The sequence below is a fragment of the Gluconacetobacter azotocaptans genome (assembly GCF_014174355.1).
Taxonomy (GTDB): domain Bacteria; phylum Pseudomonadota; class Alphaproteobacteria; order Acetobacterales; family Acetobacteraceae; genus Gluconacetobacter; species Gluconacetobacter azotocaptans.
The window spans coordinates 1-57671 of the sequence record NZ_JABEQF010000005.1; the positions used below are offsets into that span (position 1 = coordinate 1).

Consider the following 57671-nt stretch of genomic DNA (forward strand, 5'->3'; position numbering starts at 1 on the left):
CGGCCGGGGCCGCCGTACCGGCGGGCGAGGCCGGCACGGGCGGCACCGCGGCCGCAAGCGGATCGACCGCCGCCGCATCGGGCGGCGCTGCCGCTTGCGCGGCGCTCGGGGCGGCGGCAAGCCGGCTGTCATAATCCGACAGGGTCTTCAGCCCCTGCGTGATACTGGCCTGGCTGGCCGTGTGATAGATGACCTCGGGCGTCGGCAGTCCCTGGGCCGCGCAGACCTGCGTCAGGGCCGTGCCCATCGCCCGGCCCAGCGCATTGTCCGGCAGGAACGCCGCGAAATGCTGCCGTCCCTCGGCGCGGGCGGCGGCAACCAGGCGCGCCACCTGCTGTTCCGGCGCGATCCCCATCACCCACACACCCGGCCGCCCCAGCGAGACATCGCTGGTATAGGCCAGCAGCGGCACCGCGGCCGACGCCGCCACCGTGGCCGCCTGGGCGGTGTCGCCGGCGGTCAGCGGCCCCAATATCACACCGTCACCGGCCGCCACCGCCGCCTGCGCGGCGGCCCCTGCCCCGCCCGGCGCCGCCGTGTCGCGCACATCCAGCGGCGGCGCTGCGGGGTTGTCCAGCGCCAGGCGCGTGGCCGCCAGCATTTCCTGTCCCAGGCGGGCATTCGGGCCGCCCAGCGGCAGCAGTACGCCCACTGTACGCCCGGGCGGCACCGGCGCGCCGACGGGCGGGGCGGCCGGCGCACCGGTCACAGGTGCCGGCGGCGACGGACCGGCACAGGCCGCAAGCCCCGCCAGCGAAGCCGCCATCAGCAGGCCGGCCTTGCCGGACACGCCGCGAACGGTTGCATCTGCCCCGCGTTTCTGCGACCGGAGTCCACATGTCCGATTCATCTTCCTCGTCCCTGCCTTTCCGCTCCATGCCGGACGGAGACCCGTCCGCGATGCCCTCTTCCCATAGCGACGCGGGACACGACCGTCATGCCCCCGACGATGTCGAGGCCGACGAGTCCGCGGACGCGCCCCCCCTTGCCGGCGGCGGCCTGTCCCTGGTGTCCACGCCGATCGGCAACCTGGGGGACCTGAGCGACCGGGCCGTCGCCACCCTTTCGGCCGCGGATCTGGTCCTGTGCGAGGACACGCGCGTGACCGCCCGGCTGCTGGCGTCGCGCGCCATCTCGGCCCGGACCGAGCCCCTGCACGACCATAACGAACAGCAGCGGATTCCGGCGCTGATCGACATGCTGGAACACGGGCGGCGCATCGCCATCGTGTCCGACGCCGGCACGCCCCTGCTGTCCGATCCAGGTTTCCGGCTGGTGCGGGCGGCCATCGCGGCGAACATTCCCGTCACCGCCGTGCCGGGCCCCAATGCCGCCGTAACCGCGCTGACCCTGTCGGGCCTGCCGCCGCATCCGTTCCTGTTCTCGGGCTTTCTTCCCCCGCGCGAAGCCGCGCGGCGCGAGAGCCTGATTACTCTGCGCGCCGCCGAGCAGGCCGGCCTGTCCGCCACCCTGATCTGGCACGAGGCCCCGCATCGGCTGGCGGCGATGCTGGCCGACCTGGCCGACATCTTCGGCGCCGACCGTCCCGCCGCCGTAGCGCGGGAATTGACCAAACGGTTCGAGGAGGTGCGGCGCGGCCCGGTCGGCACGCTGGCGGCCTGGTACGACCAGACGCGCGCGCGGGGCGAAATCACGGTGCTGCTGGGGCCGCCCGGCGCCGACGATCGCGGGGCGGACGACCTCGATACCCGCCTGCGCGCGGCCCTGGCCACATTGTCGGTCAAGGATGCGGCGGCGCTGGTGGCCGGGGCGGTCAACCTGCCCAAGCGCACGGTCTATGCCCGCGCCCTGGAACTGGCCCGCGAGGAAGGGCAACCCGGGGATCCGCACCGTTACTGATCGCCGATATCCGTATCGAACAGGCTGTCGGGCTGCGGCCCCCCGCCCAGACGGACATTGAACAGATCGACACGGGTTTCCTGCCCCTGGGCATCGACGACGCTCCAGGAACGCAGGGCCAGCGGATTGTCATGAAACACCAGTGTCAGGCTCCCGTCCCCTGGCGACGCGGTCCGCGCCAGCGTGACCTGCACCAGCCCGTTGGCGTGCGTGAAACCGGTAACGGTCACATCACCCGAGAGTTGCAGATCGGGCCGCAGCAGCAACCCCAACGGCGTCTTGTCCAGCGGTATCGTCGTGGTCTGGCCAAGCTGGCTGTCGTTGAAGACGACCTGGCCGTGGTTGGCCACCAGCAGCAGCGGGCTAGGCTTGTCGTATTCGAAGCGCATCCGCCCCGGCCGGCTGAGCCACGCCGTACCCGTCGTCCGCTTCCCGTCGGGGGCCAGTTGCTGGAACTGGGCCTCCAGCGTCGTGATGCCGTTCAGATAGGCCTGAACCCTCTGCACCCAGCCCCGATCGGCCGGCGCCAGGGACAGCGCCGCCGCCGTCTGCGCCCGGGCCTCGGGCATGGATGCGGGACAGGCCATTACCACGCCCCCGGCCAGCAGGCAGGCCGCCAGCCGCGCGGGCAACAGAAATCGTTCTGAAAGACGAGAGGGTCGCGTCATGGGATCCGATCGGGCAGAGGCGAGCGCCGGCAAGGGGCCAGCCTGTCTTCGTTGCCCGATCATTCCGGCAAGATCAAGGCGTTCCGGACCCCGCATCCCCCGGAACGATTCCCGCCCCGTTTCAGCGCAGCCTGCCCGAAGCCACCAGCGCCGCCAGTCCCGGCGGCAGGTCGATCCCCGGCGGCAGTTCCGGCGCCCCCTGCGGCGCGTCCAGCACCGTGCGCATCGGCAGCACCCCCGCCCAGACCGGCACCTCGGCCTCGGCGGCGTCGCCCGGCGGGCCGCTGCGCGTCTTGGCGCTGGCCTCCTCGATGTCCATCCACAGCACGGCGGTCGCCTTCAGTTCCTGCGCCGTCATCGGACGCAGCGTGTCCCACCGGCCGGGGAAAAAATCCTCGACCATGTCGCGCAGGGCGCCGGCAACCGCCTCGCCGCCCTCCAGCAGCCGCGCGGTGCCGAAGGCCATGGCCGAGCGGTAATTGACCGAATGGCTGAAGGCCGACCGCGCCATGACATAGCCATCCATCAGCGTGCAGGTCAGGCAGACCCGCGTGCCCTCGGCCGCGCGCAGGAAGCGGCTGGCCGCCGACCCGTGCCAGTAGACGCGGTTTCCCACCCGCCAATGCAGGGTCGGCGTCACATAGGGCGCACCGTCGATGACATAGCCCACATGGCACACCGGGGTCGCGTCCAGGACGGCATGGACATCGGCATGGGCGTAGCTGCCCCGCTCGTGCGCCCGGCGGACCCGGTTGCGTTCGGTGACGGGATAAAGATCCGGCTGCGGGGAAGCGGGGTCGGACATCGTGGGGGTTCCTGCCTGTTGCGTCGTCACGCTGCCATGTAAAACGGTCTGCCGGTAACGACCGCCTGAACGATTTCGACCAGACCAGTTTCAGACGAAAGGACCCCGTTCTCGTGGCACGCGACACGATGCGCCCGCCCGCCGCCTGGCTGGTGCTGGACCGGCCGGCCGGCGCGCTGGAGGCGCAGATCCATCGCACGATCCGCGACCGCATTCTGGGCGGCCAGTTCGCGGCGGGCGACCGCCTGCCGTCCAGCCGGGCGCTGGCCGTGGCGCTGGGCGTCGCGCGGTCGACCGTCGTGCAGGCCTACGAACGATTGCGCGCCGAAGGTTTCCTCGAGGCCCGCGGCGGGTCGGCCACACGCATCGCCGCCCTGCCGTCCCCGCCGCCGCACGGGCGCGCGTCCGGGGCCGAAATTCCCCCGCAGGTGCGGCCTTCCATGCCGAGCAACGCGGCACCGGGTGCGTTCCAGCCCGGCCTGCCGGACCTGACATCCTTTCCCCATGCCGCATGGGCGCGTTGCCTGGGCGCGCGGGCACGGTCGGGCCGGATGGTCGATCTGGGCTACGGCCCCGCGGCCGGGGCGGCCGAACTGCGCGCCGCCATTCTCTCCCACGTCGCGGCCACGCGCGGCGTCGTCGCAACGGCGGACCGGGTCGTCATCGTGCCGTCGACCCGCACGGCCATCGACGTGATCGCCCGCGTCGTCCTGCACCCCGGCCAGCCGGGCGGCGACGTCGCCTGGGTCGAGGATCCGGGCTATCCCGCGTCCCATGCCCTGCTGCGCGCGGCGGGCGCGCGGCTGGTGGCGGTCGCGTGCGACGCGCACGGCATGGACGTCGCCCGGGCGGCCGGCCCCTCACCGCGCCTGATTTCCGTGACGCCGTCGCATCACTATCCGACCGGCGCCACCATGACATTGCAACGCCGGCTGGCGGTGCTGGGCGCGGCGCAGGCCAGCGGGGCAGTGATCCTGGAGGATGATTACGACAGCGAATTCCAGTACGGATCGCGCCCCATCGCCGCCTTGCAGGGCATCGACCGGACGGAATCCGTGGCCTATCTGGGCACATTTTCAAAAACCCTGGCGCCGGGGCTGCATGTCGCCTACGCCATCCTGCCGGCTTGGCTGGCGCCACGGGTCGCCGACGCACTGCGGATGCGCGGCGCATTGGTCCCGACCCATGTCCAGCTCGCGCTGGCGGATTTCCTGAATGACGGGCACCTGCGGGCGCATGTGCGCCGGATGGGCGCCCTGTATGCCGAACGGATGGCGGCCACCGTCGCGGCCCTGCGCGGGCATTGCGGCGACATCCTGAGCCCGGGCGCCGGCGAAGGCGGCCTTCAGCTTGCTGCATGGTTCAACGACCCGACGCTGGACGACCGCGCCGTTGCCCGCGTCCTGGCCACGCGCGGGCTGGCGATGCGCCCCCTGTCGGAATTCCATCTGGGCCCCGCGCGCCCGGGACTGCTGCTGGGCATCGCACGCGCGACGGCGGACGACGCCGACCACGCGGCACGGCAGATACGCGCGGCGGTAAGGCAAGGGCGTTGCCCTTGACCCACCAAAGGGCATAGCCCTTTGGAAACCCGAGACTTTTAAAATCGGATGGGATGCAGGAACCCGACAACGCAGGCCGGGCGCTCTACCCCGCCGATCCGATCAGGATGCCGGCGGCGAAGACCAGCGCGCCGCCGACGACGATCTGCACGATCGCCGACCCGAACGGCGTCTCCTGGTAGCGCCATCGCACCCACGAGATCACGAACAACTCCACCACCACCACCAGCATGGCGATCAGCATGGCGACCGAAAAATTGCCGATCAGGAACGGGATGGTATGGCCGATTCCGCCCGCCGTGGTCATCAGCCCGCAGACCAGCCCGCGCAGCAGCGGCGCACCCCGGCCGGACAGCTTGCCGTCATCCGACAGGGCCTCGGCGAAGCCCATGGAAATTCCCGCGCCGACCGATGCGGCGATCCCGACCAGGAAAGCCTGCCACGGCTGATGCGTCGCGAAGGCGGCGGCGAAGACCGGGGCCAGGGTCGAGACCGATCCGTCCATCAACCCGACCAGGCCGGGCTGGATCACCTGCAGGATGAAACGGCGGCGCGCGCCTTCATCCTCATCCTCGCGCTTGCTGGCCGGCAGGCGCTTGAGTTCGATGACGCCCGCGGCCTGTTCGTGCCGGTCCTCGGCCACCGCCAGATCGCCCAGCAATTTGCGCGTCGCCGCATCGGTGGTACGCAGCGCCGCCTGGCGATAGAACCGCGCCGCATCCATTTCCATCTGCCGGGCGTGACGGCGCACGGCGTCGATCCCCTGCCGTTGCACCTGCCAGGCAGGGCGGCGCACCATGAAGCCGGCGATGTCCTGCCGCCGGACCAGCGGAATATGGCTGCCGAACCGCCGGACATAGAGGTCGATCAGGGTGCGCCTGTGCTCGTCTTCCTCTTCCGCCATGTCGGTGAAGATGTGGGCGGTATCGGGATAATTTTCACGAAGGACATACGCGAAATCGGCATAGATGCGCCCGTCCTCCTCCTCGTTCGAAATCGCGAGCGCGAGGATGTCCTGATCGCTCAGGGTCGTGAATTTCCGCATGGCGTCTGTATGCCGAAATCACCCCAACGACTCAAGACATTTCGATATCGTGAGAATTGTTCGCGTTATCAACAGTAGAAAAACGAACCCCCCGACACACCGCACGATCGCGACAATCTTCAGATACAATCAGGGAATGATGAAAACGCCAGAAACCGTCATCCCGTCTTCCGGCGCGAAATGCGGCCCGGGACGCGAACGCACCGGGGGGCGTGGCACGGAAAATACGTGCCGGACGGCCCCTCCAGCGACCGGTTTAAAAACCAGCCCCTCAGATCGCCGCTTCGGCGAAGATCCGGTTCACGTCGCCGTTCCAACGTCCGTGATAGCGCTCCAGCCACCGCTCGGCCTGTGTCGGGCCGCCGGCCGCGATCTCGTGCAGCGGGTCCAGGAAATGGCGTTCGTCCCGTTCGGCCGCGTCGGTCAGGGCGCGCGCGCGCAGGCCCTGCGCTGCGATATCGACCATGCGGCGGGCCAGGTCACGCGCGCTGCCCCCTGCCCACGGGGCGTCCAGCCCCAGGCGGGGCACGGCGGCGCGCAGGTCGGCATACGCCTCCCACGGCTGTTCCCGCACCAACGCGTCGGCGGCGGTCAGGGCGGCCTCGTCATACAGCAGCCCGACCCACAGGGCCGACTGCGCCATCATCATCTCCGGCGATCCGGCGTCGGCGCCGCGCATCTCCAGGAAGCGCTTCAGGCGGACGTCGGTGAAGGCGGTGGTCAGATGGTCCTCGAAATCGCCCACCGTCGGCGTCAGACCCTCCAGCCCATCCTGCCGCTCGCCGTTCATCCAGGCCCGGAGCGACCGGCCCGCCACGTCCAGAATAACACCGTCGCGCACGATGAAATACATCGGCACGTCCAGCAGCCATTCGACATACGGCTCAAACCCGAAATCCGGGCGGAAGAAAGCGGCCGGCATGCCCGAGCGCGCATTGTCGGTATCGGTCCAGACCTGCGCGCGATTGGATTGGAAGCCGTTGGGCCGGCCTTCGTAGAACGGGGAATTGGCGAACAGCGCCGTCGCCACCGGCTGCAACGCCAGGGACACCCGCAGTTTGCGGAGCATGTCGGCCTCGGACGCGAAATCCAGATTGACCTGTACGGTGCAGGTCCGCTGCATCATATCCAGGCCGAGCAACCCGACCTTGGGCATGTAGGCCCGCATGATGGCGTACCGGCTCTTGGGCATCCAGGGCATGTCCGCCCGGCTCGCCGTCGGATGGAAGCCCAGCGGCGCGAAGCCGATGCCCAGCGACCGGGAAATCGGGCGGATCGCCTCGAAATGCCGGGCCATCTCGTGCGCCGTGTCGTGCAGGTTGGCCAGCGGCGCACCCGACAGTTCGAACTGGCCGGCCGGTTCCAGCGACACCGAACTGCCCCGCTCCGGCCCGATGCCCTTCAGCCCGATCAGGTTCCCCTTGTCATAGATCCCCTCCCATTCCCCGCCGTCGCCCTGGCGATGCAGGTCGGCCAGGATCTCGGCGATCCCGTCGGGGCTGTAGGCGGGTGGCATCCAGGCCGGGCGATCCGCGCCTGCGGCTTCGGGGCGGACAAAGCCGAATTTCTCATGCTCGGTCCCGATCCGCCAGCGATCGCTCGGCTTGCCCCCCTCCGCCAGCAGGGCGGCCAGTTGGCTCACCGATTCGATGGGGGTGATGTCTTGCTCGCCGGGATTCGACATGGGTTTCGGAATAGTCCTCAGAGACAGAAAAGTAACCGATCGGCCGACCGGACGAATACTGGCCGCGCCACGACCGGATAGCCGGTCAGCGCGACCCTGCACCAGACGCGCGACGGAAACCAGCCCCCATCAGGGACAGGCCACAGGCCACGGCCGTGTCCGCGCGCAGGATGCGCGGACCCAGCGATATCATCGTAACAAACGGCCGCGAACGCAACAGAGCCACCTCGGCGGCGGAAAATCCGCCCTCCGGCCCGACCAGCAGCCCATCGCCGTCACAGGCCCCATCGATGCCGCCCCCCTCGTTGCAGCCAGCCTCGATTTCCGCCGTCCCGTCCCGTTGCGCGGGCCGCTCAGCGGCGACGAACAGGCGTCGCCCCTTCGGCCACGCCGCCAGGCGATCGACCAGGGGCAGCGGGTCGTCGACCTCCGGCACATCCAGGCGTTCGCATTGCTCGGCGGCCTCGACGGCAATGCCGGCAAGGCGCGCGCCGTTCACCCTGTGGGTGTTGGTCCGCTCGGTCAGGACGGGCAGGAAGCGTCTGACCCCCAATTCGGTTCCCATGCGGATGACCAGGTCGGTCGCATCGCGCTTCAACGGCGCGAACAGCAGCACCGGGCCGACAACGGGTTCCGCCGGCCGGGTCTGGCGCCGCACGCGCACCTGCCCGCGATCGCGGCGGATCGCCTCGATCCCGGCGCGCCATTCGCCGTCACGCGCGTTGAACAGCGCGACCTCGTCCCCCGCCCCCATCCGCAGGACCGTGCCAAGGTAATGGGCGTGCCCGGGCGTCAGTTCCACAACCGCGTCGTCGTGCATCGGCGGCTGCGTCGCGGGGGCCGCGAACAGGCGGGGACAATCCTTCATGCCAATCGAAACTCCTGCACGCACCGCCGTCCGGCGGCAGCCGATCCCCCTTGACCGTGACGCGCCATCCGGCCCATCACACCCGGGCCTTAGCAGCCTTGCGATCCGGCGTCATCATGGCCGGACGTTCCCGGCCGGAGACATAGACGTTGAGTGGTTCCCTGCCTCACACCGACATCCGTGCCGAAGGGTGGATCGGCCGGCTGCCGCCGGCGCTCCGTCCCTACGCGCTGCTGGCACGGCTGGACCGGCCGATCGGCACCTGGCTTCTGTTCCTGCCCGGGGTGTGGGGCATCCTGCTGGCGAACGGCATCGACCCGCGCGGGCGCATCCGGCTGATCGTGCTGTTCGGCGTCGGCAGCCTGGTGATGCGGGCGGCGGGATGCGTGGTGAACGACATGTGGGACCGTGACATCGACCGGCGCGTAGCCCGGACGGCGGGGCGGCCGCTGGCCTCGGGCGCGCTGCGGATGCGCCAGGCCGCGGTCTTCCTGCTGATCCTGCTGACGATCGGGCTGGCGATCCTGCTGTGCCTTAATCCGCTGTCGCGCCTGCTGGGCGCGTCGTCGCTGCTGCTGGTCGCGCTGTATCCGCTGGCCAAGCGGGTGACGTGGTGGCCGCAACTGGTCATGGGGTTCACCTTCGGCTTCGGCGCGCCGCTGGGCTACGCCGCCGCCGCCGGCCGGATCGACGCCGCCTGGGTGGCGCTCTATGCCGCCACCATCCTGTGGCAGCTCGGCTTCGATACGATCTACGGCTTCCAGGACATGGAGGACGACGCACGGATCGGGGTCAAATCGACATCCCGCCTCTGGGCCGGGCAGGCGCACGGCTTCGTCGGCGCGTGCTACGCCCTGTCGCTGGCCGCGTTGCTGGCGGCGGGAGGTCTGGGGGGAATGGGGCCTGGATTCTGGCCGGCGATGCTGCTGCCGGCGGCGGCAATGGCCTGGCAGGTCGCACGGCTGGACATCGCCGATCCCCGGGGGTGCCTGGGCCTGTTCCGCTTCAACCGCGAGACCGGGCTGGCCGTCGCGCTGGCGCTGCTGGCCGGGCTGTTCGGCCGATGAGCCCACACACGCCGGCGGAGGCGCGGGCCTTCGTCACCGCGCATACGGCCCTGGCCCATGTCCCGCTGGTGCCGGAAATCGCGCTGCACCTGGCCACCGAGATCACACCGGTCTGGCAGGCAAGCGAGAACTGGCTGGCACAGAACGGCATCGAACCGCCCTTCTGGGCCTTCGCCTGGCCGGGCGGGCAGTTGCTGGCCCGCCACATCCTGGACAATCCGGAACGGGTCGCGGGGCGGCGGGTCCTCGATTTCGCGGCGGGGTGCGGCATCGCGGCCATCGCCTGCGCACAGGCCGGCGCGGCATCGGTCGAGGCGGCGGAAATCGATCCACTGGCCGTGACGGCCATCGCGCTGAACGCCGACGTCAATGGCGTGGACATCACCGCCACAGGGGCCGACCTGGTGGGTACGGCCCCCTGCTGGGATCTGATCCTGTGCGGGGATGTCTGTTACGAAAGCCCGATGACGCAGCACATCCTGCCCTGGCTGCGGTGCTGTGCCCGCACGGCGGAGGTCTGGATCGCCGACCCCGGCCGCGCCTACCTGCCGCGCGACGGGCTGGCCCCCCTCGTCATCCGGGACATCCCCACCACCATGGAACTGGAGGACCGGGTGGTGCGCCGGACGACGCTCTATCGCGTCCGGCCCGCGCCGTAACGGGTCAGATCCGCCCGTAAGCGTAGCTGTCGCGGGGCCGGACACTCAGCCGATAGGCCATCGCCGCACGTTCCGAAGCCTCCAGGCTCTCGCCGCCTATATCGGGCACCAGCGTGCGGTCGGGCAGCATGTCGTAGGTCGCGTACTGCGTGGCGGGCATGCCCAGAAGATGGATGCGGTTCAACGTCCGGCGGTTGACGGTCACGGTGCTGAGCACCCAGCGATTGTCGACATACCCGCCGGGCGCCCCCTGAAGCTGCGCCATCGGATTCATCTGCATCGCCCGCAGATGGTATATGCCCCCACGCGCGTCGGGCTTGCCGTCGAGGACGAGCTGCACATTGCGCTCGTACCCGGTGGCGCCGTCCGGCTGGTATCCCGACCATTGCCCATACACCGGGCCGGTCGGCCCGACGCAGCCCGAAAGCCCCGCCGCCAGAACGCAGGCCCCCAGCACCCCACCGGCCCGACCCATCGTAGCCCGCTTTGTCTTCCGTTCCTTGACGGACAGTACGGCATCGTTTCGCATGATCACGCCCTCGGCGATTGCATGGGACACCCGGCCATCCACAACGACATCCTGTCGCCTGACCAGTCAGGGCAGGATCGCCGGGCGGCGCATCGCCCCCGTGCTGGATCCGTCCCGCCGGATCGGCCCCTTCACCAGGACAAGATAGCCCACCATCAGGTTTTCGTTACTAAAACCTGCGTAACGCACCTGCCCGGCGGCCGGAGACGGCCGCTCGGCGGCCTGCCGGACCTGGCTCGGAAAACGGCCCAGCCGAGACCCGCAGCATATGATCTGCGTCAAATCGGATTATTATATTTCGCTCACGATACGGGGACGCGCGGCTTCAGCAACCGGCCGGCGCTGAGCAGCGCGGACAGATAGGCGAAGGCGGCCGCCAGTTCCAGGCAGCGCAGCGTGGGGTCATGGACCACGAAACCGAAGGTCAGCGCGACGAACATCGCCCCCATGGTCTGGCCGGACAGCCGCGCCACCGACACCATGCCGCTGGCGCTGCCCGATCGGCCGCGCGGGGCGGACACCATCATCGCGCGGTTGTTGGGCGGCTGGAAGATTCCGAACCCCATCCCGGCGATGCCGATCCGCCAGGCAATGTCCAGGTTGCTGGCGTCCGGCGTCAGAAAGCACAGCAGGACGAACCCCGTCCCGGTCACGCACAGCCCGATCGACGACAGCACCCCCGCCGGAATCCGGTCCGCCACCCTGCCCACGAAGGGCGCGATCAGTACGATCCCGACCGGCCAGGGCGTGATCAGCAGCCCGGTCGCGACCGCCGAGCGATGCAGCACCGCCTCAAGCGTGAAGGGCATCGAGATAATGAAGAAGTTGGAAGCGATGAACGCCCCGAACCCCACCCCGAACGCGACCAGGAAGTCCGGCACCGCCAGCAGGTCGATCGGCAGCATCGGGTCGGGCCGTCCGGCCTGGCGGCGGGCCAGTTGCACGAAGGCCCCGGCCCCGGCCAGCAGCAGCCAGACCGCCAGCGCCGGCCCGGTCCGGTGGACAAGGCTGTCCAGCCCGATGATCACCCCCCCGAAGGCCACGACATTCAGCACCGCGCTGGTCAGGTCGAACGCGCGTTCGCTGCGCGGCGTATGCGGAAGGTAGAACAGCGCGGCCAGCATCGCCGCCCCGCCCAGCGGCAGGTTGATCAGGAAGATCCACGGCCAGGTCGCGACCGACAGCACGGCCGAGGCGATGGTCGGCCCCAGCGCCACGCCGGTGGCGACGACGACCCCGTTCAGCGAGATCCCCTTGCCGATCTCGGCATGCGGATAGATGAAGCGGAGCAGCGCGATATTGACGCTCATGATGCAGGCGCCGCCCATGCCCTGCAATGCGCGCGCCAGCGCCAGTTCCAGCAGCGTGTGCGAGACCGCGCACAGCACTGACGCCACGACGAAGGTCGCCAGCCCGATGCGGCACATCCGCGCGAACCCCACCCGCGCCCCCAGCGACGCCAGCGGCAACAGGGTGGAGACACTGGCCAGCTGATAGGCGTTGATGACCCAGATGGACGCCGACGGGGTCGCATGGATGTCGCGCGCGATCGTCGGCAGTGCGACGTTGGCGATGGCGTAATCCAGCACCGACAGCAGGACGGACAGGGCCACGGCGAACATCGCCATCGCCCGCGCCCCGCCATGCAGCCCTTCGCCCTCGACCAGAACCCGCGCCGCCATGCCGCTCAGCCCGCCTGCAGGGTGCGGCCGAACAGGGAGGTCGTCCAGCCCATCGCCTGCAGGAACAGCGCCGGGTCGTAGCGCGGCCCCTCGTCGCGCAGGAAGGCGTGCTGGGCGTTGACCTCGTGCCATTCGTAGCGGACGCCGGCCTGTTCCAGCGCGGCGCGGATCGCCTGGCGGCCGGCGAAGGGAACATGCGGGTCCTGCCGGCCCCAGACCATCATCACCTCGCCGGGTATATCGCCCATGCGATCCAGGGAATCGTCGTGGCGTCCCTGCCCCAGCGTAGCCGAATGGATGTCGGTGGCATAGAAGCACGCCGCCGCCGACACCGCCGGGTTCATCGCGGCGCGGAAGGCCAGATGCCCGCCCAGGCACACCCCCATCGTCGCGATCCGCCCGGTGCAGGCCGGATGGGACGCCAGCCACGCCACCGCCGCGCGTGCGTCGTCGTCATAGGCGGCGACCGGCTTGGCATATTTCAGTTCATTCCCCCGGTCGGTTCCGGCCTGATCGTAGGCCAGGACGGTGCCCGCGGGTTCGTATTCATGGTATACCTCGGGCACCGCGACCACATGACCCATCCCGGCCACCATCGCGGCCAGGCGGCGGATCGGCGCGGTGACCTGATAGATCTCGGAAAACAGGACCACGCCGGCAAAGCGCCCCTCCGCCGCCGGGCGCAGCAGGTGCATCCGCATCGGTCCGCCCGGCGTGGGGATGTCGGCGGTCTCGTCGCTGCGGATGATCATGGATTCAGTCTCCTTTTCCCGCGCCGGGATCAGCGGCCCAGGTCGCGCAGCCGGCGCCCGGCCATCAGGCGGCTTTCGATCTCCTCCAGGGAGACACCGCGCGTCTCGGGAACGTAGGCAAGGGTAATCACGATGAACAGGCCGTTCATCGCGGCGAATACCCAGAACGTCCTGGCCTCGCCCAACGTTGCCAGGACCGACAGGAACACGTTGCTGATCAGCCAGTTGGCGGCCCAGTTGGTGAAGGTGGAACAGGCAATGCCGAAATCGCGGCCGCGCAGGGGCTGGATTTCCGAACACAGCGTCCACACCAGCGGCCCGGCGCCGATCGCGAAGCCCGCGACAAACAGCAGCAGCGCACCCACCATCCCCATCTCGTGGGACGTGGAGTCGCCCCCGACCGCGACCAGCCCGCCGGCCGCCAGCATGGCGAACGTCATGATCGCGCAACTGAGGATCAGCAGCGGACGGCGACCCCACCGGTCGATGAACACGATGGCGAAGCCCGTCGCCGCCATGTTGATCAGACCGATCAGCGCCGTCGCCCACGTCGCCGCCGACACCCCGAACTGCGCCGCCTGGAAAATCTTGGGCGCGTAATACATCAGCACGTTGATGCCCGTCAGCTGCTGCATGACCTGCAACACCACACCCAGCAGCACCGAGCGGCGGAAATTCGCATCCGTGCGGAACAGGGCGAAGCCATCGCCGCCCGGCTTGCGCAGTTCCTGGGCGATGTCGCGGATTTCAGCGTCCGCTTCGGCCGGGTCGGCGCGCAGGTAGCGCATCACCTGGCTGGCGCGACTTCGCTCGCCGCGCATCATCAGCCATCGCGGGCTGTCGGGCAGGAACAGGCAGCCGGCGCAGAACAACGCGGCCGGAACCGCCATCAGGCCCAGCATCCAGCGCCAGTGCCCCCCGTAGGACAGCAGGCTGTCGGTCATGTAGGCCAGGAAAATACCCAGCGTGACCATCAGCTGGTAGAACGAGACCATCGCCCCGCGCACTGCCTCCAACGTCACTTCGGAAATATAGAGCGGGGCCGCGAAGGCCGCGATGCCTACCGCAAGCCCCAGCATGATGCGGCCTGCGATCAGCATGGTGATGGAATGCGCCAGCGCGCAGACCAGCGCCCCGGCCAGGAACAGCAGCGACGCCCCCAGCAGCGCCCGGCGCCGGCCGAAGCGGAACGAGATCCGCCCCGCGCCCACCGACCCCAGCGCGGCGGCGGCCATCATGGACGAGACGATCCATTCCTGCATGCGGGCCGAGGCATGGAATTCGTCGCCGATAAAGCCCAGCGCGCCCGCGATGACGCCCGTATCCAGCCCGAACATCAGCCCCGCCATGGCCGCGAGCAGTCCGACGACGACGGCCCGTGCCGCCCCCGGCGATCCGCCGATACCTGGCGCCGCCTGTGCCGATAGCTGGTCTGGTGACATGTGACGGGTTCCTCCCCATGATTTCTTTTGTGGCACCGGAACCACGGACACCAGCGGTCCTTATGAAACGAAATTCCACCGCCTGACCAGACGCATCCTGCCCCGCCGGGCGGGCCGAACGGAAAAAACAGGGCGGGTCGGAAACCATTCCGCATGGCGCGGATGTGACAATCAAGACATTGACAACCGATTTTCCCGCCGCAGTGATACGCGTTCACATTTCTGCAGACTGTGGTTCCATGTCCTCACTCTTTGCCGTTTCTCTCGCGACGGCGTCCATCGTGGCCGTCGTGCTTCTGATCGGGCGCTACAAGCTCAATCCCTTCATCGTCCTGTTCACCGTGTCCCTGTTGCTGGCACTGGGCGCCGGCATGCCGCCCCAGAAGGCCGTCGCATCCTTCGAGGCCGGGGCCGGGCATGTGCTGGGCCACATCGCCACCGTGATCGCGCTGGGCACCATGCTGGGCAAGATGCTGGCCGAATCCGGCGGTGCGGACCAGATCGCGCTGACGATCACCCGCCTGGCGGGCAAGGGCCGGATCAGCTGGGCCATGATGGTCATCGGACTGCTGATCGGCCTGCCGGTGTTCTTCGAGGTCGGGTTCGTCCTGCTGATCCCGCTGGTCTTCACGCTGGCGCGCCGGACCTCAACGCCGATGCTGCTGCTGGCCCTGCCGATGGGCGCCGCCCTGTCGGTCACCCACGCGATGATCCCGCCGCATCCCGCCACGCTGCTGGCGCTGTCGGCCTATCATGCCGATACCGGCCGGACGATCTTCTGGGGGGTCATCATCGGCACGCCCATCGCGGCCCTGGCCGGCCCGATCTATGCGAAATTCATCACCCCGCACGTGCATCTGGAAGGCACCGCCGGCCTGGCCGAACAATTTTCGAACAAGGACGTCCCCACCAGCATGCCGCCCTTCAGCACCACCGTGCTGACGATCCTGTCGCCGGTGATCCTGATGCTGATCGGTTCGGTGGCCGACCTGGTATCGAGCCCCGGCGGCACATTGAACACGACCCTGCATTTCATCGGAAACACCGATATCGCGCTGCTGCTGGCGACGATCATGTCCTTCTACGTGCTGGGCCTGGCGCGCGGCTTCTCGCGCGAGACGATCCTGCGCTACACCACCGAATGCCTGGGGCCGACAGCGCTGATCATGCTGCTGGTCGGCGCGGGCGGCGGGTTCGGCCGCGAACTGGTCGACAGCGGCGTGTCCAAGGCGATCACCGACCTGGCGCTGGGGGCGCATGTGCCGCTGCTGGTACTGGCCTGGCTGCTGGCGGTGGTGGTGCGCGTCGCCGCCGGATCGGCCACAGTGGCGATGAGCACGGCCTCGGGCATCGTCGGCCCCATCCTGCTGCAAAGCCACGGCACATCGCCGGAACTGATGGTGCTGGTGACGGGCGCGGGTTCGGTCGCGCTGGGCCCGATGAACGATGCCGGCTTCTGGCAGATCAAGGAATATCTGGGCCTTACCGTGGGGCAGACCATCAAGACCTGGTCGGTGATCGAAACCCTGATCGCGGTGCTGGGTCTGGCATTCTGCCTGCTGCTCTCGATCTTCATCCATTGACGCGCGCCGTGTCCGGGCGTGGCGGCCCGGACACGGAGACATGGACAAAAACGACCGGGTTTCCAAAGGGCGCTGCCCTTTGGCAGGTTGCGGGGCAGCGCCCTGAAGCGGGCCGCCCCAGAGTCATTCTTTCTCGGCGAAGGGGTTGCGCGTGCCGCGCAGCAGCAGGCGAATGGGCGTCCCCGGCAGGTCGAACGTCTCGCGCAGGCCATTCACCAGGTAACGCTGGTAATCCTCGGGCAGCAGTTCGGCGCGGGTGCCGAACAGGATGAAGGTCGGCGGCCGGGCCTTGGCCTGCGTCATGTAGCGCAGCTTCAGCCGCCGTCCGCCCACCAGCGGCGGGCTGTGCCGTTCCAGCATCGTCTCGAACCAGCGGTTCAGCGCGCCGGTCGGCACGCGCCGGTTCCACACGTCATGGGCGCGGCGCACCACCGGCAGCAGCTTCTGCACTCCCGCCCCGGTCAGGGCCGAGAACGAAACGACGGGAATGCCGCGCATCTGCGCCAGCGACGTCTCGATCCGGTCGGAAATCGCCTGCCGCGTCGCAATCCGGTCCTCGACCGCGTCCCATTTGTTCAGGGCCAGCACGCAACACCGCCCCTCGCGCTCGATCAGGCGGGCAATCTGCAAATCCTGTTCGTGCACGCCCAGCGTCGCGTCCAGCGCCAGCACGACGACTTCCGCCATCTTCAGCGCCTCGATCGAGGCGGACACCGACATTTTCTCCAGCGAGGCATCGTCGATCCGCGCCTTGCGGCGCAGGCCTGCGGTATCGACCAGCTGGATCGGTCCCTGGTCGTCATGCAGCATGACGGTGACGGAATCGCGGGTCAGGCCGGGTTCCGGCCCGGTGATCATCCGCTCCTCGCCCAGCAGGCGGTTCAGCAAGGTCGATTTTCCGGCGTTCGGCCGGCCGACAATGGCCAGGCGCAGCGGGCCGGCCGGACGTTCGTCCTCTTCCCCTTCTGTGCCGATAATCTCATGTTCGGACGGAGCTTCCCGAACCTCGGGCGGCAGACGGTCCGCGATTTCGCCCATCAGGTCGGACAGGCCCTCGCCATGCTCGGCCGAGATCGCCAGCGGGGTGCCCAGGCCCAGCGCATAGGCCTCCATCGCCGCGGCGGCGCCCTGCCGCCCTTCCGATTTATTGGCGATCAACAGCACCGGCCGCCCCTGACGGCGCAGCCAGACCGCGAAATGCGAATCAGCCGGGGTGATGCCGGCGCGTGCGTCGATGCAGAACAGGACCAGATCGGCCTGCGCCACCGCCGATTCCGACGATGCGCGCATCCGGCCATACAACGTGTCCGGCGCCGCTTCCTCCAGCCCCGCCGTGTCGACCAGGCGTACGGTACGGCCGCGCAACTGGGCTTCGGCCTCCTTGCGGTCACGGGTGACGCCGGGCGTGTCGGCCACCAGCGCCTGCCGTCGCCCGACAAGGCGGTTGAACAGCGTCGATTTGCCGACATTGGGACGTCCGGCGATGACGACCACCGGCAGCGCGCCTCCGGTCAGAACGGGGGGAAGCTTGGCCAATTTGGGACTGAATCCTTGATAAACTGCGAAAGGGCGCACGACGGGATGAAGCTGATCGGGCGCCCCCTTTAAAGCAGTCGCTAGCTATATGCTATCATTTGACCGTCATCGGTCACGATCAACATGCGGCCATCGACCACGATCGGCGCCACCGTCGCAACACCCGGCAGCTTGCCGATCGACAGGATCTCGCCCTTGATCGGGTCGATCGTCGCGAACCCGTTCTCGGGCAGGGTGCTGACGCAGACCAGCTTGCCGTCCGCCAGGATCGGCCCGGTCCACGTCACCGCGTCCTTCTGGGCGTCCACCCGGCGGAAGCGGCGAAGCTGGGTGATCCAGCGCACATGCCCGCTCAACCGGTCAATGCAGGCCAGTTGCTGGTCCAGCGACAGGACAAACAGCCAGGTATCGACCACCAGCAGCGTATTCTGCCCGGCGACCGCCCGTTCCCACAGGCGCCGCCCGGACCGCAGATCCATCGCCACCAGGATCGCCCCGGCGCTGACCGCATAGACGGTGCCGTCGACGATCACCGGCATGCCCCGCACACAGGAAAAATCGACGGTGGATTCCTGGCCGTTCGTGCTGCCCAGCGTGTCGCTCCAGACCACCTCGCCGCTTTCGGCGCGCAGCGCAACAAGGTCGCCCGACCCGAAACCGGCCACCACCACGCCATCCACCACGGCCGGCGCGGGCTGGCCGAAGATGACGGTGTCGGCCGGCGTGGCGGTGTACGTCCACAATGTCTTGCCGGTCGCCGCCTCCACCGCGAACAGCCGTTCGTCGATGGTGCCGAAGAACAGCCGCCCCTCGACGATGGTGGGCGCCGAGCGGCCGGGGGTGCCAGTGTCGATGCGCCATTTCACACGGCCGGTCGCAACATCCACGGCCAGGGTCTGCGCCACGCCATCGACGATATAGAGCGTATCGCCCGCGACGCTGAAGCCGCCGCCCAGATTGCTGGACTTCATCTTCTTCGGCTTGGGTATGAATTGCCACAGCCGGCGCATCCCCGGCCACGAGAAGGCCCGGATTACCCCTTGGGCGTCACCGACGAAGATCCGCCCGTCGCTGACGATCGGCGTTGCCTGCAACACGCCCCGCCCGTTCGAACCCAGCGCCGCGAACGCAAGGAAATCGGGGTCGGAAATGCCCGCGCCGATGCTGTGCGACCACTCGCGCCGCATCGCCCCGCCCCACGCCATGTTGATGCCCTCGTGGCTGGGCACGCGTCCGGGCTGCGCCCATTCGGTGATGGCGGTCGCGGGCGGAATGGAAATGGGGGCATGATCCTCGGGATCGACCATCAGCCCCGCGCCGGTGCTCAGCACGTTGACGCGCTTGCCGGCCAGAAGCTTCTTCTCGTCATCCTCGAACAGGCTGCATCCGGCCAGCATCGGCAGCGTCGCGGCCCCGAGCAGCGCATGCCGGCGGGTCAGAACTTTGTTCATGTCTATCCTGCTCTTCACGGGTTGGGGCCTTACAGGCCGGCGCCATTCAATGTCTGCAGCAGGCCGCCGGCGCGACTGCGCAGCCCGTCGGGCGCATCGGGCGAGGCACTGAGCTGGGCAAGCCGGCGGCGCGCGTCGGCATCATGGCCCTGGCGCAAATCCAGCAGCGCCTCGCATTCGATCGCCAGGGCGCGCCACGGCTTGCCCGTGCCGTCCAGCGTGGCCAGGCGGGAACGCAGGGTGGCAGGGTCGCCGTCGTCGATCTGGTGCTGGACCCACAACAGGCCGGCCAGCCCGCGCAGCAGCGGATCGGCGCCGTCATCGGCCTGCACCTGGTCCCACAGGCCCAGCGCCGCCTTGGCGTCGCCGCTGGACGCCAGCAGCGACGCCCGTTCCAGCCGCGCCATCGTCCGCAGCCCCGCGGGGGCCGAACTCTGGTCCAGCGTCGCCAGGCGCGTCAGCGCGTCCTTCTGCTGCGGGGTCAGGGGCGCCGTCTCGCCCGGCGTGATATTGCTGCTGTCGGCGGCGTGCAGGGCCGCGAAATAGGTCGCCGCCCACGCCCGATCAGCCTGTCGCGCCCGCCACGCCTGGTATTGCCAGCCGCCGACACCCGCGCAGATCACCGCCACCACGGCCACGGCCGCCACCACGTATCGCCGCGCCAGCGCACGCAGCCGCTCCGCGCGCAAATCCTCGTCGACTTCCCTGAAGATGTCGTCAGCCACGTCCAAACCGTTCCCCGCATACGTCGCGCACGGGCCGCCGCCCGTCCGTCCAAGGCGGGACCATAGCCGCGTCGGCGCACGCGGGCAACAAACCCGCGTGATCCATCAATGGCTGTAGCGCGCGGCCCCGGCCTTCAACTGCGCCGTCAGGCGGGAGAAATTGTCGGCGATGCGCTGATGCACCGCCACGCTGGCCTCATGGACATGCGCGATGCGGGTGCGGGCCTCGGCGCTGATCGCGCTTTCCTCGCGGCTGGCGGCGGCCGCGACGCAGCCGTTATAGGTGCGGGCCGCCTTTTCGTACGCCGTCACGCTGTCGATGCTGGCGTTGTAGCGCGCGACGGTCGACGAATCGACCGGCGGCGCCACGGGCTCCCGCCCGCAGGCGGGGGCGGACCACGCCGCCCCGGCCGCCCGGGCCGCCCCCGTCACGCACAAGGACAACGCACAGGCGACAAACAGGCCCGATACACATGCACGCAAGGGACGTCTTCCTTCCTGATCCCGCGTCATGGGCGGGACGATATGACCAACCTTGCACACCTACAGGCCGAACATGACGAAATCAGGGCGCAAAGCGGGCCAGTCGGCTCATCAAGGTGCAAAGCGGGCCAGTCGGCCCGACGGCATGCCCAGGATCGTATCCTCGCGCATCACCGCATGGCCCCGCACGATCGTCGCCATCGGCCAGCCCGTGACCGCCATGCCGTCGAACGGCGTCCAGCCCGCCGGCGTCGCGATCCAGTCGTTGGTGATCCGCCGCCGCGCCTTCATGTCCACCAGGGTGAAATCGGCGTCGTACCCCATCGCGATCCGCCCCTTGGCCTGCAGGCCATAGACCCGCGCCGGCCCCGCGGCCATCAGGTCCACCATCCGGCCCAGCGACAGCCGGCCGGCATTGACATGGTCCAGCATGACCGGGACCAACGTCTGCACGCCGGTCAGGCCCGCCGGGGTGGCGGGCCACGGCCGGGCCTTGGCCTCCAGCGAATGCGGCGCGTGATCGGAGCCGATGGTGTCCACCGTGCCGTTGCGCACAGCCTCCCAGCTCGCCTCGTAATGGCGGCGGTCGCGGATCGGCGGGTTCATGATCGCAAGCGCGCCCAGCGCCTCGTAACACTCCGGCGCCACCTGCGTCAGGTGGTTGACCAGCACCTCGACCGTCGCGACGTCGCGGCAATCGGGCAAATACGCTAATTCCTCGGCCGTCGAGGTATGCAGGATATGGATCGGCCGGCCGGTCCGCCGGGCCAGCGCCACGATCCGCCGGGTGCCCAGGAAAGCGCATTCCTCGTCCCGCCAGACACGGTGCATGTCATACGGCATGCCCGGGGTGAACATCGCCTTGCGCGCCTGCAGGCGGTATTCGTCCTCGGAATGGAAGGCGACGCGGCGGTGGCCGTGCTCCAGGACGCGGCGAATGCCCTCGTCATCCTCGATCATCAGGTCGCCGGTCGACGAACCGGCGAAGACCTTGATCGCGCAGACGCCGTCAAAGCGTTCGTACTCGCCCAGGTGCGGTGTGTTCGCCCGCGTGGCGCCCACATACATCGCAAAATCGACCCAGCTTTCGCGCGACGCGTATTCCTGCTTCCAGCGCAGCATCTCGGCGTCGGTGATGGCGGGCGCGGTGTTGGGCATGTCGAACACCGTCGTCACCCCGCCCAGCGCCGCAGCACGGGTGCCGGTCGGAATGCTTTCGACGCTGGCGTCGCCCGGATCGCGCAGATGCACGTGCGGGTCGATCAGGCCCGGCAGCACATGCAGGCCCGCCGCGTCCACGATCTCGTCCGCATCGTCGGCGATACCGGCGGTCAGGCTGGCGACGCGGCCGTCCCGGACGCCGATGTCGGTCCGGACTTCGCCCCATGGCAGGACGCAGGTGCCGTTGCGGATAATCAGGTCGTAATGCATCGATCCCTCGCAGCCTGTCGTTCCCAGCGACGTACTCCCACAGGCAGGCCGACGGCAAGGCCCGATCGCCCGCGTCGCTTCACCCTTGCAGGAACGACAGCAACCGCGCCTCCAGCCGTCCCGACTGGACGGGCGCACAGAATGACTCCCGCGCCGTCGTCTCCGCGGCCTGTGCCATGGCGTCGCGCATGCCGGGCGCCAGCATGGCCCCCATCGCCTCCGCCAGCGCGGCGGGCGCTCCGGCCGGCACCACCAGTCCCGCCCCCGAGCGTCCTACCGCGCCCTCCAGCCCGGACTGGTCCGAGGCAATGACCGGCACGCCGCGCGCCATGGCCTCGATCGCGACACTGGGCAGGCCCTCGCGGTCGCCACCGGGCGGAACCACGCTGGGGACCAGAAGCGCGATCGCCCGATCCATCTGCGCCCCCAGTTCCGCCGCCCCCAGCCAGCCGGCAAAGCGCACATTGGCCAGTCCCGCCGCATAGTCGCGCATCGCCGGCAACAGGGGCCCATCCCCCGCCAGCATCACGGGAGGAGTGATCCCGCGATCCGCCAGCACCCGCAGCGCGTCGATCAGGACCGGCACGCCCTTCTTGTCCACGAAGCGTCCGGCGAAGACAAAGCGGTCGGCGGGTCCGGCAGCACGGGGAACGGGCTCCGCCCCGATGGGAATGACCTCCAGCAGGCGGGCCGGCACCCCACGTTCCAGCAACCGGTCGCGCACGCCCTCGGACACGCAGACGAACAGCGAGGCGTAGGATTGCAACGCGTGCCAGCGCCTGCGGAACACGGAAGGCGGGAAACCGCGCGCGTAATGGCGGTCCTTGAAGGCGTCGCCCCCGTGGAAGGTCACGACCAGCGGCACGCCCAACGCACGGGCGATCGGCAGCGCCAGCGCGCCGCCACGCCCGAACTGGGCATGTACCAGCACGGGCGACAGGTCGGCGATGTCCCGGGCCGCACCCCAACCGAACTGTTTGAACGCCACCTGACGCAGCGGGCGCAGTATCCCGTGGCCACCCAGAAACCGCACATCGCCCGGCAGGTCGGGCGCCGGAGCATCCCGCCGGCATCCCACCCAGCAGGGCCGCAACGTCCGGAAGCCCATATATTGCCGCCGCATGAAGGCGTGTTCCGAGGGCGGCAACAGACGGTCGCGATAGATCAGGACGGTTTTCATGCGACCACGGACATCGCGCCGTCCGGGACCGGCCCGGCATCGTCCAGCAACCCGATCGCCGCGTCGGCCACCGCCGCGACCTCCAGCCCCGCGATGGGGGCGCTCCCCTCCGGCCCCGGTGCCGCGATGCCGCGGGCACAGCGGCCGACCGGGCCGTATTCGGACATCCGGCTGGGCCCGAACAGCCCCAGCGTCGGGGTCCCCACCGCCGCCGACAGATGCATCAGGCCCGAATCATTGCCGATAAATCCCTGGCAACGCGCCAGCAGCGCCGCCACCTGCGGCAAGGTGAAATGTCCGCCCGCGTCCACGGCGTCGGGCAGCGCGGACAGCACGGCGGACGCCATCGCCCGCTCGGCCTCGCCCGGGCCATACAGGATGACCGGGCGCAACGGGCCGCGCTGGGCCTGCAGCGTCCGGGCCAGCGCCACGAAGCGTTCGGCCGGCCAGATTTTTCCCGCCCAGTTCGCCGTCGGCGCCAATGCCAGCCAGCGTATGCCGTCGGGCAGGAGCGCCCGCGCCTGCGCGCGATCGGCCGGCGCGGTCCACATCACCGGCAGGGGCGGCGGCGACAGGCCCAGCACCCCGCCCAGATGCATGATGCGCGCGCCCTGCCGCCGCCCCCCGCGCATGATCGCCCGCCGCCGCGCGGGCAGGAACAGCGTGACCGCCGAGCCCCGCAGGTCCACGCACAGATCCCACCGCGTGCCCACGCAGTCGCGCCACAGCGACAGCCAGTGCAGGTCGTACCGTCGCTTGGTCACGACGATCGTCCGATCGCGCCGGGGCATGGCGTCGAACAATGCCGCCGCCACCGGCCCGCAGGCGATGGTGAAGCGGGCCTGCGGATAGCGGGCCAGCAGGACATCCAGCAATCCGGTGGACAGGACCGCGTCACCCAGGCGGGTGGAAGTAATAAACAGAATACGCATGCCGCATGAAGCTAGCCCATCGCGCGGCCGGGTGGAATCGCCGACCCGCCATGATCGTACCGCCGCCCTTGCTCGTGGTTTTCCCTTGTCACCACGGACGCGCGCGCTCAGAATCCGGAATTACCATGACACATCTCACTTCCCTGCCGGATCGGACCGTGCTGGCCGTCTCCGGCGCCGACCGGGTTGCCTTCCTTCAGGGACTGGTATCCAACGATGTCGCCGCCGCCACCGCCGGCCAGGCGATATGGGCCGCCTTCCTGACGCCGCAGGGCCGCTGGCTGGCCGACTTCTTCATCTTCGCCGATCCGGGCGGCGAGCGACTGCTGCTGGAGTGCGAGGCCGCACTGGCCGACATGCTGCGCCAGCGCCTGTCGCGCTATCGCCTGCGGTCGGACGTCACGATCGCCGACACCGGCTTCGCCGTCCATGCCGCCTGGGGCGCCGTTCCGCCGATGATCGACTCCGCGATCGGCGCCCCCGATCCGCGCCTGGCCGAAGCCGGATGGCGGTTGCTGCTGCCCCACCCGGCGCCTGGCGCGGCTGACCCCGCGGCCTACGACGCCCATCGGCTGTCCCTGGGCCTGCCCGACGGATCGCGCGATTGCGAGTCCGGCAAGACCCTGCTGCTGGAAGCGAATTTCGAAGCCCTGAACGGCATTTCCTGGACCAAGGGCTGCTACATGGGCCAGGAACTGACGGCGCGGACGCGCTATCGCGGGCTGGTCAAGCGCAAGCTGCTGCCTGTCGCGTCGGCCGCCCTGCCGGCCCCGGGCACCCCCATCCTGCATGAGGGCCGCGAGGCCGGCGTCATGGCCTCGTCCCGCGACGGGCGGGGGCTGGCGATGATGCGGCTGGACCAGATCCATGCGGACCTGCGGATCGACGGCCATCCCATCCACGTCCAGGTCCCGTCCTGGCTGACCCTGCCGGAACCCTGAGAGACGGTTTTAAAACCGTCTCTGAGCCCCGCCGATCGGAAGGCCGCGACGGCTGGACATTCGTCGTTCCATGGGTTCTTGTCCCGCCCATCCGTCACCGCCCGATGCAGGAACGCCGGCCGCCATGACCTATCTTCCGCCCGACGAGGCCACCCGCGCCCGCATGCTCGACACCGTTCGCTTCGACGCGGCCGGGCTGATCGCCGCCGTGGCGCAGCAGCACGACACGGGCGAAATGCTGATGCTGGCATGGATGAATCGCGCGGCCCTGGACGAAACATTGCGCACCGGGCGCGTCTGCTATTTCTCGCGCAGCCGCGACGCCCTGTGGCGCAAGGGCGAGACGTCCGGACAGGTGCAGAACCTGGTTGACGCCCGCCTGGACTGCGACCGCGACGCGGTGCTGCTGCTGGTCGACCAGCAGGGCGTCGCCTGCCACACCGGACGCCGCTCGTGCTTCTTCAACGCCATGCGCCCCGAGGGCCTGGTCGAGACCAGCGCCCCCCTGGTGTCCCCCGACAGTCTGTACGGGCAGGGCTGACCCTGCCCGCCGCCGAGGAGCCATCATGTCCACCAGCCCCGACACCCCACCCGCCAGCAAGATCGTCTGGATTGTCATGACCGTAGTCCTGACGATCGGGATCGGGATCTATGCCATCAAGACCGAATTCGATTCGCTCCGCGCCATCGGGAATGCCCCGGCGGGGGCGCCCGCGACCGAGCCCCCCACGCGCTGATCAGCCGCCGGCGGAAGTCTTCCGCTGGCCCAGCACGGCCAGGATGTCTGCCGCCGCAGCAGCGGCCGGGTCGCCCGTCGGGGCGGCCAGCGCCGTGACCACGGCATGGAAGCCCGCCCGTTGCAGGGCGGCGGCGCGCCCGTCGGTCAGCAGGCGGCGCACCGTCGCGGCCAGCAGGTCCGGGCGGCAGCGTTCCTGCAGCAGTTCGGGCACCAGCCGGTGGCCGGCCAGCAGATTGACCATCGCCACATAGGGCACGCGGATCAGCCGCCGCGCCATCGCCGCCGTCAGCGGGTTGACCCGGTAGGTCACCGCCATGGGCACCCCGGCCAGCGCCAGTTCCAGGGTCGATGTCCCCGATTTCGTCAGCGCCGCCCCGGCCGCCGCGAAGGCGTCGTGCTTGTCGTCGGGTTCGGTCACGATCACCGGCTGGACCGGCCAGCCGGCGACCCCGCGCCGCACGGTGTCGGCCACCACCGGCGACACCGGGACGACGGGCACGATCCCGGGACACATGTCGCGCAGAATCCGCATCGTCGCGCCGAAGACCGGCAACAGGCGCGGCGCCTCGGACCGGCGGCTGCCGGGCATCAGGATCAGCACCGGCGCGTCCGGCGCGATGCCATGCCGCGCACGAAACGCCGCGCCGTCCCCGCGATCGGCGCCGGATTGCAGCACCGGATGGCCGACGAAGCGCGCCTCGAGTCCATGACGGCCGAAAAATTCGGGTTCGAACGGCAGCAGGCACAGCAGCCGGTCCCACAGGCCGGGAAATTCCCGTACCCGGTGCTCGCGCCAGGCCCAGACCTGCGGGGCCACGTAATGGATGCGCGGAATGTCCAGCCCCGCGATCCGGCGCAGCAGCCGCAGGGCGAAACCAGGACTGTCGATCGTAACCACCGCGTCCGGCACGGTGCGGCGGATGTGGTCCACCGCCTGATCCAGGCGACGCGACAGATGGCGCAGGCGCGGCAGGATTTCGACCAGCCCCATGACCGCCAGGTCGCGCAGGGGGAACAGGCTGGCCAGCCCCTCGCCTTCCATGCGCGTGCCGCCGACGCCGGCGAACCGCAGGGCCGGATCGCGGGCGCGCAATGCCGCCATCAGGCGCGCGCCCAGCACGTCGCCGCTGGCCTCGCCCGCCAGAATCCAGATCGTGCGCGGTGCGGCGGCGGTATCATCCTGGGTCATGGGATGGGCCTAACGTTCTTCCACCGCCGGCGCAAACCCGCCCCCGTCACGCCGGGGGCGTGACACCCCGGATGGCGGACCAGCCATGCCGGATACCGGCCTTCACCGCGTCCGGCAGCGGCACGTACTGCAAGGCCCGCGCGGCCGCGTCGCCATTGCGGAACGCCCAGTCGAAGAAGCGCAGCACCGCACCCGCCCGCGCCGGATCGGCTGGGTCGACAGGTATCAGCACATAGGTCGCGGACATGATGGGCCATGCCCCCGCACCCGGCGCATCCAGCAGATCCACCGTAAAAGTCGTCGTGTCGGACCAGTCCGCCGACCGCGCGGCCGCCGCGAAGCCATCGGCGCCGGCGGCGACGAAATCGCCGTTGCGGTCGCGCAGCAGCGCCATGCTCATCCCGTTTCGCGCGGCGAAGGCATATTCGACATAGCCGATGGCCCCTTCGGTATTGCGCACGGCGGCGGCCACGCCGTCATTGCCGCGCGCGCCCTCGCCCGTGGGCCAGGCGACGGAGGTCGCGGCCCCCTGGTCCCGCTTCCACGCCGGCGACATCCGCGACAGGTACGAGGTGAACACGAAGGTCGTGCCCGACCCGTCGGCCCGGCGCACCGGGGCCACCGGAATGTCAGGCAGCGTCAGGTCCGGATTGACGGCTGCGATGCGCGGGTCGTTCCATTCGGTGATGTCGCCCGCATACAGCGCCGCCAGCAGCGGCCCCGTCAGACGCAACTGCCCGGCGCCAAGCCCGGGCAGGTTCACCACCGGCACGACCGCGCCCATCACCGTCGGAAACTGCATCAGGCGGCCGGCGCGCAGACGCTCGGCATTCATCGGCGCATCCGATGCCCCGAAATCGACCGTCCGCGCCAGCACCTGGTTCTGCCCGGCGCCGGAGCCGATGGATTGGTAGTTCAGGGCGATCCCGGTCGCCTGCTTCGCATCCCTGGCCCACGCGCCATAGATCGGCGCGCCGAAGCTGGAGCCCGCGCCGACGATGTCGGCCGCCATGGCGCGCCCGGCGCCCGCCGTTCCGCACAGCACCGCCCCGCACAGCGCCACCACGCGGACCGCCAGCCTGAACGTCCCGATCATCCCGGTCCCCTTTCGCCCCACCCGGCCCCGCCGGATCAACCGCGCAGTACGGCGCCGCAGGCGCGCGACACCGCCGCCACGATCTTGTCGGACACGGCCTCGATCTCGGCATCGGTCAGGCTGCGCTCGACGGGTTGCAGGACGATTTCGATGCCAAGGGATTTATGGCCTTCGGGCACCTTTTCGCCTTCGTACACATCGAACAGGCGCACGCCGGAAATCAGGGTCCGCTCCGCCCCCCGCGCCGCGCGCAGCACCGCGTCCGCCGCCACGTCGCCGGCGACGACGAAGGCGAAATCACGATGCACCGGCTGGAAGGGCGACAGGTCGGGCGCCGCGCGGCGGCGGCGCTTGGGCTCGGCGATCGCGTCCAGGAACAGTTCGAACCCGACGACCGGCCGGTCCAAGCCCCGCCCGGCCAGCAACGCCGGATGCATCTGCCCGAAATAGCCCAGCACGTTACGCGGCCCCTGCCGGATCACGCCCGACCGGCCCGGATGATAATGGCCCGGCGCATCGGCCGTGACCTGCAGGCCGTCGACCGGTGCGCCCAGCGCCGCCAGGACGGCAAAGGCATCGGCCTTGGCGTCCCACAGGCTGACCGGTTCGGCCGTGCGTCCGGGCAGGCGCGGGGTGTGGCCGCTGTACAGCGCGGTCGCCACCTGCGTCTGCCCGTCGGCGGAAAAGCCCGGTCCGACCTCGAACAGGCCCAGGTCGGGGTAGCCGCGCGCCGCATTGCGCTCGACCGCCGACAGCAGATTGACCATCGGCGTCGGCCGCATCTGGTCCAGGTCCGCCGCGATGGGGTTCAGCAGGCGCAGCGCCTCGGGCACCTCGCCGAAGCGGGCGGCGGCGGCCTGCGCCACGAAGGAGTAGCCCACCGTCTCCATCAGGCCACGCGACGCCAGGACCCGGCGCGCGGTGGCCGCGCGCACCTGACGCGGGCTCAGGGCAGGCAGCGGCACGGCGGACAGCGTCGGCAGCGAGACCGGCGGAATGGAATCCAGCCCCCGCAGGCGCAGGATTTCCTCGATCAGGTCGCATTCCGCATCGACGGCCCGCGCGCCGTCCTCGGCCCTGCGCGCCCGCGCCGGGTCCAGGCCGGGCGCCTGGTCCAGGACCATGGGCATGGCGATGTCGTTGCGCCAGGATGGTACGTCCAGCAGCACTTCGTCCGCGTCGCGCTGGCGCACGGCGAAGCCCAGGGCCTCCAGCGCCGTGACGGCCTCGTCGGCGGGAACATCCACCCCGCCCAGGCCGGCGACGCGGGCAAAGCGCAGCCGGGCCTCGCGCTGCCAGGCCGGAGCCTCGCCGGCCGATACCACCTCGCTGGCCTCGCCGCCGCACAGTTCGATGATCATCCGGCTGGCGGCCTCCAGCGCCGCGACCGGCAGGGCCTGGTCCACCCCGCGCTCGAACCGGTGGCGGGCGTCGGAATGCAGGCCGTGGCGACGGCCGCTGAGCGCGATCCGCACCGGGTCGAACAGCGCGCATTCCACGAATACGCTGGTGGTGTCCGCGGTGACGCCCGTCGCGTCCCCGCCCATGATACCGGCCAGGGACTGCACCCCGGCCACGTCGGCGATCACGCAGTCTTCGGGCGAGACTACGATCTCGCGCCCGTCCAGCGCCTGGAATGCCTCGCCCGCGCCACGGCAGACCGTCAGCAGGTCGCCGGTCACGCGATCCGCGTCGAAGACATGCAGCGGCCGGCCCAGGTCGTAGGCGAAGAAATTGGTGATATCGACCAGGGCGGAAATCGGCCGCAGCCCCACCGCCCGCAGGCGGTTCTGCAGCCACTCGGGGCTGGGGCCGTTGCGCAGGCCGCGAATCGTCCGCCCCAGCACCCACGGGCAGGCTTCGGGAAACAGGTTGGCCCAGCCGATCGGCGAGTCGAACGTGCCCTCGACCGTTTCGGCCAGCCAGGGCCGCAGATGGCCGATCCCGGCAGCCGCCAGGTCGCGGGCAATACCCCGCACCGCCAGCGCGTCGCCTCGATTGGGCGTGACGGCGATTTCGATCACCGGGTCGTTCAGCCCGGCGAAATCGGCATAGGACTGGCCGGGGGTGGTGTCGGCGGGCAGTTCGGCAATGCCGTCATGCTCCTCACCCAACCCCAGTTCGCGCAGCGAGCACAGCATGCCGCCACTGGTTTCACCCCGGATCGCCCCGGCTTTGATGGTGATTTCCAGACCCGGAATCCACGTCCCCGGCGGGGCGAAGATCACGGACAGGCCGGTGCGGGCATTGGGCGCACCGCACACCACCTGCACCTCTTCGAACCCCGGCCCGGCATCCACGCGGCAGATGCGCAGGCGATCGGCATTGGGGTGCTGCACGGCCTCGACGATTCGCGCGGTGCGGAAGGCCGCCAGCGCTGCGCCGGGGTCCTCGAGGCCTTCGACCTCCAGCCCGATCGTGTTCAGCTTGGCGCAGATCTCATCCAGCGTCGCGGTGGTGTCGAGGTGATCGCGCAGCCAGGACAGGGTGAACTTCATCGCTCAGAGACCTTCATGCAACAGGGCCGGTGACAGCGGGCTGGTGCCGTAATGGCGCAGCCAGCGCACGTCGCTCTCGTAGAACGAACGCAGGTCCGGGATGCCATGGCGCAGCATAGTCAGGCGTTCGATGCCCATCCCGAAGGCGAACCCCTGCCATTCGCGCGGGTCCAGGCCGCAATTCGCCAGCACGCGCGGATGCACCATGCCGGACCCCAGGACCTCCAGCCAGTCGTCGCCGCCGCCGATCTCGCCGCTTTTGCGCGACCAGCCGATATCGACCTCCATCGACGGTTCGGTGAACGGGAAGTACGAGGCGCGGAATCGCACCGGCAGGTCGGGCTTGCCGAAGAAGGCGCGCAGGAAATCGGTCAGGCAGCCCTTGAGGTGCGCCAGCGTGATGCCACGGTCGATCACCAGCCCCTCGCACTGATGGAACATCGGCGAATGGGTGGCGTCATGGTCGGCGCGATAGGTGCGGCCCGGCGCGATGATGCGGATCGGCGGCTCCTCGCTCAGCATGGTGCGGATCTGCACGCCCGAAGTCTGGGTGCGCAGCACGCGCTCGCGGCCCTGATCCTGGGCCGGCAGGTAGAACGTATCCTGGTCGGTGCGCGCCGGATGATGGTCGGGCGTGTTCAGCGCCGAGAAATTGTGCCAGTCGGTCTCGATGTCCGGACCCTCGGCCACGCGGAAGCCCATCGCGCCGAAGATGGCGGCCATTTCCTCCATCGTGCGGCTGATCGGGTGAATCATGCCCGCGCGCTCGGGTGCCGTCGGCAGGGTGACGTCGACACGCTCCGCCGCCAGGCGGGCGTTCAGGATCTCGGCCTCGATCGCCGCGCCGCGCTCCTCGATCGCGCGGGACAGTTCGTCGCGCAGGCGGTTCACCGCGGCGCCACGCAGCTTGCGTGCGTCGGGCGTCATCCGCCCCAGTTCCTTCAGCAGCGCGGTCAGGCGTCCGGACTTGCCCAGCGTTCCCACGCGGACGGCGTCCCATTCCCGCCGGTCGGCGGCCACGGCCAGGGCGGCCAGCGTCTCCTGCCGCAGGGTCTCGAGATCGTCGCTCATGGCACCTCGCTCGGGCTTCGGCACCGGCTGGGCCGGTCATGCCGCATAATCGGTTCGTCGCAGATGGTCCGTCGCGCGGCGTGACGACAGGCGCAAATCAACCGCAAATCAACCCTGTTGATTTTGCGCACGCGGCAGATACAGGCTCCGCCCCGCCGAATAAAGCCCCCAAATGCGAAACGGGCCACCCTTGTGGGGTGGCCCGTTCCGTAAAACGCAGATCGCGAGGGGCGCCGGTCAGGCGGCGGCCAGCGCGGCCTGGGCCTGCTTGACGATCTCGGCGAAGGTGGCGGCATCGTCGAACGCGATGGCGGCCAGCACCTTGCGGTCGATCTCGATCCCGGCCTTGTCGAGGCCATAGATGAACTTGCTGTAGGTCAGCCCATGCTCACGGACGGCCGCGTTGATGCGCTGGATCCACAGGGCGCGGAAATCGCGCTTCTTGTTCCGACGGTCACGATAGGCATAGCGCAGGGCCTTTTCCAGGCGCTCCAGCGCGATGCGATAGTTGGTCGAGGACCGGCCGCGATAGCCCTTGGACTGATCGAGAACCTTCTTGTGACGGGCGTGGGTGGTCACACCCCGCTTTACACGTGCCATGTCTCAGGTGCTCCTTATGCCAGCCCGTAGGGGGCCCACTGCTTCACAGTGCGGCCGTCCATCTCGGTCAACGTCTGCGAACCGCGGTTCGTGCGCTTCATCTTCTGCGAACGGTTGATCAGGCCATGGCGCTTGTTGCCCGGCCCCGCCAGCACCTTGCCGGTCGCGGTGATCTTGAACCGCTTCTTGACCGACGACTTGGTCTTCATCTTGGGCATTTTCATCTCCTTCATCTACAGGCTGCGGCCGCAGTGCGGCACTCAGGCAGCGGTCACGGCCGGGCATGCCCATTCCAGGCCCGGACGCGCGAACAGGGGGCTGCCTATAGACAAGGCACGCGGTGCGATCAAGCCCCTCGCGGCACGAATCGTCCCCCGCCGCGCCGCAGGGTGGAAAATAGCGCCGCACCGCCCCATCTGTGCCCGCATGACCCGACGATTCGACGCCCGTGCGTTCCATCTCTCGCTCGCCGATGCCGTGCCGCCGCCGGCCCTGCCGCCGCACCTGCGCGCCCTGTGGCACGACGCACGGGGCGAGTGGGGCCACGCACACGGCCTTGTCGAGGACGGCGCGACCCGCCCCGCCTGCCGCGTTCACGCCTACCTGCACCGGCGCGAGGGCGATGATGCGAACGCGGCCTATTGGTACCGCCGCGCGGGGGAATCCCCCTGCCGTGAACCGCTGGACAGGGAACGCGACGCCTTGATCCGTCTTTATCTGGAAGCCCTCCCCGGGATTTGACGGCCGACGACGGGGTGGACGGCAGCGTTGTGCAAAAACCCTCTCGAAGCCGCCGGGGGGAACACGATAGAGCGTAGCCCCCCTTCCCTGTCAGGACACTTCTTCATGCCGGCTCTCGACAATTCGACCCTCGGCCAGCTTCCCGCCGCGATCATCGTCCCGACCTATGACAGGGCCGCGATCCGACCCGGTATCGCGCATATGAGCGTGGGGAATTTCCACCGCGCCCATCAGGCCGTCTATCTGGACCGCGTCCTGGCCACTCCGGGCAACACGCAATGGGGCATCCTGGGCATCGGCATCATGGACGACGCGCGCGAACGCGCGAAGGCCAGCGCCCTGCGCGCCCAGGACGGTCTTTATACACTGACCGAATGCCCGGCCGACGCCCCCGACACCGTGCGCGTCGTCGGCTCGATCGTGGACTATCTCCACGCCCCGGACGACCGGGCTGGGACGATCCGCCGCCTGGCCGACCCGGCGATCCGCATCGTCAGCATGACGGTCACCGAGGGCGGCTATTATGTGGACGAGGCCGGGCAGTTCCAGTTGGACCATCCCGCGATCGCCGAGGACCTGGCCCGCGACGTGCCTCACACCGTCTTCGGCCTGCTGACCGAGGCCCTGCGCCTGCGGCGCGATGCCGGCGTCGGCCCCTTCACCATCCTGTCCTGCGACAACCTGCCCCATAACGGCCACGTCGCGCGCACCGCCTTCCTGGCCTGGGCCCAGGCCCGCGACGCGGCACTTGCCGAGTGGATCGCGGCCCACGTCACCTTTCCCTGCACCATGGTGGACCGCATTACCCCCGCCGTCCGCGATGCCGACATCGCGCGACTGGATGCCGCCAGCGGCGTCGACGACCGCGCGCCGGTGTTCTGCGAGGATTTCATCCAGTGGGTGGTCGAGGATTCGTTCTGTGCCGGACGTCCGCCGCTGGAAGCCGCGGGCGTCCTGTTCACCAGGGACGTGGCGCCCTACGAGCAGGTCAAGCTGAGGATGCTCAACGCCTCGCATTCCATGCTCGGCCTGCCGGGCGTGCTGATGGGCTATCGCATCGTCAGCGACATCATGCGCGACCCCGACGTCATCGAACTGGTCGAACGCTATCTGGGCTTCGATGCCGAACCGCTGCTCGGGGCGCCGCCGGGCATGGAACTGCATGATTATGGCGCCCTGCTGCTGCGCCGCTTCCGCAACCAGGCGATCAGCGACCAGTTGCTGCGCATCGCCTCGGACAGCGCGTCGAAACTGCCGGTCTTCGTCAAGGACACCGCCACCGGCACGCTCGCGCGCGGGGGCAATCCCGTCCGCATCGCCTTCCTGCTGGCCTGCTTTGCCGAATATCTGCGCGGCACCGACGACAGCGGGGCTGCTTATACCGTGACGGAACCCCATCTGACGCCGGACGATCTGGCGCTGGCCGCCGATGCCGATCCCGGCCGGGCGCTGGGCATGTCGGTGTTCGCCGGATGGGGGCTGGAGGACCATCCCGCCTTCGTCGCGCTGTTCGTCCGCCTGCGCCGCGCCATCCGCGCCGACGGCACCCGCCCCACCCTGCACGCCATCATCGCCCAACCCGGCTGAGTTCAACCCGACGGAGCCACGCCCGAACCTGATCACGAAATTGTGAATAAGCCGCCACCGGGCAGAACCAATGCGCCCGGGGCGGCGATCCATTCCGCAATCCGAAGGTTATGGTCGCAGAGAAACGCAACCCACTGCCGCGTCGCCGCCAGGACCATGCGGATCGGGAACGGACACCGCCACAACACGTTAACTTGACCGGTCAAAAAGTTACGGGCTTGTCACGCAATTCGGATCGAATTTCCACAGCAAGTTGGGTTTCCAATGAACAGTTCACAAGGATTGCGCCCGGTGGTCGTGCTCACCGCAGTGGTCTGCGCCCTGATCGGGCTCTACCTGCTGGCCGGCGGCGTCTGGCTGACCGCGCTTGGCGGGTCGGCCTATTACGTCGTTGCCGGCCTCATGCTGCTGGTAACGGCCGGATTGCTGTTCCGGCGCCGGCAGGAGGCCCTGTGGGTCTACGCCGCCCTGCTGATCGGCACCATGATCTGGGCCGTGGCCGAGGTCGGGTTCGATTTCTGGGCCCTGGCCCCGCGCGGCGACATCCTGGTCCCGCTGGGTGTCTGGCTGCTGCTGCCCCCCGTCACCCGCGGGCTGGGCCCGGCAAGCCGGGCCGGGCTGCTGCCGCTGGCCGCGAGTGTCGGCGCGGCGGTCGTCGTGGTCGGGGCGGCCCTGCTTCAGGACCCGCAGGACATCGCGGGCAGCCTGCCGCAGGTCGCGCAGAACGCGCCGACGCCGGGTGACGCGGGCCAGATGCCCGACGAGGACTGGCAGGCCTATGGCCGCACCCAGTTCGGCGACCGGTTCAGCCCGCTCAAGCAGATCACGCCGACCAACGTGCATGACCTGAAGGTGGCGTGGGTGTTCCGCACCGGCGACCTGAAGGGACCGCACGATCCGGGCGAATTCACCGACGAGGTCACGCCGATCAAGATCCGCGACACCGTCTACCTGTGCTCGCCGCATCAGATCCTGTTTGCGCTGGATGCCGCCACCGGCAAGCAGAAATGGAAATTCGATCCCAAGATCGCCTACAACGCGACCTTCCAGCACATGACCTGCCGCGGCGTCTCGTACCACGAGACCGCGGCCGACGCCCAGACCATCGACGGCGCCCAGGCCCCCGTCGATTGCCCCCGCCGCATTTTCCTGCCGACCAATGACGGACGCCTGTTCGCCCTGGACGCGGAAACCGGCGAGCGCTGCCACAATTTCGGCGATGACGGCGCGGTCGACCTGAAGGCCGGCGAAGTCGTCCAGACCCCCGGCTTCTTCGAGGCCACGTCGCCCCCGGTCGTCACCGACAAGCTGGTCATCATCTCGGGCGCGGTGATGGACAATTACTCGACCCACGAGCCCTCGGGCGTGACGCGCGGCTTTGACGTCTATACCGGCCGGCTGGTCTGGGTGTTCGACGCGGGCAACCCCGACCCCAACGAAATGCCCTCCGACACGCATCATTTCGTGGGCAATTCGCCCAACTCGTGGATCGTGTCGTCCTACGATCCCAAGCTGAACCTGATCTTCATCCCCATGGGCGTGCAGACACCCGACATCTGGGGCGGCAACCGCGACGCGGATTCCGAACGCTATGCCAGCGCGATCCTGGCGCTGAACGCCGACACCGGCAAAATGGCCTGGTCGTACCAGACCGTGCACCATGACCTGTGGGACATGGACATCCCGGCCCAGCCCAGCCTGGTGGACATCCGCACCGCCGGCGGCGACATCGTGCCCACGCTGTATGCCCCGGCCAAGACCGGCAACATCTTCGTCCTGGACCGCCGGACCGGCACCCCGGTGGTGCCCGCGCCGGAAACCCCGGTGCCGCAGGGCGCGGCCCCGGGCGACCATACCTCCCCCACCCAGCCGTTCTCCGAGCTGACGTTCCGGCCGAAGAAGAATCTGACGGACGCCGACATGTGGGGCGGCACGATGTTCGACCAGCTGATGTGCCGCATCATGTTCCATCGCCTGCGCTACGACGGGCCGTTCACCCCGCCGTCGGTGCAGGGCACGCTGGTCTTCCCGGGCAATCTGGGCATGTTCGAATGGGGCGGCCTGGCCGTCGATCCGGTGCGGCAGATCGCCATCGCCAACCCGATCGCGATCCCGTTCGTGTCGCGCCTGATCCCGCGCGGACCGAACAATCCGGCCAACCCCGACGCCTCGCAGCCCTCGGGGTCGGAAACCGGCGTCCAGCCGCAGTTCGGCGTGCCCTTCGGCGTGACGCTCAGCCCGTTCCTGTCCCCGCTGGGCCTGCCGTGCAAGGAGCCGGGCTGGGGCTTCATGGCCGGGATCGACCTGAAGACCAACAAGATCACCTGGATGCATCGCAACGGCACGACCCGCGACAGCGCGCCGGTGCCGCTTCCCTTCAAGGTCGGCATTCCCAGCCTGGGTGGACCGCTGACCACGGCGGGCGGCGTCGCGTTCCTGACCTCGACGGCGGATTACTACATCCGCGCCTACGACGTCACGACCGGCCAGCAGCTCTGGCAGGATCGCCTGCCCGCCGGCGGCCAGTCGACGCCGATGACCTACGCCGTGAACGGGCGCCAGTTCATCGTCACGGCCGACGGTGGCCACGGTTCGTTCGGCAGCAAGCTGGGCGACTACGTCGTCGCCTACGCCCTGCCCGAGGGGCACTGACCCTCGGCCGCCCCCCGGGCACCGCCCGGGGGCAGCCGGCCCGGCACCTGCCGGGCCGGGACTATCCGGAATGTGAACATGATAAGGGCCGGATTTCCGGCCCTTTTTCATTTCAGACGGTTGCGCGCGCCCTTAAACGAACGTCATAATATGACACGGGGTGTCGAATCGCGCGATCCAGGAACCGGCGCCCCGTCGCATGACAGACCCCGCGCGCCCCTCCCTTCCGGACCCGGAGGCGAGGTGGCAGCGGCGGGCAAGAGAGAGGTGACGACATGAATTTCCCGTTCCGCAGGGTCTGGCCGTGATCGGACGCATCGTCGCCGCCGTTGCCGGCATCGGGGTCGCCGGCGGACTGGGCTTCCTGGCCTATGCCTGGCATCCCGCCATCGCCCCGATCGCGCCGCCCGCATCCACCGCCTTTTCGGCCGCCAGCGTCGAACATGGCCGCGTCCTTGCCGCCGGGGGCTATTGCGCCGAATGCCATACCCGCCGCGACGGGCACGAGGGCGCGCCGCTGGCCGGCGACTACCTGATGGCGACGCCGTTCGGCGCGATCTATTCCAGCAACATCACGCCCGACCCCGAAACCGGCATCGGACGCTGGTCCCAGGCCGCCTTCGTCCGCGCCATGCGCCAGGGCGTGTCGCGCGACGGATCGAACCTGTTCCCCGCCTTTCCGTTCGATCATTTCACCCATATGACCGATGGCGATATCGCCGACGTCTATGCGTTCCTGATGACCCGCCCGCCGGTCCATTCGGTCAAGCGCGAGAATACGGTGCCGTTCCCGCTGAATGTCCGCCTGCTGCAGGCGGGATGGAAGCTTCTGTTCCTGCATCCGGGCGCCTACCGTCCCGACCCGGCACATGACGCACAGTGGAATCGCGGCGCCTATCTGGCCGAGGGGCTGAGCCATTGCGGTGCCTGCCACACCCCGCGCAACGCCATGGGCGCCGAGAAGGCCGGCGCGGCCTATGACGGCGCGCCGGTCGATAACTGGATCGCCCCGCCGCTGAACGGCACGAACCCGACCCCCGTGGTGTGGACCGAGGACGAGTTCTTCCAGTACCTGCGCTACGGCGTGGCCCCGCTGCACGGCAGCGCCGCCGGGCCGATGTCGCCGGTCATCCATGGCGGGCTGAGCGAGATGCCCGAGTCCGACGTCCGGGCGATCGCGGTCTATCTGGCCAGCCTGGACCAGGCCACCGGCCGACAGGGCGGGGATGCCGCGCGCCTTGCCGCGGCGATGCGGACCTCGGCCCGTGACCTGACCGGCCCGCAGACCGACCCCGACGCCCGGCTTTATGCCGGCGCCTGTGCCGCCTGCCATGCCAATACCGGAGCGACACCCGTGCTGGGCCGGCCCGAACTGGCGCTGAACAACGCGCTGTGGCTGTCGGAACCGACCAACCTCTATCAGGTCGTGCTGCGCGGGATCAACGCGGGCGAAGGCCAGGACGGGGTGTCCATGCCCAGCTTCTACCATGCCCTGACGGATGCCGACCTAGCCCGCCTGGCCGCCTATCTGCGCCGCACGCGCACGACCCTGCCCCCCTGGACCGACCTGGAGCACAAGGCCGCGTCCGTCCGGGCGACATTGCCGGCGCCCCCCGTCGCCGCGTCCCATTGAGATGGCCATCGAGATGAAAGACGGAGCCAAGTCATGACGAGTTTTCGCCTCAACGGCCACGAGGTCTCCGTCGACGTTGCCGACGATACCCCCCTGCTGTGGGTCATCCGCGACGAGATCGGGCTGACCGGCACCAAGTTCGGCTGCGGCATCGGGATGTGCGGGGCCTGCACCGTCCATGTCGGCGGCCGGGCCACGCGATCGTGCATCACGCCGGTGTCGGCCATCCAGGGGGCCGACATCACCACCATCGAGGGGCTGGACCCCGCCGGCGCGCATCCCGTGCAGGAAGCCTGGAAAGACCTCCAGGTTCCGCAATGCGGATACTGCCAGTCGGGGCAGATCATGCAGGCCGCAAGCCTGCTGAAGGATTATCCGGCGCCGACCGACGAGGATATCGACGCGGTGATGGCCGGCAGCCTGTGCCGGTGCATGACCTATATCCGCATTCGCGACGCCATCAAGAAGGCCGCCTCGGCCACGCGGGGGGAACCGTCCAATGGGTAAGCTCGGCCGAATGCAGGCATCGCCCGATCGCCTGTCGCGACGCGGCTTTCTGATGACCGCGGTGGGCGCGGGCGTCATGTTCGGCTTTCCGGCCGCCCGCGCGGCGCAACAGTTTCCGGCGGCCGGCCTGCCCGGCGACGGCGCGTTCGAACCGACGATCTGGTGCGCCATCGCCCCCGACGGCGCCATTTCCGTCAACATCATCCGCGCCGAGATGGGCCAGCATATCGGCACCGCCCTGGCCCGCATCATCGCCGACGAGATGGACGCGGACTGGAGCCGCGTGAAGATCAACTATGTCGACACCGACCCGAAATGGGGTCTGATGGTCACCGGCGGCAGTTGGTCGGTCTGGATGACGTGGGACGTCTTCCGCCAGGCCGGCGCCGCCGCCCGCGTCGCCCTGACCGAGGCGGGGGCCCACCTGCTGGGCGTCCGGCCCGACCAGTGCACGACCCGCGACGGGGCCGTCGTGGCCGGGGCGAAAAGCATCACCTTCGGCGACATCGTGTCGCGCGGCCGCCCGTCCCGCAGCTTCACGCCCGATGAAATGGCGAAGCTGCCGTTGAAACCGGCGGCCGAGCGGCGGCTGATCGGCAACGGCGACCTCAAGGCGCTGGATATTCCCGCCAAGACCGACGGGACGGCGATCTACGGCATCGACGCCAAGATCGAGGGCATGGTCTATGCCCGGCCGAAAATGCCGCCGACGCGCTATGGCGCCAAAATCCGCTCGGTCGACGACAGCGCGGCCCGGACGGTGAAGGGTTATCTGCGCCATATCGAGATCGACGATCCATCGGGCACGGTCCAGGGCTGGGTCGTCGCCATCGCCACGTCCTACACCGCCGCGATCCGCGCCGCCGACCTGCTGAAGGTGGACTGGACCCCCGGCGAGACGGCGCACATCGCGGAAAAGGACGTGCTGGACCACGGCCGCGCCCAGATCGGCCGGAAGGACGGCGGGGTGTACGTGTTCAACGATGACGGCGTGGACGCGGCCTTCACCGCCGCCGCATCGACGATCGAGCGCGAATATACCTGCGCCTCGGTCATGCATTATCAGCTCGAACCCACCAATGCCCTGGCCTTCGAGAAGGACGGCATCTTCGAGATCCATGCCGGCAACCAGTGGCAGACGCTGATCCTGCCGACGCTTGCCAAGGCGCTGGGCCGTCCGGAAGACAGGATCGTCCTGCGCACCTACCTGCTGGGCGGCGGGTTCGGCCGCCGCCTGAACGGCGACTACATGGTCCCCGCGGCCCTGGCCTCGAAGGCGCTGGGCGGCAAGCCGGTGAAGCTGATCCTGACCCGGTCGGACGACATGCAGTTCGATTCCTTCCGCTCGCCGTCGGTGCAGCGGGTGCGGGTAGCCTTCGACAAGACGCAGGCCATCACCGCCATGGACTATCAGGCTGCCGCCGGCTGGCCGACGCAGGTCATGGCGTCGGCCTTCATGTCCAAGGGCGTGGACGGCAAGCCGTACGACCAGTTCGCCATCGCGGGCGGCGACCATTGGTACGATGTCGGCGCCTTCCGTGTCCGCGCCCTGTCCAACGACCTGGCCAACCGGACCTTCCGGCCGGGCTGGCTGCGGTCGGTCAGTCCGGGCTGGACCAGCTGGGGCGTCGAATCCGTCTGGGACGAGATCGCGCATCTGCACGGCAAGGACGCCGTCCAGTTCCGCCTGGACCATCTGACCGGCAAGGGCCGGAATGCCGGCCAGGCCCCCGATTCCGTCGGCGGTGCGTTGCGGCAGGCCGCGGTGGTCCGCCGCGCCGCCGAAAAGGCCGGCTGGGGCCAACCCCTGCCGAAGGATACCGGGCTTGGCATCGCCACCACCTCGGGCCAGGAACGCGGCATGCCGACCTGGATCGCCTGCTGCGCGCTGGTGCATGTCGATCGGGCGACCGGCATCGTGCACTGCCGCAAGCTGACGATCGTGGTCGATGCCGGGACCATCGTCGACCCCGACGGCGCCCGCGCCCAGACCGAGGGCGCGGCCCTGTGGGGCCTGAGCATGGCGCTGTTCGAGGGGTCGGAAATCGTCGACGGCCTGCCCCGCGACCGGAACCTGGACACGTACACGCCGCTGCGCATCGCCGACGTGCCCGAAATGGACATCGAATTCGTCGCCAGCACCGAAAAGCCGACCGGCCTGGGCGAGCCCGGCACGACGCCGATCGCGCCGGCCATCGGCAATGCGATCTTCAATGCCGTGGGGGTCAGGATGCGCCATCTGCCCGTGCGGCCGTCGGACGTCCTGCGGGCGTTGACGCGGCACGACGACGCGGAATCGACATGACGGACGGGATGGGGCACACAGGCCCCATCCCTGACGCCACAGCCGCCGCAAAGCCCGTGTCGATGTCCCTGCTGCCGTATATCGTCGCCGCCACGTTCTTCATGGAATATCTCGATTCCACGATCATCGCGACGGCGCTGCCGGCCATGGCCCGATCGTTCCACGTCGGCCCGAACGAACTCAGCCTGGGCATGACCGCCTACATGCTGACGCTGGCGGTGTTCATCCCCGTCAGCGGCTGGGCCGCCGACCGCTTCGGATCGCGCACGGTCTTCGCCTGCGCGGTCACGATCTTCACGATCGCGTCCGTACTGTGCGGCTTCTCGACCAGCGTCGGCACATTCATCGCCGCGCGCGTGCTGCAAGGCGCGGGCGGGGCGATGATGGTGCCGGTGGGGCGCTTCATCGTGGTGCGCAATACCGAGACCAGCCGGATGATCCAGGCGATCTCGACCATCACCTGGCCGGCGGTGGTGGCCCCCGTCGTCGGGCCGACGGTCGGCGGCATGATCGTGACCTTCGCCACCTGGCACTGGATCTTCTTCATCAACGTGCCGCTGGGCCTGGCCGTGCTGGCCGCGATCTTCGCCCTGGTGCCGGAACAGCACGGGCCCCGACGCCCCATGGACTGGGGCGGGTTCGTCCTGGGCGGCACGTCGCTGACCGCGATCCTGCTGGGCACCGAACTGGCCAGCAACACCCATGCCAGCCTGGCGCTGGCCGGCCTGCTGTTCGCGGCGGGGCTGGTGCTGGGGGCGGCGACCCTTCGGCACGCCGCGGGGCAGGACCATCCCCTGCTGGATTTCCGCCTGATGCGGCACCCGACATTCTCGGTCACCGTGCTGGCCGGGACGCTCAGCCGCTTCAGCATCGACGCCATTCCCTATCTCATGCCGCTACTGCTGCAGGTCGGCTTCGGCCTGACGGCGTTCCACGCGGGCACACTGCTGCTGGCCTTCGCCTTCGGCAATCTGGGCATGAAGATGTTCACGACCCGCATCCTGGCGACATGCGGGTTCCGCGCCACCGCGTGCGTGAATGCCGCCCTGGGCGTGGCATTCATCCTGCTGGCCGCGACGATGGTGCCGGCGACACCGCTTGCGGTCCTGCTGCTGATCCTGCTGGGCTGCGGGGTCACGCGGTCAATGCAGTATACGTTGCTGGCGACGTTGGGCTATGCCGACATCAAGGATGGCGAAAAGGGCGCGGCCAGCACGTTGCTCAGCGTCAACCAGCAGATGTGCATCGGCTTGGGGATCGCATTCGGCGCACTGGCCCTGCGCGTCGTCGCGACCCTGCGGGGCGAACATCCGGGCACCGATGCCTTCATCGCGGCCGATTTCCATTGGGCGTTCCTGGTGGTCGCCATCCCGCTCGCCCTGTCGATCCCGCGCTACCTGCGCATGGACCGCACAGCCGGAAACGCCCTGCGCACGGCGTCCTGATCCCGAACCCGGCAAGGGCAACGCCCTTGCCGTCGTGCCGATCGGCCCCATGCCCCGCCGTCAGGCGTAGGCCGACGCCGCCTGGCGGATCGCGCGGGCCATGGCCTCGACCCCGTTGCCCCGGTTGGTCGACAGCGCCTGCACCAGCCCCAGGTCGCGCAGGAAACCCGGATCGGTCGCCAGGATCTCGGCGGCGCCGCGCCCCGAATAGACCCGCAGCAGCAACGCCACCAGGCCCGAGACGATCGCCGCGTCCGACGCCCCGGCGAAGAACAGGAGGCCGTCCCGTTCCCGCACCTCCAGCCAGACCTGGCTCTGGCAGCCGGGGACGCGATGGGCGTCGTCCATCCAGTCCTTCGGAAAAGGCGGCAGCTTGCGGCCCAGTTCGATGATGTACTGGTAGCGCTGCATCCAGTCGTCGAACAGTTCCAGCTCTTCGCCAATGGCGGCGACGGCCTCGGACGCGGTGTCGTCCTCGGGCCTGACGAACGGATCGGTCATCATATGTCCTGCGTCCGGCGCGCGGCCCGATACGGGCCACGCGCCATGTCTTCGATCGGGCCGGTCTACAGGATGAAGCGGCTGAGGTCACCCTTGCGGGCCAGCGGCGCCACCCGTTCCTGCACGTCGGCCGCGGTGATGCGCACCGACTGGCCCGACCGGTCGGATGCGGTGAACGACACCTCTTCCAGCATCCGTTCCAGCACGGTCGCCAGACGGCGGGCGCCGATATTCTCGATCCGATCGTTGATGTCGGCCGCCAGTTCCGCCAGCGCATCCACCGCGTCGTCCGAGAATTCCAGCTCCACGCCCTCGGTCCCCATCAGGGCGGTGTACTGCTTCAGCAGCGAATGCTCGGGTTCCGTCAGGATGCGCCGCAGATCGTCACGCGTCAGCGGCGACAGTTCGACGCGGATCGGCAGGCGGCCCTGCAATTCCGGCAGCAGGTCCGACGGCTTGGCGATATGGAACGCGCCCGAGGCGATGAACAGGATATGATCAGTCTTGACCGGCCCGTACTTGGTCGAGACCGTCGTCCCTTCGATCAGCGGCAGCAGGTCGCGCTGCACACCTTCGCGCGAGACGTCGCCGCCCCGGAAGCCGCTTTCGGACGACCGGGCGCACACCTTGTCGATCTCGTCGAGGAAGACGATGCCGTGATCCTGCGCGTGGGCCACCGCCTCGCTGGTCAGGGCGTCGTTGTCCAGCATCTTGTCGGCTTCCTCGCGCACCAGGGCCTCGCGCGCGGCGGCGACGGTCATGCGGCGGCGCTGCGGCACGCGGTTCATCAGCCCCTTCATCATGTCCGAGAAATTGATGACGGTACCCGGCGCCATGTTCGGCATCTCGCCCATGCCGCCGGCCCCCTGGGCGTCGGCGACCGAGATTTCGACGTCCTTTTCCTCCAGTTCGCCATTGCGCAGCATACGGCGGAACTTGCCCTTGGTGTCGGCCGACGCGCCCTCGCCCACCAGGGCATCCACCAGCCGGTTTTCGGCCGCCAGTTCGGCGCGGGCCTGCACGTCGCGCCGGCGCAGGTCGCGCAGCATGTTCAGCGACACCTCGACCAGATCGCGCACGATGCTTTCGACATCGCGGCCGACATAGCCGACTTCGGTGAATTTGGTGGCCTCGACCTTCAAAAACGGCGCCTGCGCCAGCCGGGCCAGCCGACGCGCGATCTCGGTCTTGCCGCAGCCGGTCGGGCCGATCATCAGGATATTCTTGGGCACGACCTCATCGCGCAGGCCGTCGGCCAGCTGGGCACGACGCCAGCGATTGCGCAGCGCGATGGCGACCGCGCGCTTCGCATCGGCCTGGCCGATGATGAAGCGGTCGAGTTCGGAAACGATTTCGCGGGGGGAATGGTTGGGGGCGTCCATCACGATGCGGCCTCGTCCGTCTCCTGGCCCAGAGTTTCCAGGATCACGGAATAATTGGTGTAAACACAGATATCACCGGCGATGCGCATGGCGCGCCGCGCGATTTCGGCGGCCGACAGCCCGTCGATGTCCGCCAGTGCCCGCGCGGCCGACAGGGCGTAATTGCCGCCGGACCCGATGGCGATGATGCCGTCCTCGGGTTCCAGCACGTCGCCGTTGCCGGTCAGGGTGAACGAGCGTTCGGCATCGGCCACGGCCATCATCGCCTCCAGCCGCCGCAGATAGCGGTCGGTCCGCCAATCCTTGGCCAGTTCGACGCAGGCGCGCTCCAACTGGTTCGGATAGCGCTCCAGCTTGGCTTCCAGGCGCTCCAGCAGAGTAAAGGCGTCGGCGGTGGCGCCGGCGAAGCCGGCCAGGATCGAACCGGCCGGGCCGATGCGCCGAACCTTGCGGGCATTGCCCTTGATGACGGTGGCGCCCAGCGTGACCTGGCCGTCGCCGGCCATCGCCACCTGCGCGCCCCGGCGTACGCACAGGATGGTCGTCCCGTGCCAGCCGATGGGATCTTGGGGGGTCGCGTGAATATTCTGCATGACTGAAACAGATAGGCTGTTCGCGGCGCAGGACAAGAGCAGACGCCGCCTGTGCCGTCAGCCCGCCATGGCACGATTCACATATTCGGCCAGTTCGGCCTGGGTGAAGGGCTTGCGCAGCACCAGTGCGTCGTCCGGCAGGCTGGCGTCATCGGCATAGCCGGTCAGGAACAGCACACGAAGGTCGGGCCGGATCGCCCGGATCCGGCGCGCCGCTTCCTCGCCGCCCATCTCGGGCATCATGACGTCCATCACGGCCAGATCGGGCCCCTCGGCCGACGCATCCACGTGGGCCAGGGCCTCCGCCCCGCCCTGGGCCTCGGTCACCTCGTGCCCCATGGTGCGCAGGAAGCCGGCGGTAACGGCACGCACGCTCGCCTCGTCATCCACCACCAGCACCCGCACGGCGTGCGACGCCGCCACGGGGGCCGTGGGGTTGGACACCGCCAGGCCGGCGCCCGGGCAATGGTGGACGGGCAGGTACAGATCCACCCGCGTGCCCTGCCCCGGCGCGCTGGTCACGCGCACATCGCCCCCCGAATGGCGCACGAAACCATAGATCATCGACAGGCCCAGCCCGGTGCCGCGCCCCACGTCCTTGGTGGTGAAGAACGGTTCGAAAATCCGGGCCAGCGTTTCGGGCGGCATGCCGGTCCCCTGGTCGGCCACCGACACCACGACGTAATCGCCCGGCATCAGATCGCCCCCGGCGGCGGCGTCATCCATATGGACCTGTGCCGTCGACAGTGTGATGGTTCCCCCTTCGGGCATCGCGTCGCTGGCGTTGATGCACAGGTTGAGCAACGCCAGTTCAAGCTGGCCCGCGTCGGTACGCACCGGCGGCAGGTCGCCGTCCGGGGCCAGCCCGTCCATCCGGATGTCGAAGGGCACGCGCCCGCCGTCGGGGCCCCGGCGCGACGCCACGCCCTGCATCAGCAGGTCGCGCAGGCCGCGCAGCAGCGCGTTCACATCGACCGGCTGCAGGCTCAGGTCGCGCGGACGGCTGAAATTCAGCAGCCGCCGTGTCAGGTCCGCGCCCCGCCGCGCCGCCGCCATGGCGTTGTCCAGCAGCCGCGCCGTTCCCTGGTCCAGTTCAGGCCCCATGTCGCTGGCCAGTTCCAGCGACCCCATCACCGCCGTCAGCAGATTGTTGAAATCATGGGCGATGCCACCGGCCATGGTGCCCAGCGCCTGCATCTTTTCCGCCTGCCGCAGCCGGGCCTCCATTTCCCGCTGCCGCGTGATGTCGCGATTGATGACGACGGAATAGCCGCCCTGGCGCGGGTCGCCGCCGCCCAACTGCGCGCGGGTGAATTCGCGCCAGGTCACGCCCGCGCCGCCGGGGTCGGGAAAGGCGATGACCTCCTCGTCCCGCCCCTCGGCCGCCAGCCGGGCCTCGGCCGCGCGCAGGCCGGGCAGTTGGGCGGGATCGCACAGATCCTCCTCCCGCCGGCCCAGGCAGGCGTCCTCGTCGCGGCCGAAGAAGGCGGCAGCCTGGCGGTTGATGCGGATGAACCGTCCCTCGGGGTCCTTGAAGCCCAGGCCGGAGCGCAGGTTCTGCAACAGCCCCCGCAGCAGCATCCGTTCCGTTCCCAGCTCGGCCTCCAGCCGGTGATGCTGCGCCGCCTGCACGATCATGGCGCGCAGCGCGTCGGCATCCCAGGGCTTGTGCGAATAGAACGAGATCCGGCCCTGGTTCAGCGCCGCCGCCACCGCTCCGATGTCGGCATAGCCGGTCAGCAGGATGGCCTGCGCATCGCAGAAGGCGCGGGCCCGCGCCAGCATGACGTCGCCGCCCATCTGGGGCATCCGCTGGTCCGAGACGATGACATCCACGTCCCGCCGCCGGGCCAGGATATCCAGCGCCTCGACCGGCGAGGTGGTGGACAGGATGGTGAACGAATCTTCCAGCAGGTCGGTCAGTGCAACCAGGATCTCGGGTTCGTCATCGACCAGCAGAACGACGGGGCGATCGGTCATGCGGCGCCTCGTGCCCGAACGGCGGCATCGGCCCCCAGGTCGGCCCCCAGGCCGGCCATCGTCACCATGTGGGGCTGCCAGGGCACCGATATGGTAAAGACCGCGCCGCCGCCGGGCGCATCGGCGGCGGTGATCGTGCCGTGGTGGGCCTGCACGACCCCGTAGGCGATCGCAAGGCCCAGCCCCGTGCCCGCCCCGACCGGCTTGGTGGTGAAGAAGGGCTCGAAGATCCGCTCCTTCAGCGCGGCGGGAATCCCCGGCCCGTTATCCGCGATGGTGAAGACATAGGTTTGCCCCCCACAGGCATCCGTCGGCCGCAGTTCGGTGCCGATGCGGATCACGCCGCGCCCCGCGGCGTCGGCCCCCAGGACGGACGTCTGGGCAGAGGACTGGATGGCGTCAGCGGCGTTGCTGATGATATTCATGATGACCTGGTTCAAGAGGGCGGACTGGCAATAGAGCCGGTCGGGCGCGCGATAGTTGCGTTCCACGACGATACCGCCGCCGAATTTCTGCGTCAGCAGGGCCAGCACCGTCTCCAGCGCCTCGGGCACGTCGATCACCTGGAACTGCCCTTCGTCCAGGCGCGAGAATTTACGCAGGTTCAGCACCAGGTTCTGGATCCGCCGCAGGCCGAGATTCATCGACTCGACCCGGTCGCGGCATTTCATCAGCGCGGCGTGACGCTGCGCGATCCCGGCCGCGTCCCCGGCGTCCTCCAGGTCGATCACGCGGGCCAGCGCCCGCGCGACGGTGTCCTTGTGCGCCAGGATGAAGGCCAGCGGATTGTTGATCTCGTGCGCGATGCCGGCCACCAGTTCGCCCAGCGACGCCATCTTCGCCGTCTGGACCAGCTTGCTCTGCGTCTCGATCAGCTTGCGGTTGGCGTCGGCCAGTTCGGCATTCGCCTGTTCCAGCGCCTCGGCCAGCGAGGCCTTGGATGCGATGGCGGCCGCTTCGGCCCGCGCGCTTTCGACCGCGATCTCGCGCGCCTGGCGCTCCAGATCGACGCGCCGCGCCTCGTCCTGCAACAGCTTGCGGCGGACCAGGGCGCGGATGCGCAGCGCCAGCACGTCGGGTTCCACCGCGTCCGATACCAAGTCGTCGACCCCGGCCTCGAACACCTCGGCCGAGAACGCGCCCTGCGACGCCTGCCCCCCGCTCAGTCCCATGATGCGCGGCGGCACCCCGCCCGCGACCACCACCTGCTGGCGCAGATCGTCCAGTTCGCGGCAGAAGGCGATGCCGTCGAAGGCGCCGGACGCCAGATCCACCACGACGCAATCGGGCTCCCGCGCCGGGTCGAACCAGTCCTGCCGGTCCACCGCCCCCGGCCGCCGCTCCACCGTGACCTCGTGCCCGTCGCGTCGCATCAGGCCGGCCAGCGACGCCACGTCGCGGTCATGCGGCCCGCCGCCGCTGACGATCAGGATGCGGGCCCGGCGGAACAGATGGCTGCCGTCGCGCTGTCCCCCGCTGGCGCCCTCGCGCAGCAGCGCGCGGATGCGAAAGACGATCAGGTCCGGATCGGCGGATTTCGGCACATAGGCGTCGGCGCCGCTTTCCAGCCCTTCGCGCTCCAGCCCCGGCTCGCCGCCCTCGGTCAGCATCAGGACCGGAATCATCCGGGTCACCGCGCTCATGCGCAACTGGCGGGCCATCTGCCCGCCGTTCATGCCGGGCAGGTGGTAATCGGCAACCACCAGGTCGGGAATGCGGCCGTCCAGACTGTCCAGCGCGGCCTCGCCACTGGCCACCCGCGTGACGACAAAGCCGTGGCTTTCCAGCATCCTGCGGATTCTCAGGGCCTGGGTATCGGAATCCTCGACCAGCAGGAGGGTCGCCGGGGCCTCGTCGGTCACGACATCGGCCCTTCCAGCATGCCGGCCCATTCGGTCGCGTGGTGCAGGGCCCCGGCGATGCCCAGCAGGTGGGAGGCGATCGCGCCCTGCGGCAGGCTGACGCATACCGCGCCCATCCGTTCGGCGGCGCCGGGCATGCCGTGGACGACCGACGTGCTGCGGTCCTCGGCGATGGTGTAGCCCCCGGCGCGGCGAAGGTCGGCCAGGCCCGCCGACCCGTCTTCCCCCATGCCGGTCAGCAGCACGCCGACCGCGTCGGCCCCCGCCTCGCGCGCCAGCGACGAGAACAGCATGCTGGCCGAGGGACGCTGGCCGCCCAGCGGCGGCGCGTGCGACAGCCGGATCTCGTCGCCCGGCCCGACCAGAAGATGCGTCTCGCCCGGGGCGACATGGACATGGCCGGGACGCAGGCGCTCCCCCTGCCGGGCCAGCGCGACGGACAGGCTTGTCTGGGTGCCCAGCCAGGCTGCGAACCCCTCCATGAACGCCGCCCCCATGTGCTGGACCAGCACGATCGGCCAGGGAAAGGTGGCCGGCAGCGCGCCGAGAATGTGCGAGAAGGCCGGCGGCCCGCCGGTCGAGGCCGCCATCGCCAGCACCCGGGGCCGCAGGTCCATCGGCACCGGCACGGGGGCCGGCGTGACGGGCCATTGGGCCGACAGCCGCCGGCGGATCACCGGCACCTGGCTCATGATATAAAGCTGCGTCGCGATCGCGGCCCCGCCCTGGGGGCCCGACAGCCAGCCCGCAGGTTTTTCCACCACCGACAGCGCGCCCGACCGCAGCGCGTTCATCGACACCTGCAACGCCGGATCGGTCGAGGCATCGCTGACGATGACGATCGGCGTCGGGCAGGCCGACATGATCCGCCGCGTCGCCTCCAGCCCGTCCATGCCGGGCAGGCGCACGTCCATCGAAATCACGTCCGGCCGCAACAGGGGCACCAGGCGCAGGGCCTCCTCGGCGGTTTCCACCGCTTCGGCCAGTTCCAGGCGCGGGTCGTCGCGGACCAGGCGAACCAGCACCTGCCGGATGACGGCCGAATCCTCGACCACCAGCACCCTGGCCCGGCGGGGCGGCAGCGATCCGCTCACAGCACGCCCCGGATCGTGTCCAGAAGGTCGCCCTGCTCGAACCCCTGCTTGGTGATGTAGGCGCGCGCGCCCCCGTCCAACCCGCGCCGGATATCGGCCTCTTCATTACGCGAGGTCATCAGGACGACGGGGATCGACGACAGGCGCGGGTCGGACCTGACCGCGTCGAGAAGACCGAAACCATCCATCCGGGGCATCTCCACATCGGTCACGATCGCATCAACCCGCCGCGACGAGCGACGGAGCATCGACAGCGCCTCCATCCCGTCGGTCGCCAGCAGAACATCATAGCCGTGGGCCTGAAGGATCGTCTTCTGGAGAGTCCGTGTGGTAATCGAATCGTCAACGACCAGGATGGTAGGCGACCGCACCTGCGCTGCCACGGGACCGTCGGATGCCGCCGCGCCCCCGCCTGCGAAGGCGCCGCCCGTGCCGCCGCCGGTCTGCCAGCGGGCCAGCAGCGTATCGGGGCTGATGACGAAAACGGGCCGGTCGCCGCGCGGCCAGCCCACCCCCGGCACCAGGTCGCTGTCCAGCCCCACGGCCTCGGCATCCGAAATCTGCAGGATCCGGACCTCGTGCATCCGGTCGACGGCGAAGCCGCAATGCACGCCCTCGGCGGCGACCAGCACCACGGACACCGCCCCGTCATGGACCGGCAGGGCCGAATCCGGCGTGCCCAGGAAGGTCGCGAGGGCCACCAGCGGCACCAGCGACGCCTCGGCCCCGTCGGCCGCCGCCGGATCGCGCCGGTCCTCCAGCGGAAAATACATCCGGCCGTCCACCACGCGGATATCGGCCTGCCGCACCCGGGCCAGGCGTTCGATGGCCCGTCCCGGCAGGCCGATCGTCAGTTCCCCGACCTGGGTCACCAGGACGGTGCGCTGGCGTTGCGACACCGGCACGGTCATCGTCACGACAGTACCCCACGGGCTGCCGGCTTCCATCCGGACCGATCCGTGCAGGGTCCGCGCGGCCTCGGCCACCACCGACAGGCCCATTCCCCGGCCCGCCAGACGGTCGGCCTCGCCCCGGGTGGAGAAGCCGGGGTCGAACACCCGGGCCAGCAGCGTTTCGGGCACCGGGGCGTCGTCCCGCTGCATCAGCCCCTGCTGCACCGCCCGGGCGGCGATGGCCTCGAGGTCCGGGCCGCGCCCGTCGTCGGCGACCGACACCAGCAGCCGCACGCCCAGCATCCGCACCGACAGGGTCAGGACCGGCACCGGCGGCTTGCCGGCCTCCTGCCGCCGCTGGGGGCTTTCCTGCCCATGGACGATGGCGTTGCGCAGCAGGTGGATCACCGGGTCGCGCAAGGCCTGGATGACCCGGCGGTCCGCCCGCACATCCATGCCGACCAGACGGACCGTGACCTCGCCGCCGCCATGTTCGCGCGCGATCTGGCGCACCATGCCGGCCAGCGACCCGAAGACCGTGCCTGCGGGCACCAGGGTCACCGCCCGCATTTCCTCGCCCAGGCGCAACATGCCCCGATCGAACTGACCGGCGATGCGTCCCCTTTCCCGCCCCAGCGCCGTAAGGCCGCGCGTCAGGCGCGCCAGCGCCGCCGCCGGGTCGGCGGTCGCACTGGCCGAGCGGGCCGCTGCCGCCAGATCCTCCAGATCGGCCCATACGCGCTCATGCCGCTCGGCCGCGCCCAGCAGGTCGTGCATCACGCCGACCAGCGCGTCGAGGCGCGCGACCGGCACCTGGACATAGGACCCGCCGCCATCGTCGCGCGGCGGCGGTGGCGCGCCCGGCTCGGGTGCCGCGTCCGGCCCGGGCCCCTCGGGGCCGGACGTATCCTGCATGTAGGCGTCGACCTGGTCCATGGCCTGGCCGATCGCCGCGACATCCTCGGCGCTGACCGGCTGATGGCCGTCCAGCAGCCGGAACAGCCGGCTTTCCAGGACATGGGCCACGCCCTCGACGTCGGACAGGTCGACGACGCGCGCCGCCCCCTTCAGGGAATGGACGCGCCGGAACACCTCGCCCAGCGCGCGGCCATCCATCGGGCCGGCGGCCAGAATGTCGCGGATGACGCGAAGATGATCGCGATATTCGGCCTCGAAGACCGCCAGCAATTCCTGTCGCAGCGTGTCCACGGCAGGGGCGTCAGGTGCGGTAGCGGGCGGAAATGGCCAGAAGCTGATGCGACAGGCTGCCCAGGTTGCTGGCCGAAGCCTCCAGGTTGCGGGTGCCCGCCGCCGTCTGCTGGCTGGCCTGGCGGATGCTCTGCAAGGCGGTCATTACCTGCTCGATCCCGATCTGCTGCTGGTTGGTCGACGCCACGATCTGCTGGAAGGCATGCACGCCCTCCTCGATGCCGCCGGTCATCCGTTCGATGGTGCGATAGGCGATGTCGGTCCGTTCCTTGCCAGCCGACACGCGCTTGACCGATTCCTCGGTCAGCATCACCGACGTGTTGATGCCGCGCTGGATGTCACCCAGAATCGAGCGCACATGCTGCGTCGCGTCGCGCGACTGGTCGGCCAGGATCTTCATCTCGGCCGCCACCACGGCGAAGGACCGCCCATGCTCGCCGGCGGCGGCGGCCTCGATCGCCGCGTTCAGCGCCAGCAGATGCGACCGTTCGGACAGGTCGTTGACCGCCGTGATGATCTCGCTGATGGCGTCGGTGCGCTCGGACAGCGCCACGATATTCGAAGCCACGGCCTCGGCGCCCTCCTGCGTGCGGTCCATGGCGCGAGCGGTTTCCTCGACCGCCTCCAGCCCGCTGGCCGAACTGTGGACGATCACCTCGGCCGACGAAATCACCTCACGTGCGCGCTTGCTGATCTGCGCGCCCGAATGGGTGATCTGGTCCACGGTGGCCGCCGTTTCCTGCACGGCGGCGAACTGTTCCTCGACACTGGCCGCCTGCTGCTGGGCGGAAGCGCGGATGTCGGCGACGGCGGCATCGAGGTTGCGGGTCGCCTCGCGGCTCTGCTGCGCGATCTCGCGCAGGCCGTCGATCATGCGGTTCAGTCCGGTGGCCAGGCGCTCGAACTCGTCCCGCCCGACGCCGGACCCGCCGACGGCGGCGCGGGTCGACAGGTCGCCCTGGCCGATCAGTTCCATCACCCGCATCAGCGAGGCCAACGGTGCCAGGATCGACCGCCGGGTCCAGAACGTCACGATCAGGGCGACGATGACCGCGACCGCCAGGCCCATGGTCAGGGACCGGCGGCTGAATTCGTACAGCGCCCCGCTCTGGTTCTCGCCGGCCTGCACCCCGCCGTCCAGCGTCGTCGTCGCCTCGGTCACCAGGCGGTCGATCGCCTGGTCGCGGGTATCGAGCTGCGCCGACTGCAACCGCACCGCGGCCTCGTCTCCGCGCCGGATCGCGCCGAACAGGTCGGACGTTGCCCGGCCGTTCTGCCGCACCTGGTCCAGCGTGTCGTGCAGCAGCGACGAAATCGAGGCGAACATGGTCCGCCGTGCAGCGCCCGATGCCTCGTCATTCGCCTGGCTCGCGGCCGCCAGCGCCTGGGCCAGCGTCTCCTCCGCCTGGCGGGCCTCGCTGCCCCAGTCCGAGATCGCGGCGTCCAGCCCGGCGGCGTCCTTGTCGTAATCGTGGGCATAATAGTGCGACAGGATCGACAGCCGCCGCGCGACCAGGTCGTTCTCGATCGCCCGCAGATGGTTCAGCTGCCGGTAGACCGACAGGTCCCGCGTCACGATCACCGTCATCTCGTCGCGGACATTGCGGATCTGGCCCAGCGCGTAGACGCCGATCGACACCATCAGCATGACGCCGACCATGAACCCGAACAGAAGACGATTAGCGATTGTCACGACGGTTCAGACTCCGAAATGATGCGCGGAAAACAGGCGAACGGGATCCAGCGCCGCGACCACCCGCCCGTCCGGCAGGCCCGCCAGCGGATGGGCGGCGGGCGGACCGGACGAGTCGATGTCCACGACATCCATCACCCCCGTCGTCATGCCCGCCAGCAGCGCCACGCGCGCGACCGGCAGGCCCGGCACGGGGCGCAGCAGCAGCATGGCCCGGGCATCCGCCTGGGCCACCCCGCCCAGCAGGATCGACAGGTCGAACACTGTATACAGGTTGCCGACATAGCCATAGACGCCCCGCACCGCGGCGGGGCAGTCGGGGCGACGTGGAATGGCGCTCCAGAGCGGGTCGGTGACGCGCAGCACATGCCGCAGGTCGATGGCATAGCCCTGCCCGCCGACCTCCAGCGTCACGGCAGGCCGGCTGGCCGGGCCGGCGTCGCGCGGGTTCTTCGCCTGTGGTTCCCCGGCTTGCCCCTCCGTCCGGCCACGCCGCGCCAGCAGGCGAGCCCGTTCCTCCAGTACCCGCCGTGCAAAATCGCCGGCGCGGGTCGCGGGGCCGTCCTCGGGGCTCAGGACACGCCCCGCATCAGCAGGCGGCGATCGTCAGGGCGCGCGCGGTCCGACTCGCCGGTGGGCGACAGGTCGGAGATATCGTCGGTTCCGTCCTCGCCGATCAGGCGCAGCAGACCGCCCGCGGTCAGCCCCCCGCCCTCGGGCAGCAGCCGGTCGGGCGCCAGGCGGCCGGCCAGCACGCGCGCCTGGCGCATGATGCGGCAGGCCTCGTCCGCGCGGCCGCCGTCATGCAGCAGATGGGCCAGATGGACATGCGCCATCACATGGTCGCGGCAGAGATAGACCGCGCGGCGAAATCCGTCCTCGGCCCCGGCGCGGTCGTTCAGCCCGGCGGACAGCACGCCCGACAGGAAATGCAGCTCGGCGTCCAGTGGACGCTCCTGGATCGCGGCCCGGCAGAGCGCCAGGGCGGCCTCGACCGCCCCGCCATCGGCCAGGGCGCGCACATGGGCCGCCGCCCCACCGGGGTCGGCTGGCGGAGCCACCGTCTTCCGGCGCCCGCCGGCAGGGCGCCGCACACCCGCCGGGGTGGGGATCGGTCCCGCTCCCCTGCCTGCGGAGGCTCGCCGCGCCGGCGGGGGCGGCGGGCCGGCCCGGGAATCGCGCGCCCGGAACGCCAGCGTGCCGGGAAAGGCCACCGTGTCGAGGAATCCGCCGCCATCCGCGATCGGGTCGGAATGGCCCAGCAGCAGCCATCCGCGCGGCGACAGCCGGTCGGACAGATGATGAACCAGGTCCAGCGCCTGGGCCGTCTCGAAATAGATCAGCACGTTACGGCACAAAATCAGGTCGAACGGCCCCGCCGGCCCGCCGCCATGCGGCAGGTCCATGATGTTTCCGTATTCGAAACGGACCATCCGCCGGTATTCGGGGCGCAGCATCCAGTGCCGGCCGGTCGCCGAAGGGTGGAACCACAGGGTCCGCTCCGCCCGTCCGATATCGCGCAGGGACCAGGCCCCGTATTCCGCCGCCCGCGCGCGTTCCAGCGCCTGGGTGCTGATGTCGGTGCCCAGGATCTCGATCGTCCAGTCCTGTTCCCCGCGTTCCTTCAGCAGGCGGCGCAGCAGGATCGCCAGCGAATAGGGCTCGGCCCCGTTGGCGCAGCCGACGCTCCAGATCCGCAGGGTCCGCAGGGGGCGCAGGCGGCGCAGCAGGTCGGGCAGGATCGTGGTTTCCAGCGCATGGAACTGTTCGGCATAGCGGAAGAAGAACGTCTCGCCGATCGTCACCGCCGATTCCAGCGCCCGCCATTCCGCCGCCCCTTCCCGCGGATCGGACAGCAGCGACAGATAATCCATCGGACGGACGCAGCAGCAGGCCTCCATCCGCCGCGCCAGGATCATGTCCAGCAGGTCCATCTTGTCGGCATAGTAATACAGCCCGGTCCGCGCGACGATTCGCGCCGCCAGCCGTTCGAGGGCGCGCCGCCGTTCAGGCATCCGTCCCCTCCCACAGCGCGTCGCGCTCGTGCAGGGCGGCCAGCAGATGCTCGATCCGCTGGTGTTCGTGCGCCATCAGCAGTCGGTCCGCATCCATCATCTGGGCGGTGCATCCCCCGCCCAGGTCGATTTCGCCCACCAGCCAGTCGCCCGCCGTCGCCCCCTCGCACGGCGGGACGACCGGCCCGGACACATGGCGCACGTCCAGCACCCCGTCGACCATGTAGGCCACGCGCGCGCCCTCCCGTTCGGGGCCGAGCAGCAGCGGGTGATACAGGGTTGCGGCCTCGGCCTGGTCGGCGGCCCGCCACGGGCGCAGGCCCAGCAGCACGGCCAGGTCGATCGCCACTACCCGTTCGGCCCCCAGCCGGAAATAGCCCAGCACCGGCGCGGGCGTTCCCGGGGGACGGAACAGGGCAGGCATCGGCACGCATTCCCGCACCGCCGGCAGCGGCAGCGCGTAGCGGACATCCGCAAGCTGGAAGATGACGACTGTCCCAGGCACCAAAAACGATTCTCCCGACAGTTTGCCGAACCGGCGGACCCGTCACGGGCGGCCTGGCGTCCCCGATACTGTGTCTGCCGAAGATTGCATTTAATACAAGTGACGGCTACCTCGGGCAGGGATGCGTTCCCGACAGGCCGGGCACGCCCAGCATCCGTTGCCGGAGACCATCGCCATGGACAGCTTCAACGGGGACCGGGCCGCAAACCGGTTCCTCCCGCCCGAGGGGGGCCCGTCGTCCCGCTTTTCCGTGGCCCGCCTAGTGCGCGTGGCCGCCTGCGCCGTGTTCTATTTCCTGTTCTATTTCGTCCAGCAGGTCACCGAACTGCTGGCCCCGCTGCTGCTGATCCTGGGGGTGGGGTGGGGCGTCCTGCCGCACCTGATCGGCGCCATCAGCACGACGGCGGCCTCGGCCGACCCCCAGACCCGCGATATCGTCAGCCATGTCGCGGGCACCATTCCGCAGCAGATCACAATCGGGTCCCACGTCTTTACCGCCGGGTCGCTGGTCGTCGACGGCCTGCTGATGATGGCGGCGGCGGCGCTGTGCGCCACCCTGGCCGCCATCGCCGCGCGCGAGATGTAATTCGCCCCGATGATCCGCCTGCGCGACGTCAGCTTCCGCCATGAAGGCGTCCGGGACGACGTGCGGGAGGATAATCAGGGGGGCATCGCCCTGCGCCGGCTGTCGTTCGATGTGCCGCAGGGCGGCTTTCGCTGGCTGCTCGGCCCGTCAGGGGCCGGAAAATCCAGCCTGCTTCGGCTGCTGCACCTGGCCGTCCGGCCGACCTCGGGCCGGATGGAAATCCTGGGCATGGACATGGACCAGACGCGCCGCGCGGCCCTGGCCCGCCTGCGCCGGCGCATCGGCGTCGTCCATCAGGATTTCCGCCTGCTTCCCGACCTTCCGGTCTTCGACAACATCGCCCTGCCGCTGCGCCTGCAACACCGGCCGGAGGACGAAATCCGCGACGAAGTGCTGTCCATCCTCGACTG

At 69.5% G+C, this 57671-nt stretch carries 51 protein-coding genes (1 of these 51 running past the window's edge); 17 read left to right on the forward strand and 34 right to left on the reverse strand.

The window, feature by feature from the left end:
- The coding region (locus HLH34_RS07630) for an ABC transporter substrate-binding protein (protein WP_342354503.1) at positions 1-790 on the reverse strand (790 nt) is incomplete at its 3' end.
- A gap of 47 nt (positions 791-837) precedes the next feature.
- Between HLH34_RS07630 and rsmI the strand changes: the two genes are divergently transcribed.
- Positions 838-1860 (forward strand): 16S rRNA (cytidine(1402)-2'-O)-methyltransferase, encoded by a 1023-nt coding sequence (gene rsmI, locus HLH34_RS07635; RefSeq protein WP_183119026.1) that lies wholly within the window; start codon positions 838-840, stop codon positions 1858-1860.
- Here rsmI and HLH34_RS07640 read toward each other — a convergent pair.
- Together HLH34_RS07640 and HLH34_RS07645 are read right to left on the reverse strand one after the other, a co-directional pair.
- Positions 1854-2528, reverse strand: coding sequence for a LolA family protein (locus HLH34_RS07640; protein WP_183119027.1), 675 nt, complete (start codon positions 2526-2528; stop codon positions 1854-1856). The genes rsmI and HLH34_RS07640 overlap by 7 nt on opposite strands.
- Before the next feature lie 121 nt (positions 2529-2649).
- Entirely contained in the window at positions 2650-3333 is a 684-nt protein-coding gene (locus HLH34_RS07645; protein WP_183119028.1) for a pyridoxamine 5'-phosphate oxidase family protein, read from the reverse strand.
- Between the two features lie 113 nt (positions 3334-3446).
- Between HLH34_RS07645 and pdxR the strand changes: the two genes are divergently transcribed.
- Positions 3447-4895, forward strand: a complete 1449-nt coding sequence (gene pdxR, locus HLH34_RS07650; protein WP_264784285.1) for a MocR-like pyridoxine biosynthesis transcription factor PdxR — start codon at positions 3447-3449, stop codon at positions 4893-4895.
- A gap of 85 nt (positions 4896-4980) precedes the next feature.
- Here the strand turns inward: pdxR and mbfA are convergent, their stop codons facing one another.
- The 3 genes from mbfA to HLH34_RS07665 form a co-directional block, all read right to left on the reverse strand.
- Positions 4981-5940, reverse strand: coding sequence for an iron exporter MbfA (gene mbfA / locus HLH34_RS07655; RefSeq protein WP_183119029.1), 960 nt, complete (start codon positions 5938-5940; stop codon positions 4981-4983).
- 271 nt (positions 5941-6211) lie between these two features.
- The gene (locus tag HLH34_RS07660) at positions 6212-7624 is read right to left on the reverse strand and encodes a glutamate--cysteine ligase (RefSeq protein ID WP_183119030.1); all 1413 of its coding nucleotides are present in this window, start codon (positions 7622-7624) and stop codon (positions 6212-6214) included.
- 85 nt (positions 7625-7709) lie between these two features.
- Positions 7710-8492 (reverse strand): 16S rRNA (uracil(1498)-N(3))-methyltransferase, encoded by a 783-nt coding sequence (locus HLH34_RS07665; protein WP_183119031.1) that lies wholly within the window; start codon positions 8490-8492, stop codon positions 7710-7712.
- Between the two features lie 149 nt (positions 8493-8641).
- Between HLH34_RS07665 and ubiA the strand changes: the two genes are divergently transcribed.
- The gene (ubiA, locus tag HLH34_RS07670; protein ID WP_183119032.1) at positions 8642-9559 is read left to right on the forward strand and encodes a 4-hydroxybenzoate octaprenyltransferase; all 918 of its coding nucleotides are present in this window, start codon (positions 8642-8644) and stop codon (positions 9557-9559) included.
- Entirely contained in the window at positions 9556-10218 is a 663-nt protein-coding gene (locus HLH34_RS07675) for a class I SAM-dependent methyltransferase (protein WP_183119033.1), read from the forward strand. The genes ubiA and HLH34_RS07675 overlap by 4 nt, the downstream gene beginning before the upstream one ends.
- A 4-nt stretch (positions 10219-10222) precedes the next feature.
- On the opposite strand, the gene HLH34_RS07680 is transcribed toward HLH34_RS07675, so the two are convergent.
- From HLH34_RS07680 to HLH34_RS07695, 4 genes are all read right to left on the reverse strand, one after another.
- On the reverse strand, positions 10223-10777 hold the full coding sequence (locus HLH34_RS07680) for a hypothetical protein (protein ID WP_183119034.1): 555 nt from the start codon (positions 10775-10777) through the stop codon (positions 10223-10225).
- 272 nt (positions 10778-11049) lie between these two features.
- Positions 11050-12429, reverse strand: a complete 1380-nt coding sequence (locus tag HLH34_RS07685; protein ID WP_183119035.1) for an MFS transporter — start codon at positions 12427-12429, stop codon at positions 11050-11052.
- Positions 12430-12434: 5 nt separating this feature from the next.
- Complete coding sequence (locus HLH34_RS07690) at positions 12435-13181, reverse strand: dienelactone hydrolase family protein (protein WP_183119036.1); 747 nt, start codon at positions 13179-13181, stop codon at positions 12435-12437.
- Positions 13182-13210: 29 nt separating this feature from the next.
- On the reverse strand, positions 13211-14623 hold the full coding sequence (locus HLH34_RS07695; RefSeq protein ID WP_183119037.1) for a sugar porter family MFS transporter: 1413 nt from the start codon (positions 14621-14623) through the stop codon (positions 13211-13213).
- Between the two features lie 239 nt (positions 14624-14862).
- Here HLH34_RS07695 and HLH34_RS07700 point away from each other — a divergent pair, with 239 nt between their 5' ends.
- Positions 14863-16206 carry a GntT/GntP/DsdX family permease gene (locus tag HLH34_RS07700; protein WP_183119038.1) on the forward strand — a complete coding sequence of 448 codons (1344 nt, stop codon included), beginning with the start codon at positions 14863-14865 and terminating at the stop codon, positions 16204-16206.
- Positions 16207-16329: 123 nt separating this feature from the next.
- Here HLH34_RS07700 and der read toward each other — a convergent pair whose 3' ends face one another.
- The 7 genes from der to HLH34_RS07735 form a co-directional block, all read right to left on the reverse strand.
- On the reverse strand, positions 16330-17742 hold the full coding sequence (gene der / locus HLH34_RS07705) for a ribosome biogenesis GTPase Der (RefSeq protein ID WP_183119039.1): 1413 nt from the start codon (positions 17740-17742) through the stop codon (positions 16330-16332).
- Positions 17743-17822: 80 nt separating this feature from the next.
- Positions 17823-19193: a PQQ-binding-like beta-propeller repeat protein gene (locus tag HLH34_RS07710; RefSeq protein ID WP_183119040.1), complete on the reverse strand. Its 1371-nt coding sequence runs from the start codon at positions 19191-19193 to the stop codon at positions 17823-17825.
- 29 nt (positions 19194-19222) lie between these two features.
- Entirely contained in the window at positions 19223-19918 is a 696-nt protein-coding gene (locus tag HLH34_RS07715; RefSeq protein ID WP_183119041.1) for a tetratricopeptide repeat protein, read from the reverse strand.
- 105 nt (positions 19919-20023) lie between these two features.
- Positions 20024-20401: a hypothetical protein gene (locus HLH34_RS07720; protein WP_183119042.1), complete on the reverse strand. Its 378-nt coding sequence runs from the start codon at positions 20399-20401 to the stop codon at positions 20024-20026.
- A 111-nt stretch (positions 20402-20512) separates the two neighbouring features.
- The gene (locus HLH34_RS07725; RefSeq protein WP_183119043.1) at positions 20513-21832 is read right to left on the reverse strand and encodes a dihydroorotase; all 1320 of its coding nucleotides are present in this window, start codon (positions 21830-21832) and stop codon (positions 20513-20515) included.
- Between the two features lie 79 nt (positions 21833-21911).
- Positions 21912-23012, reverse strand: a complete 1101-nt coding sequence (locus tag HLH34_RS07730) for a glycosyltransferase (protein WP_183119044.1) — start codon at positions 23010-23012, stop codon at positions 21912-21914.
- Positions 23009-23944, reverse strand: coding sequence for a glycosyltransferase family 9 protein (locus HLH34_RS07735; protein ID WP_183119045.1), 936 nt, complete (start codon positions 23942-23944; stop codon positions 23009-23011). Before HLH34_RS07735 ends, HLH34_RS07730 begins: the two co-directional genes overlap by 4 nt.
- Positions 23945-24069: 125 nt before the next feature.
- Here HLH34_RS07735 and ygfZ point away from each other — a divergent pair, with 125 nt between their 5' ends.
- The 3 genes from ygfZ (at position 24070) to HLH34_RS07750 (ending at position 25622) form a co-directional block, all read left to right on the forward strand.
- On the forward strand, positions 24070-24885 hold the full coding sequence (gene ygfZ, locus HLH34_RS07740) for a CAF17-like 4Fe-4S cluster assembly/insertion protein YgfZ (protein WP_183119046.1): 816 nt from the start codon (positions 24070-24072) through the stop codon (positions 24883-24885).
- A gap of 124 nt (positions 24886-25009) precedes the next feature.
- The gene (gene hisI / locus HLH34_RS07745) at positions 25010-25426 is read left to right on the forward strand and encodes a phosphoribosyl-AMP cyclohydrolase (RefSeq protein ID WP_183119047.1); all 417 of its coding nucleotides are present in this window, start codon (positions 25010-25012) and stop codon (positions 25424-25426) included.
- 25 nt (positions 25427-25451) lie between these two features.
- The gene (locus HLH34_RS07750; protein WP_183119048.1) at positions 25452-25622 is read left to right on the forward strand and encodes a hypothetical protein; all 171 of its coding nucleotides are present in this window, start codon (positions 25452-25454) and stop codon (positions 25620-25622) included.
- Here the strand turns inward: HLH34_RS07750 and lpxB are convergent, their stop codons facing one another.
- The 6 genes from lpxB to rpmI all read right to left on the reverse strand — a co-directional run bounded on the left by lpxB (position 25623) and on the right by rpmI (position 32296).
- Positions 25623-26813 carry a lipid-A-disaccharide synthase gene (gene lpxB, locus HLH34_RS07755; RefSeq protein WP_183119049.1) on the reverse strand — a complete coding sequence of 397 codons (1191 nt, stop codon included), beginning with the start codon at positions 26811-26813 and terminating at the stop codon, positions 25623-25625.
- A gap of 46 nt (positions 26814-26859) precedes the next feature.
- Positions 26860-27909, reverse strand: coding sequence for a phosphate ABC transporter substrate-binding protein PstS (gene pstS / locus HLH34_RS07760; protein WP_183119050.1), 1050 nt, complete (start codon positions 27907-27909; stop codon positions 26860-26862).
- A 35-nt stretch (positions 27910-27944) separates the two neighbouring features.
- Entirely contained in the window at positions 27945-30407 is a 2463-nt protein-coding gene (gene pheT, locus HLH34_RS07765) for a phenylalanine--tRNA ligase subunit beta (RefSeq protein WP_183119051.1), read from the reverse strand.
- A gap of 3 nt (positions 30408-30410) precedes the next feature.
- The gene (gene pheS / locus HLH34_RS07770) at positions 30411-31478 is read right to left on the reverse strand and encodes a phenylalanine--tRNA ligase subunit alpha (RefSeq protein ID WP_183119052.1); all 1068 of its coding nucleotides are present in this window, start codon (positions 31476-31478) and stop codon (positions 30411-30413) included.
- 237 nt (positions 31479-31715) lie between these two features.
- Positions 31716-32078, reverse strand: a complete 363-nt coding sequence (gene rplT, locus HLH34_RS07775; protein WP_182953530.1) for a 50S ribosomal protein L20 — start codon at positions 32076-32078, stop codon at positions 31716-31718.
- Positions 32079-32092: 14 nt separating this feature from the next.
- Positions 32093-32296: a 50S ribosomal protein L35 gene (rpmI, locus tag HLH34_RS07780; RefSeq protein ID WP_012554749.1), complete on the reverse strand. Its 204-nt coding sequence runs from the start codon at positions 32294-32296 to the stop codon at positions 32093-32095.
- A 208-nt stretch (positions 32297-32504) separates the two neighbouring features.
- Between rpmI and HLH34_RS07785 the strand changes: the two genes are divergently transcribed.
- The 7 genes from HLH34_RS07785 to HLH34_RS07815 all read left to right on the forward strand — a co-directional run bounded on the left by HLH34_RS07785 (position 32505) and on the right by HLH34_RS07815 (position 42948).
- Complete coding sequence (locus HLH34_RS07785) at positions 32505-32819, forward strand: hypothetical protein (RefSeq protein ID WP_183119053.1); 315 nt, start codon at positions 32505-32507, stop codon at positions 32817-32819.
- 105 nt (positions 32820-32924) lie between these two features.
- The gene (locus tag HLH34_RS07790; RefSeq protein ID WP_183119054.1) at positions 32925-34406 is read left to right on the forward strand and encodes a mannitol dehydrogenase family protein; all 1482 of its coding nucleotides are present in this window, start codon (positions 32925-32927) and stop codon (positions 34404-34406) included.
- Positions 34407-34670: 264 nt separating this feature from the next.
- Positions 34671-37058 carry a glucose/quinate/shikimate family membrane-bound PQQ-dependent dehydrogenase gene (locus HLH34_RS07795; protein ID WP_183119055.1) on the forward strand — a complete coding sequence of 796 codons (2388 nt, stop codon included), beginning with the start codon at positions 34671-34673 and terminating at the stop codon, positions 37056-37058.
- Positions 37059-37362: 304 nt separating this feature from the next.
- The gene (locus tag HLH34_RS07800; RefSeq protein ID WP_183119056.1) at positions 37363-38691 is read left to right on the forward strand and encodes a cytochrome c; all 1329 of its coding nucleotides are present in this window, start codon (positions 37363-37365) and stop codon (positions 38689-38691) included.
- Between the two features lie 33 nt (positions 38692-38724).
- Complete coding sequence (locus tag HLH34_RS07805) at positions 38725-39198, forward strand: (2Fe-2S)-binding protein (protein ID WP_183119057.1); 474 nt, start codon at positions 38725-38727, stop codon at positions 39196-39198.
- Positions 39191-41503: a xanthine dehydrogenase family protein molybdopterin-binding subunit gene (locus HLH34_RS07810; protein ID WP_183119058.1), complete on the forward strand. Its 2313-nt coding sequence runs from the start codon at positions 39191-39193 to the stop codon at positions 41501-41503. Before HLH34_RS07805 ends, HLH34_RS07810 begins: the two co-directional genes overlap by 8 nt.
- 62 nt (positions 41504-41565) lie before the next feature.
- On the forward strand, positions 41566-42948 hold the full coding sequence (locus HLH34_RS07815) for an MFS transporter (protein ID WP_183119059.1): 1383 nt from the start codon (positions 41566-41568) through the stop codon (positions 42946-42948).
- A 60-nt stretch (positions 42949-43008) separates the two neighbouring features.
- Here the strand turns inward: HLH34_RS07815 and HLH34_RS07820 are convergent, their stop codons facing one another.
- From HLH34_RS07820 to HLH34_RS07870, 11 genes are all read right to left on the reverse strand, one after another.
- On the reverse strand, positions 43009-43449 hold the full coding sequence (locus HLH34_RS07820) for a SufE family protein (RefSeq protein WP_183119300.1): 441 nt from the start codon (positions 43447-43449) through the stop codon (positions 43009-43011).
- Between the two features lie 65 nt (positions 43450-43514).
- A complete protein-coding gene (hslU, locus tag HLH34_RS07825; RefSeq protein ID WP_183119301.1) occupies positions 43515-44831 on the reverse strand; it encodes an ATP-dependent protease ATPase subunit HslU in 1317 nt (438 codons plus the stop codon).
- Complete coding sequence (gene hslV / locus HLH34_RS07830) at positions 44831-45424, reverse strand: ATP-dependent protease subunit HslV (protein ID WP_182943810.1); 594 nt, start codon at positions 45422-45424, stop codon at positions 44831-44833. The genes hslU and hslV overlap by 1 nt, the downstream gene beginning before the upstream one ends.
- Positions 45425-45481: 57 nt before the next feature.
- Complete coding sequence (locus HLH34_RS07835) at positions 45482-47404, reverse strand: response regulator (protein WP_183119060.1); 1923 nt, start codon at positions 47402-47404, stop codon at positions 45482-45484.
- Positions 47401-49296, reverse strand: a complete 1896-nt coding sequence (locus tag HLH34_RS07840) for a response regulator (protein ID WP_183119061.1) — start codon at positions 49294-49296, stop codon at positions 47401-47403. Before HLH34_RS07840 ends, HLH34_RS07835 begins: the two co-directional genes overlap by 4 nt.
- Complete coding sequence (locus HLH34_RS07845) at positions 49263-50360, reverse strand: chemotaxis protein CheB (protein WP_264784281.1); 1098 nt, start codon at positions 50358-50360, stop codon at positions 49263-49265. Before HLH34_RS07845 ends, HLH34_RS07840 begins: the two co-directional genes overlap by 34 nt.
- Entirely contained in the window at positions 50357-52462 is a 2106-nt protein-coding gene (locus tag HLH34_RS07850; RefSeq protein ID WP_183119062.1) for a hybrid sensor histidine kinase/response regulator, read from the reverse strand. The genes HLH34_RS07845 and HLH34_RS07850 overlap by 4 nt, the downstream gene beginning before the upstream one ends.
- A 10-nt stretch (positions 52463-52472) precedes the next feature.
- The gene (locus HLH34_RS07855) at positions 52473-54155 is read right to left on the reverse strand and encodes a methyl-accepting chemotaxis protein (RefSeq protein ID WP_183119063.1); all 1683 of its coding nucleotides are present in this window, start codon (positions 54153-54155) and stop codon (positions 52473-52475) included.
- Positions 54156-54161: 6 nt separating this feature from the next.
- Positions 54162-54569, reverse strand: coding sequence for a chemotaxis protein CheW (locus HLH34_RS07860; RefSeq protein WP_264784280.1), 408 nt, complete (start codon positions 54567-54569; stop codon positions 54162-54164).
- 158 nt (positions 54570-54727) lie between these two features.
- On the reverse strand, positions 54728-56170 hold the full coding sequence (locus HLH34_RS07865; protein ID WP_183119064.1) for a CheR family methyltransferase: 1443 nt from the start codon (positions 56168-56170) through the stop codon (positions 54728-54730).
- Positions 56163-56675, reverse strand: coding sequence for a chemotaxis protein CheW (locus HLH34_RS07870; RefSeq protein WP_264784525.1), 513 nt, complete (start codon positions 56673-56675; stop codon positions 56163-56165). Before HLH34_RS07870 ends, HLH34_RS07865 begins: the two co-directional genes overlap by 8 nt.
- A gap of 121 nt (positions 56676-56796) precedes the next feature.
- Here HLH34_RS07870 and HLH34_RS07875 point away from each other — a divergent pair, with 121 nt between their 5' ends.
- Together HLH34_RS07875 and HLH34_RS07880 are read left to right on the forward strand one after the other, a co-directional pair.
- The gene (locus HLH34_RS07875; protein ID WP_244959756.1) at positions 56797-57261 is read left to right on the forward strand and encodes a hypothetical protein; all 465 of its coding nucleotides are present in this window, start codon (positions 56797-56799) and stop codon (positions 57259-57261) included.
- Between the two features lie 9 nt (positions 57262-57270).
- Positions 57271-57671, forward strand: partial view of a cell division ATP-binding protein FtsE gene (locus tag HLH34_RS07880; protein WP_183119065.1) — the 5' portion only. The gene runs 289 nt beyond the window's last position; 401 of the gene's 690 nt are visible here — the first part of the coding sequence; the start codon lies at positions 57271-57273; its stop codon lies off the right edge, out of view.

What these genes read in the sequence shown, in the direction of transcription:
- HLH34_RS07750 (WP_183119048.1), top strand. Translation starts at nt 25,452, where the DNA reads ATGTCCACCAGCCCCGACACCCCACCCGCCAGCAAGATCGTCTGGATT.
- HLH34_RS07835 (WP_183119060.1), bottom strand. Translation starts at nt 47,404, where the DNA reads ATGACCGATCGCCCCGTCGTTCTGCTGGTCGATGACGAACCCGAGATC.
- HLH34_RS07785 (WP_183119053.1), top strand. Translation starts at nt 32,505, where the DNA reads ATGACCCGACGATTCGACGCCCGTGCGTTCCATCTCTCGCTCGCCGAT.
- hslV (WP_182943810.1), bottom strand. Translation starts at nt 45,424, where the DNA reads ATGCAGAATATTCACGCGACCCCCCAAGATCCCATCGGCTGGCACGGG.
- HLH34_RS07685 (WP_183119035.1), bottom strand. Translation starts at nt 12,429, where the DNA reads ATGGCGGCGCGGGTTCTGGTCGAGGGCGAAGGGCTGCATGGCGGGGCG.
- HLH34_RS07700 (WP_183119038.1), top strand. Translation starts at nt 14,863, where the DNA reads ATGTCCTCACTCTTTGCCGTTTCTCTCGCGACGGCGTCCATCGTGGCC.
- HLH34_RS07810 (WP_183119058.1), top strand. Translation starts at nt 39,191, where the DNA reads ATGGGTAAGCTCGGCCGAATGCAGGCATCGCCCGATCGCCTGTCGCGA.
- pheS (WP_183119052.1), bottom strand. Translation starts at nt 31,478, where the DNA reads ATGAGCGACGATCTCGAGACCCTGCGGCAGGAGACGCTGGCCGCCCTG.
- rsmI (WP_183119026.1), top strand. Translation starts at nt 838, where the DNA reads ATGTCCGATTCATCTTCCTCGTCCCTGCCTTTCCGCTCCATGCCGGAC.
- HLH34_RS07725 (WP_183119043.1), bottom strand. Translation starts at nt 21,832, where the DNA reads ATGCATTACGACCTGATTATCCGCAACGGCACCTGCGTCCTGCCATGG.
- HLH34_RS07645 (WP_183119028.1), bottom strand. Translation starts at nt 3,333, where the DNA reads ATGTCCGACCCCGCTTCCCCGCAGCCGGATCTTTATCCCGTCACCGAA.
- rplT (WP_182953530.1), bottom strand. Translation starts at nt 32,078, where the DNA reads ATGGCACGTGTAAAGCGGGGTGTGACCACCCACGCCCGTCACAAGAAG.
- mbfA (WP_183119029.1), bottom strand. Translation starts at nt 5,940, where the DNA reads ATGCGGAAATTCACGACCCTGAGCGATCAGGACATCCTCGCGCTCGCG.
- hslU (WP_183119301.1), bottom strand. Translation starts at nt 44,831, where the DNA reads ATGGACGCCCCCAACCATTCCCCCCGCGAAATCGTTTCCGAACTCGAC.
- HLH34_RS07820 (WP_183119300.1), bottom strand. Translation starts at nt 43,449, where the DNA reads ATGACCGATCCGTTCGTCAGGCCCGAGGACGACACCGCGTCCGAGGCC.
- pstS (WP_183119050.1), bottom strand. Translation starts at nt 27,909, where the DNA reads ATGATCGGGACGTTCAGGCTGGCGGTCCGCGTGGTGGCGCTGTGCGGG.
- HLH34_RS07790 (WP_183119054.1), top strand. Translation starts at nt 32,925, where the DNA reads ATGCCGGCTCTCGACAATTCGACCCTCGGCCAGCTTCCCGCCGCGATC.
- HLH34_RS07730 (WP_183119044.1), bottom strand. Translation starts at nt 23,012, where the DNA reads ATGAAAACCGTCCTGATCTATCGCGACCGTCTGTTGCCGCCCTCGGAA.
- HLH34_RS07690 (WP_183119036.1), bottom strand. Translation starts at nt 13,181, where the DNA reads ATGATCATCCGCAGCGACGAGACCGCCGACATCCCCACGCCGGGCGGA.
- ygfZ (WP_183119046.1), top strand. Translation starts at nt 24,070, where the DNA reads ATGACACATCTCACTTCCCTGCCGGATCGGACCGTGCTGGCCGTCTCC.
- HLH34_RS07660 (WP_183119030.1), bottom strand. Translation starts at nt 7,624, where the DNA reads ATGTCGAATCCCGGCGAGCAAGACATCACCCCCATCGAATCGGTGAGC.
- hisI (WP_183119047.1), top strand. Translation starts at nt 25,010, where the DNA reads ATGACCTATCTTCCGCCCGACGAGGCCACCCGCGCCCGCATGCTCGAC.
- HLH34_RS07665 (WP_183119031.1), bottom strand. Translation starts at nt 8,492, where the DNA reads ATGAAGGATTGTCCCCGCCTGTTCGCGGCCCCCGCGACGCAGCCGCCG.
- HLH34_RS07875 (WP_244959756.1), top strand. Translation starts at nt 56,797, where the DNA reads ATGCGTTCCCGACAGGCCGGGCACGCCCAGCATCCGTTGCCGGAGACC.
- pheT (WP_183119051.1), bottom strand. Translation starts at nt 30,407, where the DNA reads ATGAAGTTCACCCTGTCCTGGCTGCGCGATCACCTCGACACCACCGCG.
- HLH34_RS07640 (WP_183119027.1), bottom strand. Translation starts at nt 2,528, where the DNA reads ATGACGCGACCCTCTCGTCTTTCAGAACGATTTCTGTTGCCCGCGCGG.
- HLH34_RS07695 (WP_183119037.1), bottom strand. Translation starts at nt 14,623, where the DNA reads ATGTCACCAGACCAGCTATCGGCACAGGCGGCGCCAGGTATCGGCGGA.
- lpxB (WP_183119049.1), bottom strand. Translation starts at nt 26,813, where the DNA reads ATGACCCAGGATGATACCGCCGCCGCACCGCGCACGATCTGGATTCTG.
- rpmI (WP_012554749.1), bottom strand. Translation starts at nt 32,296, where the DNA reads ATGCCCAAGATGAAGACCAAGTCGTCGGTCAAGAAGCGGTTCAAGATC.
- HLH34_RS07675 (WP_183119033.1), top strand. Translation starts at nt 9,556, where the DNA reads ATGAGCCCACACACGCCGGCGGAGGCGCGGGCCTTCGTCACCGCGCAT.
- HLH34_RS07805 (WP_183119057.1), top strand. Translation starts at nt 38,725, where the DNA reads ATGACGAGTTTTCGCCTCAACGGCCACGAGGTCTCCGTCGACGTTGCC.
- HLH34_RS07795 (WP_183119055.1), top strand. Translation starts at nt 34,671, where the DNA reads ATGAACAGTTCACAAGGATTGCGCCCGGTGGTCGTGCTCACCGCAGTG.
- HLH34_RS07735 (WP_183119045.1), bottom strand. Translation starts at nt 23,944, where the DNA reads ATGCGTATTCTGTTTATTACTTCCACCCGCCTGGGTGACGCGGTCCTG.
- HLH34_RS07815 (WP_183119059.1), top strand. Translation starts at nt 41,566, where the DNA reads ATGTCCCTGCTGCCGTATATCGTCGCCGCCACGTTCTTCATGGAATAT.
- HLH34_RS07840 (WP_183119061.1), bottom strand. Translation starts at nt 49,296, where the DNA reads ATGGGCCGGCATGCTGGAAGGGCCGATGTCGTGACCGACGAGGCCCCG.
- HLH34_RS07865 (WP_183119064.1), bottom strand. Translation starts at nt 56,170, where the DNA reads ATGCCTGAACGGCGGCGCGCCCTCGAACGGCTGGCGGCGCGAATCGTC.
- HLH34_RS07710 (WP_183119040.1), bottom strand. Translation starts at nt 19,193, where the DNA reads ATGAACAAAGTTCTGACCCGCCGGCATGCGCTGCTCGGGGCCGCGACG.